The organism is Aeromonas intestinalis, from assembly GCF_054052485.1.
On sequence record NZ_JBSTYK010000002.1, the window covers coordinates 1 to 57,671 of the forward strand.

At 60.2% G+C, this 57,671-nt stretch carries 40 protein-coding genes and 3 tRNA genes (1 of these 43 running past the window's edge); 32 read left to right on the forward strand and 11 right to left on the reverse strand.

The features are described 5' to 3' along the window. From ACW5W7_RS02395 to ACW5W7_RS02435, 9 genes are all read right to left on the reverse strand, one after another. Nucleotides 1-396 (reverse strand): MFS transporter (locus ACW5W7_RS02395; RefSeq protein WP_456500643.1); only part of this gene is annotated, 396 nt, incomplete at its 3' end. A gap of 157 nt (nt 397-553) precedes the next feature. Continuing rightward, on the reverse strand, nt 554-2,221 hold the full coding sequence (locus ACW5W7_RS02400; protein ID WP_456500644.1) for a hypothetical protein: 1,668 nt from the start codon (nt 2,219-2,221) through the stop codon (nt 554-556). A 96-nt stretch (nt 2,222-2,317) separates the two neighbouring features. After that, nucleotides 2,318-3,583: a hypothetical protein gene (locus ACW5W7_RS02405; protein WP_456500869.1), complete on the reverse strand. Its 1,266-nt coding sequence runs from the start codon at nt 3,581-3,583 to the stop codon at nt 2,318-2,320. 122 nt (nt 3,584-3,705) lie between these two features. Then, on the reverse strand, nt 3,706-4,263 hold the full coding sequence (locus ACW5W7_RS02410; RefSeq protein ID WP_456500645.1) for a hypothetical protein: 558 nt from the start codon (nt 4,261-4,263) through the stop codon (nt 3,706-3,708). A 202-nt stretch (nt 4,264-4,465) separates the two neighbouring features. Then, nucleotides 4,466-5,890, reverse strand: coding sequence for an FAD-dependent oxidoreductase (locus ACW5W7_RS02415; RefSeq protein WP_456500646.1), 1,425 nt, complete (start codon nt 5,888-5,890; stop codon nt 4,466-4,468). A gap of 62 nt (nt 5,891-5,952) precedes the next feature. Then, a complete protein-coding gene (locus tag ACW5W7_RS02420) occupies nt 5,953-6,789 on the reverse strand; it encodes an FTR1 family iron permease (RefSeq protein WP_456500647.1) in 837 nt (278 codons plus the stop codon). Further along, complete coding sequence (locus ACW5W7_RS02425; protein ID WP_456500648.1) at nt 6,789-9,797, reverse strand: YncE family protein; 3,009 nt, start codon at nt 9,795-9,797, stop codon at nt 6,789-6,791. The genes ACW5W7_RS02420 and ACW5W7_RS02425 overlap by 1 nt, the downstream gene beginning before the upstream one ends. 3 nt (nt 9,798-9,800) lie before the next feature. Then, complete coding sequence (locus ACW5W7_RS02430; protein WP_349921876.1) at nt 9,801-10,250, reverse strand: hypothetical protein; 450 nt, start codon at nt 10,248-10,250, stop codon at nt 9,801-9,803. Between the two features lie 116 nt (nt 10,251-10,366). Continuing rightward, on the reverse strand, nt 10,367-10,852 hold the full coding sequence (locus tag ACW5W7_RS02435; protein WP_349921877.1) for a YqhA family protein: 486 nt from the start codon (nt 10,850-10,852) through the stop codon (nt 10,367-10,369). Nucleotides 10,853-11,786: 934 nt separating this feature from the next. On the opposite strand from ACW5W7_RS02435, the gene ACW5W7_RS02440 reads away from it, so the two are divergent. Beyond that, a complete protein-coding gene (locus ACW5W7_RS02440; protein ID WP_456500649.1) occupies nt 11,787-13,718 on the forward strand; it encodes a methyl-accepting chemotaxis protein in 1,932 nt (643 codons plus the stop codon). 97 nt (nt 13,719-13,815) lie between these two features. On the opposite strand, the gene ACW5W7_RS02445 is transcribed toward ACW5W7_RS02440, so the two are convergent. Together ACW5W7_RS02445 and ACW5W7_RS02450 are read right to left on the reverse strand one after the other, a co-directional pair. Beyond that, nucleotides 13,816-13,891 (reverse strand) — tRNA-Asn (locus tag ACW5W7_RS02445). Between the two features lie 2 nt (nt 13,892-13,893). Further along, nucleotides 13,894-13,969, reverse strand: a tRNA-Asn gene (locus ACW5W7_RS02450). Nucleotides 13,970-14,483: 514 nt separating this feature from the next. Between ACW5W7_RS02450 and dauA the strand changes: the two genes are divergently transcribed. The 31 genes from dauA to hybA all read left to right on the forward strand — a co-directional run. Beyond that, nucleotides 14,484-16,220: a C4-dicarboxylic acid transporter DauA gene (dauA, locus tag ACW5W7_RS02455; protein ID WP_456500650.1), complete on the forward strand. Its 1,737-nt coding sequence runs from the start codon at nt 14,484-14,486 to the stop codon at nt 16,218-16,220. Between the two features lie 182 nt (nt 16,221-16,402). Further along, a tRNA-Ser gene (locus tag ACW5W7_RS02460) sits at nt 16,403-16,490 on the forward strand. Nucleotides 16,491-17,317: 827 nt separating this feature from the next. Then, a complete protein-coding gene (gene hcp1, locus ACW5W7_RS02465) occupies nt 17,318-17,836 on the forward strand; it encodes a type VI secretion system effector Hcp1 (RefSeq protein WP_349921309.1) in 519 nt (172 codons plus the stop codon). Between the two features lie 285 nt (nt 17,837-18,121). Next, nucleotides 18,122-20,167: a type VI secretion system tip protein TssI/VgrG gene (gene tssI / locus ACW5W7_RS02470; protein ID WP_456500651.1), complete on the forward strand. Its 2,046-nt coding sequence runs from the start codon at nt 18,122-18,124 to the stop codon at nt 20,165-20,167. Next, nucleotides 20,157-20,888 carry a DUF4123 domain-containing protein gene (locus ACW5W7_RS02475; protein WP_456500652.1) on the forward strand — a complete coding sequence of 244 codons (732 nt, stop codon included), beginning with the start codon at nt 20,157-20,159 and terminating at the stop codon, nt 20,886-20,888. Before tssI (ACW5W7_RS02470) ends, ACW5W7_RS02475 begins: the two co-directional genes overlap by 11 nt. Further along, entirely contained in the window at nt 20,885-25,744 is a 4,860-nt protein-coding gene (locus ACW5W7_RS02480) for an RHS repeat-associated core domain-containing protein (protein WP_456500653.1), read from the forward strand. Before ACW5W7_RS02475 ends, ACW5W7_RS02480 begins: the two co-directional genes overlap by 4 nt. Nucleotide 25,745: 1 nt before the next feature. Beyond that, nucleotides 25,746-25,964 (forward strand): hypothetical protein, encoded by a 219-nt coding sequence (locus ACW5W7_RS02485; protein WP_100861745.1) that lies wholly within the window; start codon nt 25,746-25,748, stop codon nt 25,962-25,964. A gap of 236 nt (nt 25,965-26,200) precedes the next feature. Then, complete coding sequence (locus ACW5W7_RS02490) at nt 26,201-26,575, forward strand: hypothetical protein (protein ID WP_456500654.1); 375 nt, start codon at nt 26,201-26,203, stop codon at nt 26,573-26,575. A gap of 524 nt (nt 26,576-27,099) precedes the next feature. Then, nucleotides 27,100-28,485, forward strand: coding sequence for a tetratricopeptide repeat protein (locus ACW5W7_RS02495; protein WP_456500655.1), 1,386 nt, complete (start codon nt 27,100-27,102; stop codon nt 28,483-28,485). A gap of 651 nt (nt 28,486-29,136) precedes the next feature. After that, nucleotides 29,137-29,640, forward strand: a complete 504-nt coding sequence (gene tssB / locus ACW5W7_RS02500; RefSeq protein WP_349921890.1) for a type VI secretion system contractile sheath small subunit — start codon at nt 29,137-29,139, stop codon at nt 29,638-29,640. A 36-nt stretch (nt 29,641-29,676) separates the two neighbouring features. Then, on the forward strand, nt 29,677-31,155 hold the full coding sequence (tssC, locus tag ACW5W7_RS02505) for a type VI secretion system contractile sheath large subunit (RefSeq protein WP_349921892.1): 1,479 nt from the start codon (nt 29,677-29,679) through the stop codon (nt 31,153-31,155). A 6-nt stretch (nt 31,156-31,161) separates the two neighbouring features. Beyond that, entirely contained in the window at nt 31,162-31,593 is a 432-nt protein-coding gene (gene tssE, locus ACW5W7_RS02510; RefSeq protein ID WP_349921893.1) for a type VI secretion system baseplate subunit TssE, read from the forward strand. Nucleotides 31,594-31,596: 3 nt separating this feature from the next. After that, nucleotides 31,597-33,363: a type VI secretion system baseplate subunit TssF gene (gene tssF / locus ACW5W7_RS02515; protein ID WP_456500656.1), complete on the forward strand. Its 1,767-nt coding sequence runs from the start codon at nt 31,597-31,599 to the stop codon at nt 33,361-33,363. Then, nucleotides 33,327-34,325, forward strand: a complete 999-nt coding sequence (tssG, locus tag ACW5W7_RS02520; RefSeq protein WP_349921895.1) for a type VI secretion system baseplate subunit TssG — start codon at nt 33,327-33,329, stop codon at nt 34,323-34,325. Before tssF ends, tssG begins: the two co-directional genes overlap by 37 nt. A gap of 26 nt (nt 34,326-34,351) precedes the next feature. After that, entirely contained in the window at nt 34,352-35,590 is a 1,239-nt protein-coding gene (gene tagH / locus ACW5W7_RS02525) for a type VI secretion system-associated FHA domain protein TagH (protein WP_456500657.1), read from the forward strand. Next, nucleotides 35,587-36,102, forward strand: coding sequence for a type VI secretion system lipoprotein TssJ (gene tssJ, locus ACW5W7_RS02530; RefSeq protein WP_456500658.1), 516 nt, complete (start codon nt 35,587-35,589; stop codon nt 36,100-36,102). The genes tagH and tssJ overlap by 4 nt, the downstream gene beginning before the upstream one ends. 2 nt (nt 36,103-36,104) lie before the next feature. Then, complete coding sequence (gene tssK / locus ACW5W7_RS02535) at nt 36,105-37,439, forward strand: type VI secretion system baseplate subunit TssK (RefSeq protein WP_349921898.1); 1,335 nt, start codon at nt 36,105-36,107, stop codon at nt 37,437-37,439. 21 nt (nt 37,440-37,460) lie between these two features. After that, nucleotides 37,461-38,240 carry a type IVB secretion system protein IcmH/DotU gene (icmH, locus tag ACW5W7_RS02540; protein WP_349921899.1) on the forward strand — a complete coding sequence of 260 codons (780 nt, stop codon included), beginning with the start codon at nt 37,461-37,463 and terminating at the stop codon, nt 38,238-38,240. A gap of 20 nt (nt 38,241-38,260) precedes the next feature. Next, entirely contained in the window at nt 38,261-40,903 is a 2,643-nt protein-coding gene (gene tssH / locus ACW5W7_RS02545) for a type VI secretion system ATPase TssH (protein ID WP_456500659.1), read from the forward strand. A 2-nt stretch (nt 40,904-40,905) separates the two neighbouring features. Beyond that, nucleotides 40,906-42,444 (forward strand): sigma 54-interacting transcriptional regulator, encoded by a 1,539-nt coding sequence (locus ACW5W7_RS02550; RefSeq protein WP_434668421.1) that lies wholly within the window; start codon nt 40,906-40,908, stop codon nt 42,442-42,444. Then, nucleotides 42,444-43,046: a type VI secretion system-associated protein VasI gene (gene vasI / locus ACW5W7_RS02555; protein ID WP_456500660.1), complete on the forward strand. Its 603-nt coding sequence runs from the start codon at nt 42,444-42,446 to the stop codon at nt 43,044-43,046. Before ACW5W7_RS02550 ends, vasI begins: the two co-directional genes overlap by 1 nt. An 8-nt stretch (nt 43,047-43,054) precedes the next feature. Next, a complete protein-coding gene (tssA, locus tag ACW5W7_RS02560; RefSeq protein ID WP_456500661.1) occupies nt 43,055-44,467 on the forward strand; it encodes a type VI secretion system protein TssA in 1,413 nt (470 codons plus the stop codon). Between the two features lie 50 nt (nt 44,468-44,517). Then, nucleotides 44,518-48,009, forward strand: coding sequence for a type VI secretion system membrane subunit TssM (gene tssM, locus ACW5W7_RS02565; RefSeq protein ID WP_349921903.1), 3,492 nt, complete (start codon nt 44,518-44,520; stop codon nt 48,007-48,009). Between the two features lie 39 nt (nt 48,010-48,048). Then, nucleotides 48,049-49,479 carry a VasL domain-containing protein gene (locus tag ACW5W7_RS02570; RefSeq protein ID WP_456500662.1) on the forward strand — a complete coding sequence of 477 codons (1,431 nt, stop codon included), beginning with the start codon at nt 48,049-48,051 and terminating at the stop codon, nt 49,477-49,479. Between the two features lie 276 nt (nt 49,480-49,755). Further along, nucleotides 49,756-50,043, forward strand: coding sequence for a type VI secretion system PAAR protein (locus ACW5W7_RS02575; protein ID WP_349921905.1), 288 nt, complete (start codon nt 49,756-49,758; stop codon nt 50,041-50,043). Nucleotides 50,044-50,053: 10 nt separating this feature from the next. Continuing rightward, nucleotides 50,054-52,114 (forward strand): type VI secretion system tip protein TssI/VgrG, encoded by a 2,061-nt coding sequence (tssI, locus tag ACW5W7_RS02580; protein WP_456500663.1) that lies wholly within the window; start codon nt 50,054-50,056, stop codon nt 52,112-52,114. Between the two features lie 9 nt (nt 52,115-52,123). Further along, entirely contained in the window at nt 52,124-54,613 is a 2,490-nt protein-coding gene (locus tag ACW5W7_RS02585) for an N-acetylmuramidase domain-containing protein (RefSeq protein WP_456500664.1), read from the forward strand. Continuing rightward, nucleotides 54,603-55,052: a hypothetical protein gene (locus ACW5W7_RS02590; protein ID WP_456500665.1), complete on the forward strand. Its 450-nt coding sequence runs from the start codon at nt 54,603-54,605 to the stop codon at nt 55,050-55,052. The genes ACW5W7_RS02585 and ACW5W7_RS02590 overlap by 11 nt, the downstream gene beginning before the upstream one ends. A 79-nt stretch (nt 55,053-55,131) precedes the next feature. Beyond that, complete coding sequence (locus ACW5W7_RS02595; protein WP_456500666.1) at nt 55,132-55,896, forward strand: hypothetical protein; 765 nt, start codon at nt 55,132-55,134, stop codon at nt 55,894-55,896. A gap of 640 nt (nt 55,897-56,536) precedes the next feature. Then, nucleotides 56,537-57,670, forward strand: coding sequence for a hydrogenase 2 small subunit (gene hybO / locus ACW5W7_RS02600; RefSeq protein WP_456500667.1), 1,134 nt, complete (start codon nt 56,537-56,539; stop codon nt 57,668-57,670). Next, nucleotides 57,667-57,671: the beginning of a hydrogenase 2 operon protein HybA gene (hybA, locus tag ACW5W7_RS02605; RefSeq protein WP_456500668.1), read on the forward strand. The gene runs 1,024 nt beyond the window's last position; only the first 5 of its 1,029 coding nucleotides appear in the window; it begins with the start codon at nt 57,667-57,669; the stop codon falls past the right edge of the window. The genes hybO and hybA overlap by 4 nt, the downstream gene beginning before the upstream one ends.

The following is a 57,671-nucleotide window of genomic DNA, read 5'->3' on the forward strand; positions in this document are numbered from 1 at the left end:
CTTTTTTTTAACAACCCCGCCCCCCGCCGGGCCACGCCCCCCGGGGGGGCGGGGGCCCCCGGCGCCGGCCTGCAGCATGCGCCAGGCCAGCAGCTCCGGCAGGGAGTCCGCCATGGCGCAGCCCACGGAGGCGATGGCAAACATGGAGAGTCCCGCCAGGATCACCGGCTTGCGGCCGAAGCTGTCGGCGAGCGGTCCGTAAAACAGCTGGCCGATGGCAAAGCCGCCAAGGAAGGCACTGATGGTGAGCTGGGCCCCGTCGATGGTGCTGGCCAAGTCCCGGGCGATGCTCGGGATGGCGGGCAGATACATGTCGACCGCGAGCGGCGTGAGACCCGCCAGGGCGCCGAGCAGGATGAAGAGGAAACGGGGTGAAAGGGTCGAGGCTTGAGGCATAGGCTATCCGTGTCGTGGGGAAGGCGGCAAAGGGCAGTGTTGAGTCTATCAGCTTTGGCACCTCGGAACAGACTTAACCTGCGCTGGGGCGGGGCCGTTTGGCTGTTGAATCAGGGCGCCATGACGGCGCCATGACGGCGCCCTGTGGGGAGCCCTGCTAGCCCAGGCCCTGAGGGATTGCCGCCTGGGGCTGACGGCGGGCGGCGCGGGTGGCGAGCACAAGCCAGACAAGCAGTCCCCCCAGGGCGAGGCCGTTGCCGATACGCTCCGGCCAGCGGGCCTCAAGGGTCAGGCTGAGTTGATGGCGGCCCGCCGGCACCCACACCTGCAACAATCCCTGGTGATTGGCGCTGACCGTGAGGGCCAGGGCGTCGTCCAGTCTGGCCTGCCAGCCGGGGTAGTCGTATTGGTGCAGCACCAGCCTAGTGGGGGCGCTGGCGCTCACCGCCAGCACGATCCTGCGGGGTTGCCAGGTCAGTACCTCCCAGCTGGCCCCCGCTTGATCCGTGCTGATCGGGGGCAGGAACTCCTCCTTCCAGGCGAGCAGGCTGGGGGCGAACAGGCCTCCTGGCACCTGCCTGGGTCTGTACTCCCGGGCGCTGCGCTTGCTGTCGAATTCGGCGCCGATGGCGAAGCGATCCGGTGCCTGGGTGAGGGGGGCGTGGCGCACATAAAGGAAGGCGCTGATGAGGGTCAGCAGCAGCAGGCCCCACCATAGCCCTTGCCAATGACGCTGGGCCGGGGTGCCGAGGGCCACCACGGCCACCGTCGCCAGGGTGAGGATGAGGTTCAGCCGCCAGGGAAACTGTACCCGCTGCAAGGGGGGCAACAGCTGCCAGAGGGGTTGACTTGGGGGCAGCATCATCAGGAAGGCGGCCACGCCGATGGCGCCCCAGCAGAGCAGCTCGGGGTGATAGGGCTCGCGGGTGGCGGCCCAGGCCAGCAGCAGCAGGGCCATGGTCAGCACGCTCTGCCAGGCGAGGTGGCCGCGAAAGCGCCAGTCATCCAGCCCCGTGGGCAGGCGATCCAAAAAGTTGCGCCGAAAGTCGAACATGCCGCCACGCATCAGCTCCATGGAGATGGCCCCCTGATCCAGCAGGGCGGGCAGCAGCAGGGCGCCCGCCATGGTGAGCCCGAGCAGGATGGCGCCCAGAGTGAGCCCGCAGGGGACGAGGGAGTGGCCCCGCCAGGAGTGCCAGAGGGCGCGCAGGCTAATGAGCCCCAGCATCAACAGCAGGCTGGGCAGGTGGGAATAGGCCAGCAGCGCCAGGGCCAGCGTCAGCAGGGGCAAACCACCGCGCAGGCGCCGGGTGGCGAGATCCTGCCCAAGCAAGATGAGCGGGGCCCAGACGAAGGCCCAGAATTCGGCCAGCGCGAAGCGGGCGTAGAGATCCATGGCCAGGTGATAGGGCAGGGCCAGGTAGAGCAGGCTGACCGCGAGCGCCCGGCCGGGGGCGGTGAAGCTGCGCAGCCAGAGATAGGCAAAGACGCCGGAGAGCAGCAATGCCACGCTGGCGCTGGCGAGCAGGGGGTAGACCGCCTGATGGGGCAGGGCGGCGGGGCCGGCAAAGAGGGCGCTGACGTAATAGGGGAGCGGCGGGTAGAAGAAGAAGGTGGGGCTGCCGAAGCCGCCGTTCATGGCCATCAGCCAGCGGGGATAGAGCTCCCCCTGCCAGAGCTGCTTGGCAAAGTAGTGGCCGGAGAGCAGGTGGTGGAAGAGATCGTGCCCCTGGGTCCCCCCCTGTTGCCAGAGTGGCAGCAGCAAGAGTGCACAGGCAACCAGCAACACCGGCAGGGCGAGCGCCCACTCCCTTGTTCCCTTCATCGTCAACCACTCCCTTGGCGAATGCGCAGTGAGTTTAGTCGAGTCGAGTGAGGGAGCCTATAGGGTCTACCATCCCCATATGGTGGGAGGGGCTATTCACGGCTTGCGTGGTATGGCGAGCCAGAGGCCGGGTTCGGCGCCAAAGCGGGGGGCAAACCAGCTCGCTTCAAAGGGGTAGGGCAGGGCATCGGCGGCCAGAGGGCGGCGACTCAGGCGACAGGCGCCCAGGTGCTGGGCAAGACGGGCATCCCCGCTGTACCAGCCATCGGTGACGGGCAGCGGAGTGGTCTCGCGCAGCAGGCGCACGCCCCACTGGGTCACCAGGGCCGGGCAGTGCTGCTCGGCGACCAGTGTCGCCCGCGCCATCGCGGGCAGACGAGGCGGCGTCAGGGTGGCGATAAACAGCACGAGGGCCCCCAGCATGGCGGTATTCACGACACGTTTCGCCGCAGGCAGCCAGCCTGAGAGCAGGATCAGCCCGAGGTAGGTGAGAGGGGCCAGATGGCGGGGGTTGTCCGGATTCTGGCCGAGCAGGGTCCAGAGCAGAAGGGCCAGCCAGCCGAGGAACCAGCTTCTGTCGAGCCGTGTTGGCCAGGTCTTGGACCAGAGCGGCCAGATCAGCAGCCCCATCAAGAACGGCCAGAGCGGGCTGAGCTGGTTGTTCAGGGTTTGGCCCCAGCTCAGCAGCCTGGAACCGTGGGCGGCCGCCGTGTTGCCCCAGAGGGTGAAGTGACCGTCGGTAAAGCGCCGCCCCTCGGCAAAATAGGCCCAGCCATCCGCCTGCCAGACGAACAGCAGGCAGGCGAGCCCCACCAGGGCGATGGGCGCGAGGAAGGCTGGCCGCTGCCCCCTGTGTTGCCATCCCAGCCAGAGTGGCAGCAGGGCCAGCACCAAATAAGACGGGCGAAGGGCCAGCAAGAGCCCCACCAATAGACCTGCCAGGGCCAGCTTGCGGTATTGCAGTGCCAGCAGGGCTGCGAGCCAGGCGGCCAGCGCCGGTCCGTCGGAGAGGCCGGAGAGTGCCAGGGTCGGGGTGAGCGGCAGTGCCATGACGCCGAGCCAGAGTGGCGCCAGCAAGGCGGGACGCTGCCAGAGTCGCGCCGCCAGCCAGGCCGACAATGGGGGAATGAGGGCGCTGCCGAGCAGACTGGCCCAGTGCACCGCGCTGGCGGGATCGTCGGCCAGCAGGTTGATCAGCCTGGCCAGCCAGATAAAGGCGGGGTAGCCGGGAAAATGGGGGGAGAACTCCAGCACGCTGAAACGCGCCACCCCGTGGGCGAAGTTCAGGGCATCGTCGGAATCGAGCGCCACCGGGAAGGCAAACAGCCAGCCCATCCAGACCCCTTGCAGCAGGAGCAGCAGCCAGATGGAGGCCGAGTGCGGGGGCTCCCAAGGTCGGGGCGTCTTCCTCATCTCCAACCCTTCTCCCGCCGGGGGAGAAGGGGGCAAATCGGCATCCTTGCTCACTTATCGACGGACGGCGATCAGAGGGGAGCCAGCACGGTCATCAGCGCCTGCTCGGCGGCCTTGAAGGCCTCGGGATCGGCTGTCTTGGCGCCCACCCCGAACACCCCGGGGTTGCCGATGGCCTCCAGCACCTTGGCCAGCGCCCCATCGGCGGCCTTGCGGTCCGTTTCACTCAAGGCCGGGAGGATCAAGTCCAGGAAGCGCTTGCTCTTGACCACCAGCACCTTGGCAGTCTGGTAGTCGCCCAGGTTCTGGCCGGCGCCCTCGAGACGGCGTTCAATCTCGGCCTTGTAGGCGCGGTTGAGCAGGGTCTGGGTGGCCGCCACGTCCTTGGCCTTGATGGCCTCGGCGAGCGGTGCCTGCAGCACCACCTTGTGATGCTGCTCGAGGTAGCCGAGCTCCTCGCTGAGGCCGGCCAGCACGGCGCTGGCATCCTGGCCTTCGCTCGCGGCAGTCAGCAACTGTTCGCGGGCGTCGATCAGAGGCTCCTTGCCCGCCGCCGCATAGGAGTAGGCCTGAGCCTGACCCATGGTGGTCAGCAACAAAAGGGCGACAAGTGTGCTGCGAAAGATCATCCAGTTCTCCTTTATCGAGCGTTGTGTCAGGCCACGCTCCGGGTTTCGATCACGGTGTTTTCGTTGCGGTGGTTGAAGGTGACAAGGCGTCTGTTCGCTTCATCTTCCGCCATGTCAGGCCACGCTCTGGGTCTCGATCACGGTATTTTCGTTGCGGTGGTTGAAGGTGACAAGGCGTCTGTCCTCTTCATTTGCCGCCATGTCAGGCCACGCTCTGGGTCTCGATCACGGTATTTTCGTTGCGATGATTGAAGATGGCGTGCCGTCTGTCCACCCCGTCGATCACCATGTCCGCGGCCATCAACCCCATCTCCATGGCGGTGTCGGTGAAGATGTAGCGGAAGGTCCCCTGGCGGCCGCTCATGATGAGGTTGCCAATCGGCATGAGCTGCTGGATGGCGGCATCCCGCCGCTCCTGATAACCGAGATCCATCAGGGGGTAGGCATATTCGCTGCGGGCCTCAAAGGTCTCATCCCCGAGCCTGGCGGTATCGACGCCGAGGCTCGCCAGATCCTGGCTGACCCGCTCGCGCAGGGTGGCAAGGGGGGCCTGCCAGGTGGCATCCCCCGGATTGCAGGGCACCTCCAGCATGACCGAGGTCTTGCCCGCAGGAGCCATGAAGGGGCTGCGCCGACGCGGCTCCTGCAAGCGGGTGGCGAGGATGTGCGGATCCGAGAGGTATTGCCAGGTGTTGTCTGACAGGTTCTCTTGGTTGAGCGGCATGTTGATAAAGCGCAGGGCGCGGTAGTGCAGGGAGCAGGGCAGGCCGAGGTGCGCACAGGTGAGCGGCAGGGGCAGGGTAGAGATCACCTGCTCAAAGTGCTCCTCATGCTCGCTGCCATCCTGTTGCCAGTGCACCCGCTGGATGCGGCCATCAGCCTCGGCGAGGCGGGTGATGGTGGCCCCCGTCCTGAGCTCGACCCCTTCTGCTATCAGCCGCTCACCCAGGGTGGTGAAGATCTGGCCGAAGCCGTATTTGGGGTAGCGGTACTTGCGGGCATAGGTGCGCACCGAGAGGTTGCCCTTGCGCCTTGGCAGCAGGCGGCGGGCCACGTCTTTCAAATCGATGAGACTGATGCGCTGGCCGGCCCAGTCGGCGGAGAGCCTGTCCGGGTTGATACCCCACAGCTTGGCCGTGTAGCCCTCGAAGAACTGGCGATAGAGGGTGCGGCCGAAATGGCTCTGGATCCACTCGGCAAAGCTCGCCTTGGCAAAATCGGCGGGCTTCCTGGCGAAGGGGAGCAGCAGCAGATCCTTCACCGCCCCCGCCATCAGGGAGAGGGGCGCGGTCTTGAGCAGGTTCGGCAGGTTGAGGGGGTAGTCGTAGGTGCGACCGCCGAAGCGGATGACGCTCTTGCGCTCCGCGTGCAGCAAATCGTCCCCCATCAGCTCGTCGATGAAGGCGAGCAGTTCGGGGTTCTTGGTGATGAAGCGGTGGCCGCCGTAGTCGAAGCGGTAGTCTCCATCCCGGCCCGCGAAGCGTTGGGTGGCGCACATGCCCCCGACCACGACCTCCTGTTCGAACAGGGTGACCGCAAAGCCCGCACTGCGCAGGCGCCAGGCGGCCATCAGACCGGCAGGCCCCGCGCCCAGCACGGCAATCTTCTTACTGCTGTTATCGCCCATCAATCTCTATCCACGGCTCAAGGAGAAAAGGGGGCCCGCAGGCCCCGTGACTGAAAAAGGAATTACCCCTGTTTGATCTGGCTCGGTTTGGGTTGGTAGTTGCGATACCAGATGGTCACGAAGACCGCCAGATAGGCCAGCCAGGTCGCCAGTTGCAGGCCGGCCGGGGAGGCATTGTAGCCGAACAGGGCCCGCAGGAAGGTGCCGAACACGCCCCTGTCGTCGAGAATGTGACTGATGTTGAACACGGGCGTGGTCCAGAGGGTGATGACCCCCGCCGCCTGCAACATGTTGATGGCAGAGGAGAGCAGACCGGCGGCGATGATGATGATGAGCAGGCCGGTCCAGCGGAAGAAGGGGGCCAGGGCCACCTTGCGGGTGGAGCGCAGCAGCCCCCACACCAGCACCATGGAGAGGGCCAGCCCGGCCAGAGCACCGACGAGCCCCTCATGCAGGCTCACCCCTTGCCCCGAGTAGAGCAGGGCCGAGAAGAAGAGCACGGTCTCGAAGCCTTCACGCATCACCGCCAGAAAGGCGAGCAGCACCAGACCAAACAGGTTGCCGCCGTCGATGGCCGCATCGATGCGCGCCGTCATGGCCCCCACGTGGGACTTGCCCTGCTTTTGCATCCAGACCGCCATGTAGGTGAGCACCAGGGTGGCGAAGATAAGGATCCCCGCCATCAATAGATGGTTGTAGCGCTCGCTCTCGAACTGGCTGACCACCACCTGGAACAGGAAGGCCACCCCCAAGGAGGCAATGAGGCCCAATACGACACCCAGATAGATGAGTTTGTTGTAACGGCTCGCCCCCAGCTTGGCGAGGTAGGAGAGGCAGATGCCGACCAGCAGGAAGGCTTCCAGCCCCTCACGCAGGGTAATGAGGAAACTTGCGAACATCAGGGATGTGGCTCCAGGTTGAGGGCATGTAGGGTGGTTCGGGCCTGCGACGACGGGGCTGCCGATGGCAGATCCCGCAGTTGCAGGTGGTTGAGGGTCACGATGGGGGGCTCTGGCAGATCCGGTTCGCCTTTGCGCACTATGTCGTTGACCCATTTGGGATAAGTTCTGAAATTGAGTTTGATGTCGGCGCTAAAGGGCCCCTTGGCATCCGCCGGCAGCGGCCAGGTTTCGTCACGCCAGCCATCGGCCGGAATGCGGGTGTCTTCCAGGAGCTTGGCGTAGCGCCAGAACTTGAGACCCACCGGCTTGCCTTGCGCATCGCCGAACACCTTCCTGAACAGCCGCGCATCTTCAGGGACGGCGCCATTGACCGGCTGGCCGCTTTGCAGCACCACCTGGCCACTGGCATCGGTGAGGGTCAGTTCCAGCCAGAGCTCGCGGAAATCGGCGACGCCGGTGGGCAGGGCGTGACCGGCGCCGGTGTTGGCGACCCGTACCACCAGCGTCGGTTGTCCATGCTGCGCGTCGATACGGGCGGAGAGGGTTGCGCTGGATTTGAGCAGCGCCAGGCTCTCCTGTTCGAGTTCTGAATTGCGCAGTCCCACCAGCTGGTGCTGGGCACCGGTGAAATTGTGGCGATAGAGGCGTGCCTTCAGGGGGCCGTTTTCGGTGGAGCGACCCGCCACGGGGGCGCCGTCATTGCCGGGCTCCGGATTCATGTGGCAGTCGATGCAGGTGCGCCGCGTCGCCGGATCTGCTGATGTGGCAAAGCTCGAATTCTGCCACTCATCCCAGGTGTTGACGATGTTGGCGCCCGTGCCCGGGGCGAATTCGTTGTGACAGGACTTGCACAGGGCCGCGTCCTGGTAGAAATCCTTCTGATAGGAGGCCTTGTGCATGGCCGGGCGGGCGTTGATCTGGCGCTCAGCCAGCCAGTGGCGCGCGCTGCCGCCGGGGGCATCCTCGAACACATAGCTCTCGCGATCTTTCAAGTTCACGGTGAAGGCGCTGTTGCCGCCGGCGTCCTCCAGCCGGGTGATGCGATGGCAGAGCAGGCAGCCGGTGCCCTCTTCCACCACCGGTTCCCCCGCCTGGTGGGCCTTGATGAGGGACGCGCCCCCTCGCTCCAGCATGTGGGAGCCCTTGGGCAGATCGGTCTGACCGGTCAGCACCTGCTGGGGCATGTGACAGCCCTGACACCACTGGCCGAAGGCTTCCCCCTCGGTCTCGCGGGCAAGTGCCTGCACCGCCTTGTAGTAGGGGTGAGAGTTGCCCATCAGCCGATGGTTGCTGTCGCTCCAGTCCGCAAACGCCTGTTGATGGCAGTTCTGGCAGGAGGCGGAGTTGAGCCACTCCTTCGGATGGGTGACGGGGGCCTTGGCCGGATCCGTGCGCGGCGCGTCGAGACGCAGCCAGTTGGCGAGATAGGGCAGGTTGCCATCGGCGGTCACGAAGGCGTGCAAATCCTCCATCATGGCCTTGACCTCGGGCTGGGGCCTGGCGGGGTCTACCGGTTCGGCGCCGTCGCGGCCATCATGGCCCATGCCGCCCTGGGTCTGCTGGATCATGCGCAGGTACTCGCCGACAAAATCCCCCGCCACCATGTTGGCGAGGTTGGCGTGACCGTTGATGGCATTGTCCCGGCTCTTCTGGCGGTGAGCCTGCATCAGGAACTTGTTGGTGAAGTTGAACCCGTCCAGGTGGCAGGAGTTGCAGCTCATCCAGTTGTCCCCCGCCATGGGGAAGCGGCCGTTGGCACTGCTGCTGCCGAGCGTGTTGCCAAGATTGAACAGCCGCTCGCCGCGAATGAGGGGGGCAGGGCGGGGGTCGGACGCCACCAGTTTGGCGAAATGGGGACTGTCTACCGTCACCCGGGCGAAGGGGCCACTGCCGCCAGCCGAGAGGCGGGTCAGATCCTGGCCCATGGCGTTGTGCACCAGGATGTGATCGCCGTCGATGAGCAGATCCTGAGGGTTCTGACCCGGCAGGTGGCGCAGCAGCTGGGTCGCCTTGGCGCCCCCCTGGAATTTTTTCCGTCTGTGGCGGTTGCTGTTCTGCTTGCCGCTGCGAGAGAGATCGAACACCAACAGATCTTCCGAGCCCGCCAGGGTCAGGTAGACCCGCTTGCCGTCGGCGGCGAAGCGGGCGGCGAAGGGGTTTGAGACAATCTGGCTGCGGTTGCCGACGTTGGGCAGGTTGATCTGCAGGAACAGCTGCTTGCGCTCATCCACTCGCTCGGTTTCGCTGCCGAGATCGACGATGGAGACCGCCGGGAAAACGGTGCTCTGGAACTGGAAGGGGTGGTCGAAGCTCCACAGCACATGGGGCAACCAGGCCTCGCTGCCATCGGGAGAGAGGCTGATGCCATCGAGCAGACGCGGCAGCCCCTGGGAGTCGCTTGGCGTGGCGCTGTGGGTCTCGGCCAGGGTGATGAGCCTGGGTTTTTCAATGGCCGCTGCCGTGGGCGCCTTGCCCAGTTTTTTCAGGTCATAGATGGCGAGCTGGCCCGTCATGGCGTGGGTCAGCAGCAGGCGGTCGTCATCGGTGAGCGCCAGCCCGCGCGGGGTCTCGGCGGTCGGGAGATCCAGCTGCAGATCGCCATCCTCGTCATAGGCCTGCAGGCGCGCCGACTCGAACAGGGTGATCCAGAACCAGCGCCGCTTGGGATCGAAGATGACGCCGTAGGGTCTGTGGCCTGTGGGGATGATCTTCCTGAGGTCGAGATCCTCATCCAGCAGCAGCAGGCGATCACCGTTGTAGTCGGTGACCAGCAGGGTGCCGTCATCGGCGCGTGCCAGCTGGCGCAGGTCGCCGCCAAGGCGAGCCTCCTTGATCCGCTTGCCGCTGTCTCGCTCGATCAGGGTCACGGAGCCGCCGCTCTGGTTGGCGCTCAACAAGCGTGGTGCCTTGCCCTCGTCATAGGCCTGCAGGGATGAGCCCATCTGCTGGGCCTGCGCCAGCAGGGAGGTGACGATGAGCAGGCAGGGGAGAAGCCACTTCATCATGGCTCAGGGACGCCACTTGAGCAGGGTCCAGCGCCAGGCGTGGCGCAAGACCAGGGGAGTGAGTGCCAGGGCGCTGAGCCAGTGGGCCCAGCTCGCCAGGTTGCCGAGACTGTCCCCCGGTGTGCCGTGCAATACCAGCACCAGACCGCTGCCGAGGCAGACCAGCAGCAGGGCTTCGATGATCTGGCCCGTGGTGCGCAAAAACGGCTTGCGACTGTGGCGCAGCAGACGGCGATGAGAGAGCCAGAAAGCGCCAAACAGCAGGGGGAAGAGGGAGAGGGAGAGCATGACATGGAGGAACAGGTTCCAGCGCGCCAGAGACCAGACGGGGGTCAGGGGCTCCCACAGCAGCAGACCGGAGAAAAACATCAGGTAGAGGCTGCCTTCGGCGGCCTGATGGTGATAGGCCAGCCATCGCCAGAAGTGTCGTGGTGAGAGAGAAAGGCTTGTCATACAGGCTCCAGCACCCGGGCATTCAACCCGGGTGAGCAAGTCTACCTTGGGGTAACCGTAATGAAAAGAGTTATCAATTTCGCTCTTGATGAATAAACCCTGAATGAAAAGGGTGGCTATTTATGATCCGCCAGCCGCTCGGTGACCGCATAGATGAGGGCCGCGGCGGAGAAGGCGAGGAAGACGATGACCGACCATTTCATCTCCACTTCGTTGCCGACCCCGTCTTCCAGGAAGGCCTTGAGCACCTCTATGCCCGCGATGGTCACCAGGGAGTTGATGACGATGAGCTTCAGGGAGGCAAAGTTTATCTTGCTGAGCCAGTTGTCGCCGAGGGCCTCGCGCTGCTCCTGGGTCTGGATGAACTGCACGAAGCCGCAGACCGCCACCAGGATCAGCATCTGCGCCACCAGCACGAAGTCCACCAGGGTCAGCACACCGGTGATGAGGTCCATATAGGGGATCTCGATGATGTCGCGGCACAGCACATAGAGCTGCATGGCGAACTTCACCATCAGCAGGGCAACGCAGACCAGAATGGCCACGTAAAAGGGAAACATCATCAGCCGGCTGCCGTTGAGCATGAAGTTGAAGCGGCGCATGCAGACTCCTTAACGAATTGAAATTGCGCTGATTATGGCGTGTATCGGCGGGCTTGGGCAGTCACCATGACAAAATGGCTGGCAGGGCTGGGCGCCGACGCATCACCCGGTCGTGCATCCTCGGGTGGCGTCCTCTATATCAATTGTCCACCAGAGGCCTTTTGGTTCACCAGTCATCGGGAGACGGTGTCAGCAGACAGCCAGCGAGCAGGTGCGACATGCCAGGTGAAGGCAAGTGAACGAGTTTGTGCAAGGGGGCGGAGAAGATCCCACCATGCGGAATGATCAGATGCTGGTGTCCAGACCCTGCATGGAATGATGTATCACCAACCCCACCATTAACGGTTGTTTATATTGATTATCTTTAATTTGTCGGTTGTATATATCGTCAATTGCCCGATAAATCTCCCTTTTAAAGGGCTCATTAGCCGAGGTCGCGGCCATGCTCCGATGACTCGAGGCACGTTGAGCATCCTAGTGGTGCCGATGTCGGCAGACCCTGCACTACGCTGGCGGGAACAGTATCAGGGGAGGCGTGCACAAGCGGGTCATCTCAGGCGGGCTTGCCAGTCAACGGTGACGAGCCTCGGACGATTGTCTCTCCCGCATGTCTCTTCGCATCTCTCTCGACACAGCCGCTCAAGACGGCTTCTTCACTGTTTCATCCACAGCCCACCTGGTGGAAGACTCAAATGCGGTCTGAATATTCCATCATTTATGCATTTCTTATGTTCTATTGAAAGCGCCATAAACCCTGTTAAACACAAGGTTACAGGCGAGTTTCAAATGAAAAGCAAATTGCATAATTAGTGAATGACATGTTGTGTTCGGAAAACAATCAGCTAGGATGTGACGGCTTGAGGATAGGAACATCACTGGCTGATTGATACCAGCCAGCACACAACCCTGCGCAGTTGTTCAAAAAGAGAGAAGCATGATGCTGAAAACCTTGCGTGGTCGAATCACCCTGACCATTGCCAGCCTGTTGTTGCCCATTCTGATCGGTAGCGTGTTGCTGCTGGCCTGGAGCGATCAGAAGCAATTGCACCAGGTGGCGAATAGCGATGCGAACAATGCCGTCACCGGGTTGCTCGATCAGATGAGTCTGCTTGATGGCCAGATCAGTCAGCGGGTGGACGCCTCCATGCGACTGCTCAAAGAGCGCAGTACCGCACTCGGTCAGGCAAGCCAGGGGGCCATGGTGACGGTCAAAGATCGCCAAGTTCCCCAGTTGCTGCTTGGCCAACGACCACAAGCCAACGAGAGTGAGTTGGTTGATGGCGTCAGCGCGTTGATGGGGGGGACTGCCACCCTGTTCAGCCGCAGCGGCGACGACTTTATCCGGGTGAGCACCACGGTCAAAAAAGAGGGGGTTCGTGCGACGGGATCGCCACTGGATCCCAATGGCCGCGCCATTGCCGCCATCAAACAGAACCTGCCGTTTTATGGTCAGGTGGATATTCTTGGCAACCCCTACCTCACCGGTTATGAGCCGCTTCACGATGCCGGTGGCCAAACCATCGGGATCTGGTACGTCGGCTATCTGGTTGACTTGACTCCGTTGGCCCATGCCGCCAGCCGCATCAAGTTGGCCGACACCGGGTTTGTCGCCGTGCTCGACGATAAGGGCAGGCTTCGCTTTGCCTCGCAAGGGCGTTCACCCGACGACATCAGCGCCTTGATCCAGACGCGTGACACCACGTGGGAGTGGACCGAGCAGCCGTTCAACCAGTGGGGCTTTCGGGTGATTGCCGGCTACCCGCGTGCGGAAATCGATGCGGTGGCTCATGAGCGGGCCATCACCATCATCGGTGGCGGCATTGCCCTTGCTGTCATCGTCCTGATCGTACTGCTCAGCTTGTTGCAACGCCTGGTGCTCAACCCGCTCGGCGGGGAGCCGGCCGATGCCGTCAAATTGGCCCGCGCCATTGCCGACGGCGATCTGGGTCTTCAGCTTGGCAAGCAGGCACCGACCGACAGTGTGCTGGGCGCCATGCAGCGGATGCAAGGTGTGCTGCGTCAATTGGTCGAGGATGTGCAGCAAGAGGCCAGCGAAGTGTCTGCCTGCGCCGAGCGCTTTAACATCACCTCGCGCCAGATTGCCAGCGGCTCCGAGCGCCAGACCCATGCTACCCATACCATGGCGGCGGCGCTTGAGCAGATGGCGGCCAGTATTGGCCAGATTGCCGAGCACGCCAAAGAGGCACAATCAACCACCGATCACTGCGCTCACGAGTCTCGCGAAGGCAACCGGATCATTGCCGAGATGGCCGAGCGGATCAGCCGGGTCGCCAGCGAAGTGGCGCAAAGTGCCAATATGATTGAGACCCTGTCCAGCCAAAGCGAAAACATTGTCAACGTGGTAGCGGTCATCGATGAAGTGGCCAAGCAGACCAATCTGCTGGCACTCAATGCGGCCATCGAAGCCGCTCGCGCCGGTGAACAGGGGCGCGGATTTGCCGTGGTGGCCGATGAGGTGCGCACGCTGGCGATGCGTACCGGCGAGTCCACCAAGGAGATAGCCCGCACCCTCGGCGCCGTGCGCGACAGCGCGGGTGCGACAGTGCTAAGGGTGGAGCAGGCCCAAAGTGAGGCGCAAGGCAGTACCGAACTGGCCCGCTATGCCAGCGAGGCGATGCAGCGTATTGCCAGCACCACCAGCGAAGTGGAGCGTGTGACTGAGTTCATCACCCGTGCACTGGACGAGCAGAGTCTGGCCAGTAACGAAATTGCGGCCAGTGTCGATGAAGTTTCCCGCATGATTGTTCAAAACGAAGCCGCCTCGCACGACGCCGCGGAGGAGGCGGAGCAGATGCACAAAGTCGTCGTCAATCTCAATGCGACAGTGCGTCGATTCCGCCTGTAGGGCTGTCCAACATCAGGGCAGGATCGTCTGGCTGCGTCAGCCCGCCATGAAGACGCAGCTACGAAAAAACCCAGCCAAAAGGCTGGGCTTTAGAAGATGGCTCCCTCGACAGGACTTGAACCTGTGACATACGGATTAACAGTCCGCCGTTCTACCGACTGAACTACGAGGGAATTGGCTCCTCCTACTGGACTTGAACCAGTGACATACGGATTAACAGTCCGCCGTTCTACCGACTGAACTAAGGAGGAATTGCCTGTCTCGTCGAGACGGTGCGGATATTAATGGCCTCTCGGCCGGGTGTCAACCCGTAACCCCGGGCAAGAAAGGGGTTTTCGGCCTGTTTGTCCAAAACTTGGTCGCCATGGACTATTTTCAGCACAATCAGCAGCTTGGAAGGGAGAGGGGCATCTTGCCTGCCATCGGGTTCCGACCTGCGGGCGATCCGGTGCAAGGGGTGGGCGATCTCATCAAAGCTGGAGATGAGGTCGTTGCCGCAGGGTAAGGACGATGGCCGGTCGGCGATCGGTTCTTTTCATGATCTCTTGGCGCAATAGGCGATAAAGATCGGCGATTTGATGCTTATCCACGGCAATAATGCGGGCTAATGGCCATTTCTTGATCCTGCCCATCGAAATATGGCGCCGTCTCGGGTATGGTTGCCCTCGATACCATCGCCGCGTCGACAGCTCTGCCGGCCCTTGATGATGATCGGGTGCCGGGTCACGCCGGCCTTTGTCTCCTCCTTCTGGTATTACTCAATACATGCACAATCAAGCTTCCTTACAAGGCGTGAAGCTGGCTATCGCATTGCGCCAATCCTGTATCGACGAACCCTATAGCGCCGCCCGTTTCGGCCGCGACCTCATCGCCGGCATCACGGTGGGCATCATCGCCATTCCGCTCGCCATGGCGCTGGCCATCGCCAGCGGCGTGCCGCCCCAGCATGGCCTCTATACCGCCATCATCGCCGGTATCGTCATCGCGGTGACCGGGGGATCGCGCTTCTCCATCTCGGGGCCGACCGCGGCCTTCGTGGTGATCCTCTACCCGGTGGCCCAGCAGTTTGGGGTAGGGGGCCTGCTGATGGCGACCCTGCTCTCCGGTTTCTTCCTGGTCGCCATGGGGATGGCCAGACTCGGCCGCCTCATCGAGTACATTCCTCCTTCAGTGACGCTGGGCTTTACCGGCGGGATCGCCATCGTCATCGCCACCTTGCAGATCAAGGACTTCTTCGGTCTGCACGTTGCCGAGATGCCGGAGACCTATATCGGCAAGGTCGAGGCCCTGGCTCAGGCCCTGCCAAGCTGGCAGTGGGGGGATACCCTGGTGGGGGTGGCGACCCTGGCAGTACTGCTGCTCTGGCCCCGGTTGCGACTGCCGGTACCGGGCCATCTGCCCGCCGTGCTGGTGGGGGTGGGGCTTGGCTTTGGCCTGCACACCATGGGTATCGAGGTGGCGACCATCGGCAGCAAGTTCAGCTATACCCTGGCCGATGGCACCCAGGGGATGGGGATCCCCCCCATAGCGCCAACCCTGATGATGCCCTGGTCATTGCCAGGACCGGACGGTGCCCCGGTGGTCTGGGATCTGGCGGCCATCGAGCGCTTGCTGCCCGCCGCCTTCTCCATGGCCATGCTGGGCGCCATCGAAACCCTGCTCTGCGCCGTGGTGCTGGATGGCATGACGGGGCGCAAGCACAGCTCCAACGGTGAACTGGTGGGGCAGGGGCTTGGCAACATCCTGGCCCCCTTCTTCGGCGGGATCACGGCGACGGCGGCGATTGCCCGCTCCGCCGCCAACGTGCGGGCCGGTGCCACCTCGCCCATCTCCGGCATCATCCATGCGCTGGTGGTGCTGGCCGCCATTTTGGTACTGGCCCCCTGGCTCTCCTGGCTGCCGCTGTCCGCCATGGCGGCCCTGCTGCTGCTGGTGGCCTGGAACATGAGCGAAGCCCACAAGGTGGTGGATCTCATCCGCCGCGCCCCGCGCTCCGACGTGCTGGTGCTGCTGGTCTGTCTGTCGCTCACCGTCATCTTCGACATGGTCATCGCCATCACCTTCGGGGTGATCCTGGCGTCCCTGCTATTTATGCGCGAAATCGCCAAGATGACCCGGCTGCACAACCTGGCCGAGCACAAGCGCTACGCCGGCGAGGTACAGAGCGGAACCCTGGTCTACAAGATCAACGGCCCCCTGTTCTTCGCGGCGGCGGAGCGGGTCTTCGGCGAACTGCTGGCCCAGGTGAAGGATCACAGGACGCTGGTGCTGCAGATGGAGGCGGTCTCCATCCTGGATGCGGGTGGCTTGTCCGCCTTCCAGCAATTTGCCAAGCGGATGGCCAAGGCCGGAGTACGGGTGCGGGTGGCGGAATTGCAGTTCCAGCCTCTCAAGACTCTGGCACGAGCCAAGGTGCGCCCCATCCCGGGGGAGCTGGAGTTTTACGGTTCGCTGGAAGACGCTCTCAGAGGGGAACCCTTGCACGAAGTGGCTGAAAATTGAGTGAAAGGGATAGGAAACGGCATCTTTTTGGTCACTTGGCTCGGTAATTGAGCAGTTGACTGCAAAAGGTGAAAAATAGCATTGACCGCTCCCGACCTATCCCTTACATTACGCCCCGTTCCAGCGCAACAGCGCAGCGAACGACGTGGTGATTGAACACGTTAAACAGCGGTCGAAAATTTGGTGAGGTGTCCGAGTGGCTGAAGGAGCACGCCTGGAAAGTGTGTATACGGCAACGTATCGAGGGTTCGAATCCCTCCCTCACCGCCAAATAAAGCAAAAGGGCCTGTCGCAAGACAGGCCCTTTTGCTTATCCGACGACGAAGGATTTGGAGCCTGGCTCGACAGGCAATCCAGTCATTCCGGGCTGCCCAAGGCGCGAGCCCCTGGGAGAGAGCCTATCCTTCCCACCTTCAAGGTTGAAAAGCCGCCCTCAGGGGCGGCTTTTTGCTATCCGAACGTTATCTGTGCTGATGTTGAAGGGGGGCAAGCCTCCTTGCGTTGAGCCACTCCGCTTATCGGGATGAGCGGCCACAGGGCGCCAGAATGTGTGAGTCCGGCGGAACTCTCATCTCTTATTGCCTGATGCGGCAGTAAAATTGCCTGTCTGAAGCCCTCCGGTCAGTGCGCAAGGGGAGCACCAACTCCTACCGCCATCCATTCCCAACATTGCAAAGCCTACCCCCGGGCTGACTCTCTGTTCTCTGACCCCTTTTCTGATTGCCGTTCTTCCCCGATACGGGGCTTATGGGGTAATGGGTTCTTGGGACGGGGCTAGAACCTATGAGATGGGACATTCTGCTACATGTCACCGAAGTGGGGGCTATGAGCATCGACAGGGCATCCCAAACACTCCGGATTTGGTGTTATCAACTGGCTGGCGCAATTCATTGCTCTTTTTTTGGATGAATAGGCTGCCTATGCAATATTTTGTAGTTGTTTTGGTTTTTGGGGCAATGTGTTGCGATATTTACTGCGGTGGATAACGGCGGGGTTTTGGCAAGTCATTGTTTTTAATTGGTAAAATTGTTTGGCATGGACGCTGCTAACGGTTTCGGTTGAGTGTCATTACCGTTTAACCAATCAGGAGCAATTCCATGCCAACTCCATGTTATATCAGCATTGAAGGTAAAACCCAGGGCAACATCACCGCCGGTGCCTTCACCTCCGACTCCGTCGGCAACATCTTCGTACAAGGCCACGAAGACGAGATGCTGGTGCAAGAGTTCCAGCACATCGTCACCGTGCCGACCGATCCGCAATCCGGCCAGCCGGCTGGTCAGCGCGTCCACAAGCCGTTCAAGTTCACCGTGGCCCTGAACAAGGCTGTGCCGCTGATGTACAACTCCCTGGCCTCCGGCGAGATGCTGCCGAAAGTGACCCTGAAGTGGTACCGCACCTCCGTCGAGGGCAAGCAGGAGCACTTCTTCAGCACCGTGCTGACCGATGCCACCATCGTCGACATCGACTGCCAGATGCCCCACTGCCAGGATCCGGCGAAGGCTGACTTCACCCAGCTGATCCAGGTTTCCCTGGCCTATCGAAAGATTGACTGGGAGCACACCGTTGCCGGCACCTCCGGTGCGGACGACTGGCGCGCGCCGATCGAGGCGTGATGCCTGCAAGGAGCACCCCATGGGTGCTCCTTGTTTTGTGTGCCGCAGAGCCTGATGAAGCTCAAAACCCCGCTTGCTTAACTCCTCATCCCCTGACCCATGCCATGGCTTTCTTCTGCCCGTTTGCCGCGTGAGCGGGCACAACAAAGAACATGACGACGGATCTGCACGCACGCCTTGGGGGCGTGCGGTAGCCATGGCGGCGAAAAAGTGGCGGCCATGGCGGATCTCTCTCCCACCTTGAGGCAGCCGGCAGCGATGCGGGCCGACAGCAGAGGCGCACCGATGGCAGACAGCACAGGATTACAATTTACCGTCAAGGTGGGGGCGCTGCCCGAGAGCACCTTCGTGGTGGCCGAGTTTGCGCTGGAGGAGGCGCTGAACGGCCCCTTCCAGTTGAGGCTCGATTTGGCGAGCCCCCAGCCTGACGTCGATTTTGGCGCCGTGCTGGACCAGCCCTGCGAGCTGCTCATCTGGTACAACGGCGAGCTGCAGCGGCGGGTCTGCGGGGTGGTGAGTGACGTGGCCCAAGGGGACAGCGGCTTTCGCCGCACCCGCTATCAGCTCTTGGTGCAGCCCGTCCTGTGGCGACTGGGACTTCGCCAGAATTCGCGCATCTTCCAGGCCCAGAAGCCGGATGAAATCCTCTCCATCCTCTTGCAAGAGCACGGCATCACCGACTACGCCTTTGCGCTGAAAAATGAACACGCGAAGCGTGAATACTGCGTCCAGTACCGGGAAACGGACCTCGATTTCGTGAATCGCCTCGCCGCCGAAGAGGGACTCTTCTACTTCCACGAGTTTGAAGCTGGCAAGCATCGCATCGTCTTTGCCGACGATGCCGCCGCATTGACCCAAGGCCCCGAGCTCTTCTTCAACCTCGGCAACCGCTCGCTGGAGCAGGGCCCCTATGTGCGTCAATTCCACTACCGGGAGGCGGTGCGAACGTCGGATGTGGAGCTCAAGGACTACAGCTTCAAGACCCCGGCCTATGGGCTTTCCCACAAGCAGCGCGGTGCCGAACTCGAGCACCAGCGCGATACCTATCAGCATTTCGACTCCCCGGGTCGCTACAAGCTGGACCCGAGCGGCAAGGCGTTTGCCCAGCACCGGCTCGATGCCCTGCGCAATGACGCCGTCACCGGCCAAGGCAAATCCAATTGCGCGGCCCTGTTGCCGGGGCAGTATTTCTCTCTGACCGAACACCCGAACGGCGTGCTCAATGCCGACTGGCAAGTCGTGCGTATCAGCCACGTGGGCCAGCAGCCCCAGGCGCTGGAGGAGGAGGGGGGCAGCGGCCCCACCGTCTATCACAACGAATTCGGGGTGGTGAAGGCCAGCACCACCTGGCGCGCGCGCATCGGCAGCCCACAGGCGCCCTTTAAGCCCATGGTGGACGGCCCGCAGATCGCCACCGTGGTGGGGCCACAAGGGGAGGAAATTTACTGCGACGAGCACGGCCGGGTGAAGCTGCAATTCCCCTGGGACCGCTACGGTTCGAGTAACGATCAGAGCTCCTGCTGGGTGCGGGTGAGCCAGGGCTGGGCGGGCGGCCAGTACGGCATGATGACCATCCCGCGTATCGGCCACGAGGTGATAGTGAGCTTCCTGGAAGGAGATCCGGACCAGCCGATTATCACGGGCCGCACCTATCACGCCACCAACCGACCGCCCTATGAGTTGCCTGCCAACAAGACCCGCACAGTGCTGCGCACCGAGACCCATCAGGGAGAGGGCTTCAACGAGCTGCGCCTCGAGGACCAGGCGGGCAAGGAAGAGATCTACATCCACGGTCAGAAAGACCTGAATCTGCTGATTGAAAACGATGCGGCCTGGCACATCAAACACGACGAGCACAGGGACATCGACAATGAGCGCATTACTCGCATCAAGGCCAACGACCATCTCACCGTGAATGGTGAGAAGCGGGATCACGTCAAGGCTGATTATTCGCTCACCGTGGATGCCTCCCTGCATCAAAAACTCGGTCAAAGCTGGCTCACCCAGGCGGGGCAAGAGGTGCACGTCAAGGCCGGTGCCAAGGTGGTGCTGGAGGCGGGGTCCGAAATCACCGTCAAGGTCGGCGGCTGCTTTATCAAGGTCGATGGCGGCGGCGTCACCCTGGTGGGCCCCACCATCAAGATGAATTCAGGCGGCAGCCCCGGCTCCGGCTCCGGCTGGGGCGGTAAACCGCCGAGCAATCCTCTGGGGGTCTCAGTTCCCCCGACTCCCAAGGTGCCGCTGAGCCCGGCTCAGCTCGCCACCATGAAGAGCGCGGCGCCGTTCTGCGAAGAGTGCGAGAAGTGCAAGGAGGGTGCTTGTGAGATCTGAGTCCATCCCCTTGGGCGAGTGGATCGCCACGGAGGATCCGTGCCCTCTCTATGCCGTACTGGCGGGAGCGAGCGATGCTGCCCCCTTGCAGCACTACTATCGGTTGGATGGCCGCCATACTCCTCGCGGGCTCTATCTTGGTACCCCTTATGAAGATTGGCACCCCGTCATGCCCTATCTGGTCGAGCTGGATCGAGGTAGCTCCTTTATCGAATGGGCGGCAACGACGGACTCCCGTGACTGGGGGTTCATTTTGTCGACGGCACAGCCCATGGCAACTCTCTATGCCCATCTGCAGGGGCTGACCCAGGTATGGCATCAGGGGGAGGCGGTGTTCTTTCGTTACTGGGATGGCGCCTATCTGGTGCCCATCGCAGAGCTGCTGGGGGATAGTTTCACTACCCTGCTGCCGGAACTGAGCGGACTCTGGGTCGCTGGACATGGCTTTCATTGGACCGCGTCCGAGGCCAAGGCATCACAACCCTTCCCTTGGTGGAGCCTGCCTGAGGCGCTGACGAGCGCGTTGGCAAAACGGGATCCCACCCCTCTCATCAATAACCTGATGCAACAACTTGCGGATCAGAATGGTCAGCTCTACTGGTCCTTCCCCGAGGCCAATCTACGGCTCAAGGTCGCCCGCTTCGTCGCGCGCAATGCCTTGAGTGACTCCGAATTATTCCCGGCGCTGGAAGCTGCGCTGCTGCAAGAGGTCCAAGCATGAGCAACGCCGGTCAGGCCGTCTTCAACCAGGTGATCGCCGATTATCGCAACGCCCTGAAAGAGTACCGCAAGGATGCCGAGAGTTTCTTTCTGGGGGATCTGCTCAGCATGGACATGGAGCAGACCATCAAGGTGGGTGACAAGAAAGTCACGGCTTCATCAAACAGCAAAAAGGCACAGTCTGTCGTCACCCAGTGCCCACTGAGCGGCACCCTGCGGCTGGTGCATCTGTTCGAATCGGTGCGTTTCATCCCCATCGGCAATACCCCCTACAAGGTGGAAGCGGGCAAGATGGTGCGAGGGCGTTTCGTCAGCGAGTCCGTGGTCAAGGAAGGAACCCTGGATGCCAAGGGCATCGCCGAGGTGGGCAAACTGGTCCCCGGCAAATCCTATCGCGTCACCTTCTATCCCAATGTGAAGAAGGCCGACTTGGATGGGCTCTTTGCCTCCTATGCCCCCGTGCAACAGGATCTCATCGCCTGGCTCACCAAGGAGTGGGGAAGCGAACACAAGGCCGCCTGGGCTAAATACACCATGAACGGGGGCGGTTTTGGGGCGCATTCCCTCGCCGCAGCCAGCGGTATCGGCAAGGCCCTGGTCGGGGTCTGGGACGATCTCAAGACCATTTACGATCTGTTGGCCGATCCGGTGGGCAATGCCAAGAAACTGGCGGAGTTCGGGGTTGATGCGGCCGCCATGGCCAGGGCGGGGGCCACCGAGATGGAGGCCGCCATGCTGGTGTTGCAAGACGAGGCCTTGCTCTATCTCTACGCTTACGCCCTGGTGAGCTGGGTCAAGTTGCTGCCGCCGGACGAGCAGACCGAATTTGGTGCCCAGGTGATCGCCTCAGTGCTTATCGACGTCATCATTGGGGTAGTTCTGACCGGTGGTGCCGGGCTGGCGGTGCGCTATGGCGCCAAGGCCGCCACCGTCGCCAGAAAGAGCGATCGGGTGACCAGGCTGGTCAGTGCACTGGTCAGTCTCTCCAAGAAACACAATCTGGCTCAGCATGCCCAGAGTGCCAAGAAAGTGCTGGTAGCCGGCGCTGCCCGGCTCAATCCAGCCAAGAAGGCGGATCTCAAGCTGGTGGATGGCGGCGCCACGACCGAAGTGGTGCAGGGGACCGCAGCGAAGCGCAGGTTCGAGGCTCATACCGAGATCAAGCAGGTCAACAACACCCCGGATGCCTCCAAGCAAGGCAGGACACCATCGGATCAGCCTCATCAGCCCGAAGCCCAGACCTGTACCAATGGCTGCCCCGTTTCCATGGTGACGGGGGAAGAGTTGCTGGCACTGGAGGACGCCCAACTGCCGGGCATGCTGCCCTTCACCTTTGGCCGTCTCTACCGTACCTCGGCGGTAGCGCTGGACTGCGGCATGGGGGCTGGCTGGAGTCACTCCCTGGCCCATCGGCTCGAGCGCCACGGCGAGACCCTGACCTGGTGGGATGATGAGTCCCTTGCCATCGAGCTACCACTGCCGTCCGGCAGCATGCCCATGGTGACCAACCGCTTGTCGGCGGCGGCCGTCTATCTCGGCGATAGCGATGACGAGGTGATCCTGGCCAAGGCGGGGTCGCCCTTCCTGCATTTTCGCTGGCAGGGGAACGAAGGGCGCCTGACCGCACTCTCCGATGCTCACGGCAATCGGCTGACGGTGCGCACCGATGAGCAGGGGCGCCCCAGCTGGTTGGAGAACGAGGGGGGCCTGGCCCTGCGCCTCGTCTATCAGGGGGATCGCCTCTGCGCCCTCGAGTTGCAGCAGTTCGATGGCCTGCACTGGCAGCCACAATCGATCCTGCAACGCTATCACTACGACGAGTCGGGCCGGCTTGCCGCCGCCGAGAACGGGGTGGGTGAGCTGGAGCGTTACCGCTACCGGCCCGACGGAGTGATCCTCGAGCGTACTCTCGCCGGTGGCGCCAGCTTCTTCTGGGAGTGGGAAGGGGAGGGACATCAGGCCCGCGCCACTCGCCACTGGAGCGACGTCGCCCGCTTCGATGTCAGCTACGGCTGGGATGACGACAAGGGAGAGGTGACGGTTGCCAATGCCGATGGCAGCCTCGAAGTCTATCGCCATGACAGCAATGCCCGCCTGGTGCGCCAGCAGGATCCGGACGGTGCAATCACCGAATTTGACTACAACAATCAGGGTCAGAAGGTACTGTCCCGCGATGCTTTGGGAGGGGAAACCCGTTATCAATACGACGATGAGGGGTTGTTGTCACTGGAAATAGCACCGGATGGCAGTGAAACCGCCTACAGCTACTGGGATGGTCGGGTTCGCAAGGTGGTGCAAGGAGAGCGGGAGTGGCGCTTCGAGCGCAACGAACAGGGGGATGTCACCGCCAGAGTGGACCCTCTCGGCCGCCAGACCCGTTACGGCTACACGGCGCAAGGCAAGCTCAGCTGGGTGGCGCAGCCCGATGGCAGCCGCATCGAACTGGGTTGGAACCGCCTCGGCCAGCTTATCGAGGAGAAGGGTGCCGATGGCGGCCTCACCCGCTGGCGCTATGACGAGCGGGGCCGCCAGATCCTGCGCCGGGATCCCCGTGGTGCCATCACCCGTTACGAGTGGGATGGGGCCGATCGCCTGCAGGCGGTGCACCTGCCCGGCGGCGGCACCCGCCGGTTTGAATACAACCCCTATGGCAAGGTGACGGCCGAGTGGGATGAACTGGGCCGCGAGACCCGCTATGAGTACCACGATCGCCTTCATCTGCTCAGCCGACGCATCAATCCCGATGGCAGCGCGCTCAAGTACCGCTACGACAACGCCAAGATGTTCCTGAGCGAGATTGAGAACGAGCACGGCGAGCAGCACCGCATCCAGTATTACCCCAACGGACTGGTGGCCCAGGAAACGGGCTTTGACGGGCGCACCATCGCCTATCGCTACGATCTGAACGGTCATCTTTGCAAGAAGGTGGAGTACGGCAAGGAAGAGACCGAACTGGTCACCCGCTATGAGCGCGATGCCATGGGGCGGCTGCTCAGCAAACAGCTGCCTGATGGCCGCGAGATCCAGTTTGCCTATGATGCCTATGGCCAGCTTATCCGGGTTGACGACGGCGCCTGGCCACTGGCTTTTGAATATGACAAGGGCGGCAACCTCACTGCCGAGCATCAGGGATGGGCATCCAGCTACTTCCAGCACGATGCCATGGGGCAGCTTGCGCACTGGCGGTTGCCGGATGGCAATCGCCTCGACTACCAGTATCAGGATGGCGACCTCTGTGGCGTGGATCTCAACGGCACTGAGCTGACGCGCCACCAGGTCGCCGCGGGTCTCGAGATGCGCCGCCGCCAGGGGGCGCTGACCCAGCAGTATGAATACGACGAGCAGGGTCGCCTGAGTGCATTGCGCCTGCAGCGCGGTCAGCAGGTCGCCCGCGAGCGACGCTACGGGTACGACCGTTCTGGCAATTTGCTGAAGGTGGACGACAGTGCCCTGGTGACAGCCGGCAATCCACGAGGGGAGCAACACTATCGCTATGATCCGCTGGATAGGTTGCTGGAGGTGCGCGGTGAGCTGACCGAGCGTTTCATGCACGACCCGGCTGGCAACCTGCTGAGCCAGACCCAGGGCACCTCCTTCGAGGCGGCGCGCACTCAGGGCAACCGGCTGCTGTTTAGCGGTGATCGTCACTTCGACTATGACGAATTCGGCCGGCTGGCCGCCGAGCGCCGTGGCAAGGGGCAACGCCTGCTCACCCGCTATGAATATGACTGCCAGCATCAGTTGATCGGTGCCGAGCTGCCGGATGGTCGCCGGGTGCGTTACGACTACGATGTCTTTGGCCGCCGCATTCGCAAGACAGTGAGCGACGGTGCCGACGAGCAGGTGACCGAGTTCCTGTGGCAGGCCAACAACCTCATCGCCGAGAGCCGCAGCGACGGCGCTTATCGCAGCTTCATCTACGAGCCGGGCAGCTTCAAACCCCTGGTACAGCTGGAAGGAGAGGGGGCGCAGGCCGAGGTTTATCACTATCAGCTGGACCATCTGGGCACGCCTTTGGCCCTGACCCATCACGACGGTCATACCGCCTGGCAGGTACGCTATCGTGCCTATGGGAACGTCTGGAAACAGGAGCTGACAGAGGTCGAGACGTCTCTGCGTTTCCAGGGGCAATATTACGATGCCGAGACCGGGCTGCACTATAACCGTCACCGTTATTACCAACCGGACACGGGTAGATTTATCACCCCCGACCCGATAGGCTTGGCCGGTGGACTCAACAACTACCAGTATGCCCCCAACCCCACCGGCTGGGTGGATCCGCTGGGGTTAAGCAATGTGCCGGGGCAGTGCCCGGATAATAGTGATGTTGTTCAACAAAAGCATCAGGAGGGGATGGAAGCGCCGCCGAGCGTTGGTGCGAGTAAACCTGACTTTTATGTTGGCCCAAGTGGCCCTGCATCGACATTGCCAAGCACCGGATATCGATATATGAGATATCTTAATGATGATGGTTCTGTAAATAGATTTGCTCAAAAAGCAATGGATACTGGTGAAGTACGGCTTTCATATTTCGGTTTTGATAAGTTTGATACTGGTGAACAGGTCACTGAGGCCTTCCAAATAAAGGCGCCGAAGCATGTTACGTCTAGTGATACTACAGGGTCATGGAGTGATGGGCGACTTAGGATAAAGTTTGATACGTTACAATTGTTTGATGAATCCGGTAAACTTAAAGTCAAGGTCCCTAATAGCCATGGCGGTGAAGGTCCTGATTTAGAACCGTTCACTGAAGCATATCCACAATATGGTAAGGGGGGGGCTAGACAGTTGGTGCCAAACGATGGTGAAGACATATTTATAAAAGTAGATGAAATAGATATACTGCCGGGGGAATAAAATGGATATTTTGACGTTGAGAGCAGAAACAAAAAAAATGATAGAAAATCATTTGCTAGGCATTGACCCTGAGGCAATAAAGTTGATCCAGATGGTTTTAGATACTAAACGAGCCATACCTATAAAAGCAATTCTTGTACACATGGATGAGTTTAATTTAAAGCAATTTACAAACTTAGAGAAAGAACTCATAGACGAACTTATGTACAGATATGGATAAAGTAATGGCTAATTGTAGTGCAATCTAGTAATGGGACTTTCGGCAGACTCTGGATGTGTTACAGTATATAAAATGACACATCCATATCAATTTTTATAAAATACCTCTGAATGGTAATTAAGAACTATACAATAATGTCTTTAATATTTTCTAGTGCTCTAGTTAGTTGGGTTTTATATTGCCTAGGGAGTTAACCTGAAAATTAACTCTTTACAGGTTTTAGTAGTAAAATATTTATGGTTGAAGTTATTAACGATAGGGACTTTAAATATACTAAGTGGAATATCGATGACTCGTTGGTCAGGATAGATTATCCCACTACAGGATATGGTGTGTATTCAAATAAGTATGAGTTAATAGTTGTAATGGAGTATGGAAGGGGTAATAGCCTCAATGCTACAGCCTACAATAGGTATGGGTTTGAACTAGGTAAGATAACCCCTTTTGCTGAAGATATAATATATGAATATATATCCATACATCCTAGCTCTGCAAGTGGAGTCGCAATCGTAGGTACTTATAGTAACTTGGTTGATAATTTCCAAGATTGGTTTTTTGAAGTTGACTTAGAAAATTTCATTATTGGAAAGCGACTTTCTCCAGCTTACTGAATACCGTTGTAACAACGGTTTGAGAGCGGCGTTTAACATTGCTGTTACGTATGAAGTACTTTTTTATATTTTTATGTGGCTTTTGAATTGGTTTATATGTTCACGCATGAATGATGAGGTGTATTTGTTTTTTGGTTGCTACCTAACATAATTTATAGCCAGCAATGGATATGTTGTGATTATAATTTAGTTTTTTCTACGATACGGACAAAATCCCTACTGAAATAATTTTTTGATGAAGAAATATTTCGTGTTAGTAACTGCATGGATATATCTCCTGCATACTTATGATGGGGTTCGCGTGGTTTATTATAAGACATGTTCGACTATAATAAAAGATGGGTGGGTAGACGGTAGTAGAATTATAATATCGCCATAAATTATTCTCTTTATACTCCACGCGTGGCGTTCTTGTATATTTTTTAGTTTCGCAAGGCACATAATTTTTAAGGGGGGTTAAATATAGCTACACTTAGTTTTATACCCAATCACTGTTCTATTTTTTAAAACTTTGGGAATTATTGATGGTATACCGTGCTTTATTATCGATACTAATATCGAATGTGTTGATTGCCTGCACAACAACGGTCCCACTGACCGAATCCGAACTCTCTCAAGCCGCCCAGCAGGGTCAGGGCAAGGCGCAGTATGAGCTGGCCAACCGCCTGGCGGCCAAGCCGGATTATCCCGAGGCGATGCGCTGGATGAAACAGGCTGCGGTTCAATCAGGACCACTGGCGGCGGATGCGGATGTACGAGGCAAGGCCGCGCTGCAGGTGGGGAGCTGGTATCAATCTGGCCTCGGTGAACCCAAGAATCCAAAGCTGGCTCAGGAGTGGTGGCAGCGCTCGGCCAAGCTGGGCAATGCGGATGCCAGTTATCAGCTGGGGCTGGCGTGCCAGCAGCAACATCAGGGCAAGCAGGCCGATGAGTGTCTCGACTGGTTCGAGCAGGCGGCCAAACGGGATCATGCGGATGCTCAGCTGGTGCTGGGTGAGTGGTATGCCAAGCAGCCCGGTGCCGACGCCGATGCCATCGAGTGGCTGGAGAAGGCGGCCGAGCAGGGTAACCGTGAGGCGCAATATCGGCTCGGCCTGCGCTATGAGCAAGGGAAAGGTGTCGCCAAGCGACCCGATCTCGCCCAGCGCTGGTATGACAAAGCCGCCGCCCAGCATCAACCGGATGCCTTGCTGATCCTGGCCAGACGGGCGAGTGGTGCCGAGGCTCTGCCCCTGTATCAACGCGCCGCCGATGCCGGTGCTCCCGAGGCTCAGCTGTGGTTGGGACAAGCCTATCTGGCGGGGGAGGTGGTGGCTCAGGATCTCGCCCTCGGCCGTTACTGGCTGGAACTGGCGGCGAGCCATGGTTCCCACGAGGCGGAATATCAGCTGAGTCTGAGACAGAGCGATCCGGCGGCGCGAGAGCACTGGTTGACCCTGGCCGCCAAAGGCGGGGTGAGCCAGGCACAACTCGAGTTGGCACAGTTGCAGCAGGGGCGGGGTGAGTTGGTAGCAGCACGCCAGAGCCTCGCCTCGGCGGCCTCGCAGGGCAACGTCGATGCCCACTATGCCTATGGCGAAATGCTGCGGTTGGGGCTGGGCGGGGAGGCGGATTACGCTCAGGCGCTCAAGCAGTATCGGCTGGCGGCCAATGCGAATCACCGGCAGGCGCAATACCGCATGGGCACCATGCGTGAGCGCGGCTGGGGGGCGCCACGAAACCGCTTGCATGCTTATGCATGGTATCTGCTCGCCGCGACTGATGGGAACAAGGATGCGACGGATGCGGGCAATGAATTGGAAAAAGGGATGACAAAACAGGAGAAGGCCGCTGGTCAAAAATTGGCCCAACACTGGTTTGTCAAACTCGAAGAAAGTACGCCTCTTGCCGATATAAAGGATAAAACCTAGAACTAAATCAGACGGTGGATATAGAGAATATTCATACTCAATGACACCATATGTACAATATTCTCAACGCGTAACAGCGTGGGCAATCACGCTTCACCTTATAAGACATCTCACATGACAATTATCGACAGACTAGTCAATGTCATGGTTCGCGCACGATGAGCTTACATCAGAGACCGACATTTTTTATGTCATTGTTGATAAATGGCTTATCTTAATCGTCGCTTCAAACGTGAATATTATACCGCTGCATTCAACTTGAGATATTTACTACGCAGCGCTGTATTTCATATAAGCTGTTGATTTTAGTGGTTTTTATCTGTTTTCTTGAATTTTGCTGTCTATCTTTTGGATATTTTTTGTTGACTGAAAAAGAGTCATAAATATACCATCTGTCACAAATGGCTCTTAAGCCAACAAGACCTCTAACAAAGAGTAGAGGCGAATCGGGTTGTATTAAGTAACAAGATGCATATTGCGTTTTTGATTATTTCGCCTTGGCGGGATTCATATCGAAAATGCCTCGTCGGCTGACGTTTTTCTACCGAGTTCACCCTTGAACTCGTCAACTGTCATTTTTTACAGTTGTCTGTAGAAGCGTTGGCTATAAGCTTTAGGGTCTTCATGGATCCTTAACTTGGTATTTAGAGCATGGGAAAAGGAATTGATGGCGCCACCGTTGCGCCTAAAGAGCGTATTAATATCAAATATGTGCCAGCAACCGGTGGTCAACAGGCGGAAATAGAACTTCCCCTGACCATGATGGTTATCGGCAACATGAAAGGACGTACGGAAGAGACCCCCATCGAGGAGCGCCAGACCGTCTCCATCGACAAGAATAATTTTTCCTCTGTCATGAAAGAATCTGCACTGGAACTGAAGTTCTCCGTTCCCAACCGCCTGGAAGAGAACAGCCAGGACGAGTTGCCGGTGTCGATCAAGATCCAGTCCCTGGAAGACTTCACCCCCGACAGCGTTGCCCAGCAGGTTCCCGAGCTGCGCAAGCTGCTGGAACTGCGTGAAGCCCTGGTTGCCCTGAAAGGACCGCTCGGAAATATCCCGTCCTTCCGCAATCGTTTGCAGGATCTGCTGTCCAGTGACGAGGCTCGCGAGCAGCTGCTCAAGGAGCTGGATCTGATCAAGCCTGCCGAGTGATCTGCAGATTAATTGACTGATTGATAAGGAAAAAACATGTCTCAGGTCGAAGAACAGGTTCAAGCGGGGGCGAGTGCTGCCTCCTCGTCCTTGCTGGACGAAATCATGGCGCAGGCACGCATTACCCCGGTGGACGAGGGTTACAGCGTCGCCAAGCAGGGGGTTGCTGCTCTCATCGCAAATATTCTGGACAGTGGTACCACCACTGACCCGGTCAACAAGGCCCTGGTGGACAGCATGATTGTCGAGCTCGACAAGAAGCTGAGCAAGCAGATGGATGTCATCTTGCACGCCAAGGAAGTGCAGGAGCTGGAGTCCTCCTGGCGTTCCCTCAAGCTCCTGGTGGATCGCACCGATTTTCGCGAGAACATCAAGATCCAGGTGCTGCATGCGACCAAGGAGGAACTGCTGGAAGATTTCGAGTTCTCACCCGAGATCACCCAGTCAGGCCTCTACAAGCACGTTTATTCCACTGGTTATGGTCAATTCGGTGGTCAACCCATCGGTGCCGTGATCGGTGATTACGCCTTCACCCAAAGCTCTCCCGACATCAAGCTGATGCAGTATGTCAGCGCGGTGGGCGCCATGGCCCATGCCCCCTTCATCTCCTCCGTCGCACCGACGTTCTTCGGTGTGGACAGCTTCACCGATCTGCCGTCCATCAAGGATCTCAAGTCGGTATTCGAAGGCCCGGCCTACACCAAGTGGCGCTCTCTGCGCGAGTCGGAAGATGCCCGCTACCTGGGGCTGACGGCACCGCGCTTCCTGGCGCGCCTGCCCTACGATCCAACCGAAAACCCCATCAAGGGCTTCAACTACCAGGAAGACATCAGTTCGGATCACGACCACTACCTGTGGGGCAACACCGCCTATCTGATGGGGACTTCCCTGACCGACAGCTTCGCCAAGTATCGCTGGTGCCCGAACATCATTGGCCCGCAGAGCGGCGGCGCCATCCACGACCTGCCGGTACATGTGTACGAGGCCATGGGTCAGCTGCAAGCCAAGATCCCGACCGAAGTGTTGATCACCGATCGCCGCGAGTATGAGCTGTCCGAAGAGGGCTTCATCACCCTGACCATGCGCAAAGACAGCGACAATGCCGCCTTCTTCTCCGCCAACTCGGTGCAAAAGCCCAAGGTGTTCCCGAACACCAAGGAAGGCAAGGAAGCGGAGACCAACTACAAGCTGGGCACCCAGCTGCCCTACATGTTCATCATCAATCGCCTGGCACACTACATCAAGGTGCTGCAGCGCGAGCAGATCGGCTCCTGGAAGGAGCGTCAGGATCTGGAGCGTGAACTGAACGGCTGGATCAAGCAGTTCGTGGCCGATCAGGAGAACCCGCCGGCAGACGTGCGTAGCCGCCGCCCGCTGCGTGCCGCCCAGATCAAGGTGCTGGATGTGGAAGGGGAGCCGGGCTGGTATCAGGTCGCCATGGCCGTCCGTCCGCACTTCAAGTACATGGGGGCCAGCTTCGAGCTGTCTCTGGTAGGTCGTCTGGACAAGGAATAATGGCCGATGCCGTCTCTCTCTTCCTGGGATAGAGGAAATGCGGCCAGCCTGTTTGACCGGATCCGGGGGGAGGGGGTTCACCCTTCCCCCCGTTCGGAAGTGGATGATCTGGTGGATTCTGTCAAACGGCAGCTTGACCAGATCCTCAACACTCGCCCCGGCAATTGTCGCAGTGCTCCCGAGCTTGGCGTCGTCGATCTCAATGACGCCACCCAGGGCAGTGCCGATATCAAGGGGCGGATCCGTGAGGCGATCCGGCAATGCATCCGTCGGTATGAACCGCGGATAGTTCATGTGGAAGTCCGTTCACCCGATGCTCAGGCGAGCCCGCTCGAGATGTCGTTTCAGGTGACGGCCCATGTGAGGCTGGAGCACATCGAACAGGTTACCTCGTTCAACGTCCACCTGGACAGTCACCGTCACTACCGCATGGTCTGATCAATGTCGCTGGAACATTACTTCAGGGATGAACTGGCATTTTTGCGCCTGCAAGGGCGCGAATTTGCAGACGCCTATCCCGAACTCACCCGTTTCTTGTCCGAGCAAAACACGGATCCGGATGTAGAACGCCTGCTGGAAGGCTTCGCGTTTCTCACCGGCAACCTGCGCGCCAAGATAGAGGACGAGTTCCCCGAGCTGACCCACGGTCTGCTCAATATGCTCTGGCCCAACTATCTGCGCCCCGTCCCCAGCATGACCATCATGCAGTTTTCGGTCATCCCCGGGGCCATCACCCAGCCGGCGCTGGTCAAGCAGGGGTGTCAGCTCGACAGCCTGCCCATCGACGAAGTGACCTGTCACTTCCAGACCAGCCACGACGCCTGGATCTACCCGGCCGATATCCGCCACATCGCGGCCCAGAGCGGCAACGATCTCTCCACCATCTCCCTGGATATCGCCCTGCATGCCCCCTTGCCCCTCGATGAATTGCAGCTCGACAAGCTGCGTTTCTTCCTCGGCGGGGACAACTATACCGCCTATGAGCTCTACTTCTGGCTCTCCAACCAGCTCTCCCACATCGAGCTGGAGATAGACGGCAAGCGCTTTCGTCAGGAAGCCAACGCCCTCAAGCCCATCGGCTTCGAGCGCGATGACGCGCTCCTGCCCTACCCGAACAACGTCTATTCCGGCTATCGCATCCTGCAGGAGTATTTCTGCTTCCCCGAGAGTTTCCTCTTCTTCGAGCTCTCCCGGGGGGAGTGGCCCAGGCAGCCGCTGCCGGTGAGCGAATTCAAGATCCATTTCTGTTTCGACAAGCCGCTGCCCGCCGAGCTCAAGATCCGGCCGGACTCCTTCATGCTCAACTGCGTGCCGGCCATCAATCTGTTCCAGCACGACAGCGAACCGGTCAACCTCAACGGACGCCAGGCGGAATATCCCCTCAAGGCGAGCTACCGCCACGCGGACAGTTTCGAGATCTTCTCGGTGGACGAGGTGGAAGGCTGGGTGGAGGGCAACCTCGGTCGCTCCCGCGGCACGCCGCGCATCTATCAGCCATTCGAGAGTTTCCAGCACCAGATAGAGCGGGCCAAACAGCGGCTGGCACTCTACTACCGGGTGCGGGTGCGCGAATCGGTGAGCGGGGACGGGTTTGAACACAGCCTCTCCTTCGTGCGCGGGGACGAGACCACCACGGTGGAACTGGATGAATCCATCTCCGTCACCCTGACCTGCACCAACCGCTCCCGGGCCGCCACCCTCAAGGTGGGCAACATCTGCGTGCCGACCGGCAGCTCGCCCTCATTCGCCACCTTCCGCAACTTGATCCGGCCGACCCGGCCCCTGCGCCCGGCCCTGGATGGCAGTCTGCACTGGACGCTCATCTCCAACCTGTCGCTCAACTATGTCTCCCTGCTGCGCCGGGATGCCCTGGTGCAGGTGCTGCGCACCTATGACTTTCCGGCCCTGCACGACAAACAGGCGGAGCAGGCCTCGCGCAAGCGGCTGGGGGGGATCGAGCAGATCGAGACCACCCCGGTGGACAGGTTGGTGCGTGGCATGCCGGTGCGGGGGCTCAAATCCGTGCTGCATGTCCGCCAGTCCGCCTTTGGCAGCGAGGGGGAGCTCTATCTGTTCAGCACAGTGCTGGCCCACTTCTTCTCGCTATACGCCAGCGTCAATGCCTTCCACCTGCTTGAGGTGGTCAATCTCGACAACAAGGAGCGTTACCAGTGGCCAGTCCAGATCGGTCAACACTCCCTGATGTGAGCGCCGCCAAGGAGGCGCCCCGTTTCAACTTCTTCCAGCTGGTTGAGCTGCTCAACCGGCTGGATGGTGCGGATCAGGAGCGAGGACTCGACTACCTGCCAGAGGATGAGGGGATCCGCTTCAAGGCGACCGCCTCCTTAGGGTTTCCCACCAGCGACGTGCTGCAGATCGGCCGTGATGACAAGGGGCGCCACCAACTGGAGGTGGCCTTCCTCGGCCTGCACGGCAGCCAGTCCCCCATGCCGGGTTACTACCTCGACTCCCTGGCCTGGGAGTACGCGCAAGGGGAGCAGAAGCTCGGCCTGTTTCTGGATTTCTTCCATCACCGACTGCTGACCCTGCTGCACCGGATCTGGCGCAAATACCGCTATCACGTGCGCTTTCAGGATAACGGCGAGGATGGTTTCTCCCGCCTGATGTTTGCCCTGGTGGGGCTCGGCAACGAGGCGGTCTGCCGCAGTTTGCCGGTGAACCGGGCCAAGATGCTCTCCTATGCGGGCCTGCTGGCGAGCCCCAGTCGCTCCCCCGAGGTGGTGGCGGGGCTGGTGGCCCACTGTTTCGATCTGGCGGACGTGGAGGTGAGCGCCTGGCAGTGGCGCCGGGTGCCCATCCACCAGGATCAGCAAAACCGGCTGGGCCGTGCCTGCGCCACCCTGGGAGGGGATTTCGTCATCGGCGACAAGGTCAACGACTGCGCCGGCAAGTTTCTATTGAAGATCAACAACCTGAGTTTTGGGCAGTTTCTCGGGTTTCTCCCGAACGGGGAGCATTTCCACGCCCTGGTGACCTTTGTCTCTTTCATTCTGCGCGACCAGCTGGCCTGGGATCTGCGCCTTGGTTTCGGCCAGGAGCAGGCAAGGGGGCTGAGGCTCGGGGAGGAGCAGAGTGCGCGCCTGGGGTGGAGTACCTTCCTCGGCGCACCGCCGAGTGACCCGTTTGTCACCATTTGTGTTCAGGAATAAGTGCAGGAATGAGAGCAGGAGTGAATGTGAACGACCTAAACCAGCAACTTTCCCTGGTGGTGCTCAACAGCGAACAGCTCGACGGCAACCAGCAGGTGCAATACGGCTTCGGCGAGATGGGGGGGACCCTGGGCGCCTCCGAGCAGGATGACTGGCAACTGCGGGATCGGCTGGGGGCCGTCATGCCGGCACACGCCAGGATTGAGCTGCAGGACGGCCGTTTCTGCCTGTGCGATCTGAGCGGCCAGACCTACATCAATGGCGCTACCTCCCCCATAGGAAGGGCGCGCAAGGTGCATCTGGAGCAGGGGGACGAACTCGTCGTCGGCCCGTTCCGGCTGCGGGCCTATCTCGGCGCCATCACCCCGGAGCAGAGTCTGCAGCAGGTGCTGGGCAACCGCCCAACCGAACAGCTGGACGAGTGGTTGGCGAGCGACGAGCCCCACATCGGGCAGGAAGATCCTCACTCCCTGGCTCTCGATCCCTTGTTGGCGTTGCAGCACGAGCGTTCAGCCCTGACCCCCCTGGTGGCCCCGGGTCGCCAGCGCGAATTTCCTTCACAACCGGATATGGAACATCCGTCCCTGTCCCCCTTTTCTGCCATCGAGAACACCATGAGCCAAGAATTTCTGGATATGCCCGGCATCGAGAATCACCCGGATTATCGCCCCTCCCTTGACGGGGTGGATCACGTCGCCCTGACCCCCTTGATGCGTGGCCTCGGCCAACCGCTGCAACTGCAGGACACCCAGCAGGCCCATGACATGCTCGAAGAGATGGGCAAGACGGTACGTGCCATGGTGGAAGGCTTGTTGCAGTTGCAAAGCGATCAGGCGGCGCTGGCGGACAAACACCTGCGCCCCATCGAGGACAACCCCCTGCGTCTGGGGCTCGACTACGACGAGACCCTGGCGGTGCTGTTCGCCGAGCAGAAGAGCCCGGTACACCTGACGGCTCCGGCGGCGGTGGCCGAGAGTCTGCGCAACGTGCGCATTCACCACGTGGCAAACCAGCAGGCCATCGGCGCCGCCCTGGACAGCATCCTGCAAGCCTTCTCGCCGGATGCCCTGGTCGGGCGCTTCGAACATTACCGCCGCACCGGCACCCCGGGCGCCGCGGACGAAGGCTGGGCCTGGAACATGTACCAGCACTATTACCGCGAGCTGACCTCTGCGCGCCAGCAGGGGTTCGACAAGCTGTTCCATCAGGTCTATGCCCAGGCCTATGACCAGGCCGTGCGTCAGCAACAGGGGCTGATTGGATGAGACGTGCGCTGATGCTGGGTACCGCGCTGCTGGTCCTGGCAGGTTGTACCACCATGGGCAAGATGGCCGACGTGGCCATGAACCCGGACATCCAGGTGGGCAGCAACGATGATCAGCCCTCCACCCTGGGCCTGAGCCTGGTGGCGGAGCCGGACGTCAATCCCAACGAGAGCGGGGAGGCGGCGCCCATCGAGTTCCAGGTGCTGCTGCTGGCGGAGGATTCCAAGCTGCTCGCCACCGATTACGACCAGGTGACCGAGGATGTGGAGAAGGCGCTTGGCAAGAACTATCTGGACCATCAGGACTACACCCTGCTGCCGGGGCAGTTCAAGTATCTGCCCCCCGTCAAGCTCGACGAGAAGACCCGCTACATCGGCGTGATCGCCCGCTACGCCGATCCGGACAGCGCCGAGTGGCGCAAGGTCATCAAGGTCAAGAGCACGGGCCGCGCCTATCAAATCCTGGTTCATCTGCGTCTGGATGAAGTGGAACTACAACAAGAAGAAGAGTGACCATGTCGAGTCGAAATCGGGTTATCTGGCGAGAGGGGCTCTTCATCAAGCCCCAGCACTTCCAACAACAACAGCGGCATTCGGACTACGCGCTGCACGCCCGGCTGAGCGCGCTGTCGGACTATTTCTACGGGCTCCAGTCGCTGGCCATCAACGAGGATTACCTCGGCTTTGGCCGCATCGCCCTGGTGGGGGCCACCGGCATTTTGCCGGACGGCACCGTGTTCAACATCCCGAACGACGATGTGCTGCCGACCCCGCTGGAGGTCACCGACGCCTCGGTGGCCAACCAGAAGGTCTATCTGGCGCTGCCGCTGTCGGTGAGCGGCGTCAACGAGGTCAATCAGGGGGGCCAGGTGGCCACCCGGCTGCAGGCCCATCGCCACGATGTACGCGACCTGCACAGCGAAGGGGGAGACGTGGTCTCCCTCGAGGTGGGTCGGGTCAGCCTGCGGCTGATGCTGGAGCGTGACGATCGCAGCGCCTATGCCTCCTTGGCCATCGCCCGCATCCTGGACAAGCGTCCGGACGGCGGCCTGGTGCTGGATCCCAACTTCATGCCCTGCAGCATCAGCGTCTCCGCCATTCCGGCCCTGAAACGCTTCCTCGGCGAGTCCGCCGGCCTCGTGGCCGAGCGGGCCCGCAGTCTTTCCCAGCGTATCGCGGCGCCGGGTCAGCAAGGGGTGGCGGATGTGGCGGAGTTCATGATGCTGCAACTGCTCAACCGGGCTCAGCCCCAGCTGGCGCACCTGGCGCGCCTCGGTACCTTGCACCCGGAGCGGCTGCACGAGGCCCTGGTGCAGATCTGCGGCGAGTTGATGACCTTCACCGACGAGTCCCGCCTGCCGCCGGAGTTTGCCGCCTATCGCCACGACGATCAGCAGCAGAGCTTCGAACCCGTGATGCTGGCCCTGCGCCAGGCCCTCAGCACAGTGCTGTCGCCGCGGGCCGTCTCCATCCAGCTGCGCAAGCACCAGTACGGCGTCATGGTAGCCGTGGTGGGGGAGAGCGAGCTGATGCAAAGCGCCGACTTCGTGCTGGCGGTGCGTGCCCGCATGCCCCAGGAGCAACTGCGCAAGCAACTGCTGCAACAGACCAAGGTGGCCTCGAGCGACAAGATCCGCGAACTCATCAGCCTGCAACTGCCCGGCATCCCGTTGCTGCCGCTGCCGGTGGCCCCGCGCCAGCTGCCCTATCACGCCGGTTACAGCTACTTCCAGCTCGATCGGCAGAGTCCGGCCTGGCAGATGCTGGCGGTGGGCAACACCCTCGCTTTCCACATCGCCGGCGACTTCCCGGAGCTGGACATGCAGCTCTGGGCCATTCGCAGCCAGTGATCTCACAAGGAATAAGCACAGATGACCACGGACATTATCAAGAACGAGCAACTCAGCGACCTGTTGTTCGATCATGCCGAGCAGCTGGACATGGACTCGGACTACTGGTTCCGCCTGCGGGGCCAGAGCATCAATCCCATGATCGACGCCGTGACCCCCTTGCTCGGCCTGGTGCAGCGGGTGCGCCTGCTGTCGCGCTACGACCGGGTACCCGAGCTCTACCAGCGGGTGGTGACCGAGATCCAGGCCATCGAGCAGGAGCTGATGGCCCAGGGCTACGAGAACGGCGTGGTGCTCTCGTTTCGCTACATCCTCTGCACCTTCATCGACGAGGCCGTGATGGGCCGCGACTGGGGTAGCCAGAGCGAATGGTCTGAGCACTCCTTGCTGACTCGTTTTCACAACGAGACCTGGGGCGGGGAGAAGGTGTTCGTGCTGCTCGCCCGCCTGCAGGAGGACCCGGTGCGCTATCGGGACATCCTGGAGTTCATCTATCTGTGTCTGTGTCTCGGTTTCGAGGGGCGTTACAAGGTGATGAGCAAGGGGCAGGGGGAGTTCGAACGCATCGTCAGACAGTTGCACAAACAGTTGTCCCCCGAGGCGAGCGGCGAGGCACCCAGTGTGTTTCACCTGGACCTCGGTCAGCAGGCCTCCCGCTATCGGCTGCGCAAACAGGTTTCCCTGCGCAGTCTCTACCTGGGGGGCGCCGTGGTGCTGGCCATCATCTTTGGCCTCTATCACCACCAACTCAATAACCAGACTCAGGACGTTCTGCGTCAACTGGGCGAATTATTAAAATAATATTCTGAGGAGAGCACGCCTTGATTCGTATAGAGCTACCGGTACTGGTGGAAAGACTCAATCCCATCTGTCGTCACATGCTGGAGGAGGCTGCGGCCCTCTGCGTCAACCATCAGGGGGCCGAGATCCGCATCGAACACCTGCTGCTGAAGATGCTGGATACCCCCTTGTCCGATGTACGCCAGATCCTCAAACGGGCCGAGGTGGAGGTGGAAGAGCTGCACACCCTGCTGCAGCCTTCGTCCGCCGACAGCGGCTATGGACAGGGTTACCCCTCCTTCTCGCCACTCCTGGTGGAGTGGCTGCAAGACAGCTGGCTGCTGGCCTCCGCCGAGCTGCAACACGGCCAGTTGCGCAGCGGCGTCATGCTGCTGGTGCTCTTGATGACCCCCCAGCGCTACCTGCCGGGTTCGGTGACGCGTTTGCTTGCCAACGTCAATCGGGAGCTGCTGCGCCAGCAGTTCGATGAGTGGGTGAAGGAATCGGCCGAGACGCAGGTGACCGCCTCCAGCAACGGCAACGCCGCCCAGGCTGCCTTGCCCGCCGATGCCAGCCTGTTGGCCCGCTTCACCGTCAACGTGACCGAGCAGGCCCGTCAGGGCAGCCTGGATCCCGTCTTGTGCCGGGATCACGAAATTGATCTGATGATCGACATCCTCTCCCGTCGCCGCAAGAACAACCCCATCGTCGTGGGGGAGGCCGGGGTGGGCAAGAGCGCCCTCATCGAGGGGCTGGCCTTGCGCATGGTGGCAGGTCAGGTGCCCGAAAAGCTGCGCGAAGTGGAGCTGATGACCCTGGATCTCGGTGCCATGCAGGCCGGGGCCTCGGTCAAGGGGGAGTTCGAGAAGCGTTTCAAAGGGGTGATGCAGGAGGTCAAGGAGGCGGTGCGCCCCGTCATCCTCTTCATCGACGAGGCCCACACCCTGATCGGGGCGGGCAACCAGGCCGGTGGCCTGGACGTCTCCAACCTGATCAAACCCGCCCTGGCCCGCGGTGAGCTGCGTACCATCGCCGCCACCACCTGGGGCGAGTACAAGAAATACGTGGAAAAAGATGCGGCCCTGTCGCGCCGCTTCCAGCTGGTGAAGGTGGGCGAGCCCAACGCCGAGGAGGCCACCGTGATCCTGCGGGGCCTGCGCAGCATCTACGAGCAGTCCCACGGGGTGCTCATCGACGAGGAGGCGCTGCAGGCCGCCGCCCAGCTCTCCGCCCGTTACCTCTCCGGTCGCCAGTTGCCGGACAAGGCCATCGACGTGCTCGACACCGCCTGTGCCCGGGTCGCCATCAACCTCACCACGCCGCCGCGCGCCGTCAGCCACCTGCAAAACGAGCTGCGCCAGCGGGAGCTGGAGATCCGCCAGCTGGAGCGTCAGCGTCTCATCGGTCTGGGTGACAACGAAGAGCGCCTCGCCGAGTTGCAGGCCGCCCAGTCTGCCTGTCGTGATGCCCTGGTGGAACAAGAGGCCCAATGGCAGCAACAACAGGGGCTGGTGCAGCAGATCGTGACCCTGCGCGCCGCGCTGTTGGCTGACGAGCAGGATGAGTTGTTAAAGACAGAGGCGCTGGATCTGGCGGATGCCCCGCTGGACCTCCACGCTGCGGCCCAGCAGCTGGCGGCGCTCGAGGACGAGCTTGCCGCCCTGCAGCAGGAGTCCGTACTGGTCTCCGCCCACGTGGACAAGACCCAGGTCGCAGCGGTGATCGCCGAGTGGACCGGGGTGCCGCTCAATCGCATCTCCCAGGGGGAGCTCGACGTGGTGACCCGGCTGCCGGAGTACCTCGGGGATCTCATCAAGGGGCAGGATGTGGCGGTGGCCCATCTGCACAAGCACCTGCTGACCGCCCGCGCCGACCTGCGCCGCCCGGGCCGTCCTCTCGGCGCCTTCCTGCTGGTGGGCCCGAGCGGGGTCGGCAAGACAGAAACCGTGCTGCAAATCGCCGAGCTGATGTTCGGTGGTCGCCAGTATCTGACCACCATCAACATGTCCGAGTATCAGGAGAAACACACCGTCTCGCGCCTCATCGGCTCCCCCCCCGGTTACGTGGGTTTTGGCGAGGGGGGCGTGCTGACCGAGGCCATCCGCCAGAAGCCCTATTCCGTGGTGCTGCTGGACGAGGTGGAGAAGGCGCACCCGGATGTGCTGAACCTCTTCTATCAGGCGTTCGACAAGGGCGAGCTGGCAGACGGGGAGGGGCGCATCATCGACTGCAAGAACGTGGTCTTCTTCCTCACCTCCAATCTGGGTTTCCAGACAATCGTCGACAACGCCGAGCAGCCGGACGTGCTGCTGGATGCGCTCTACCCCGAGCTCGCCGCCTTCTTCAAGCCGGCGCTGCTGGCGCGCATGGAGGTGATCCCCTATCTGCCGCTCGGTCACGAGACCCTGGTGCAGATCGTGGGGGGCAAGCTCAACCGTCTGGTCAAGCTGCTCAAGGAGCGCTTCGGCGCCGAGGTGGAGCTGGATGCGGAGGTGGCCGAAGAGATACTGCGCCGTGCCAATCGCAGCGAGAACGGGGCCCGCATGCTCGAATCCGTCATCGACGGTGCCCTGCTGCCGCCGGTTTCCCTGCAACTGCTGCAGCGTCTGGCCGCCGGTGAACCCATCAACCGGGTGCGCTTCTCTGTGGCGGATCAGCAGTTCCTGGCCGAGGTGGGGGCTTGAGTATGGAACAAGCCCTCGCCTTTGCCCTCGAGCTGACCGAGCAGCGCGATGAGGCGCACCTGTGCCAATGGTGGTCACAGGTGCTGCACGCCAGCTTCCAGCCCAAGGGCATGCTGCTCGCCATGCTGGACGTGAGCGGGCGCCAGATGCAGTGCAGTGGCTGGGTCAAGGGGCAGGCGGTGAGCCTCTCCCTGGCGGTGGATGATTTCTCCCACCCCCTTGCCTATGTGCTGCACAAGGCCCAGTCCCGCACCTGGGACTCCCTGCACGGGGGCGCGCGCATCGAGCACAAGGAGTTTCGCGCCCTGCTCTCCAACCTCGGCCAGCAGTGCGGCCTGCACGCCTTCCCCTTGCTGGATGGCAACGGCAAGCCGTTCGCCGTGCTGGCCATGATGGACAGCGCCGAGCAGTTGCAGGAGTGGACCGACGGCCCCGAGCTGGCCCAGCTCTCCCAGGTGTTTTGCAACCAGCTTACCCTCATCCGGGATCTGGGTCGCAGCCGCCGGGATCAGAGTGTGCTGAGAGACTCTCTTCGCCAGATAAAAGGGGAGGATCAGGTCAAGAAGCAGCACGAGAAGCTGCTGGCTGACCAGTTGGTGGGTCAATCCGCGGTGATCTGCGGGTTGCGCGAGCAGGTCCATCAGGCGGCGCAGCACAAGCTGACCGTGCTCATTCAGGGGGAGACCGGCAGCGGCAAGGAGGTGGTCGCCCGCCTGGTGCACCAATGCTCGGATCGCGCCGGCAAGCCGTTCGTGGCCATCAACTGCGCCGCCATCCCGGAAAACCTCATCGAGAGCGAGCTGTTTGGCTACCAGAAGGGGGCCTTCTCCGGGGCGCTTAGCAACAAGGCCGGGCTGGTGGCCCAGGCCAATGGCGGCACCCTGTTCCTGGACGAGGTGGGGGACATGCCTGCCGCCATGCAGGCCAAGCTGCTGCGGGTGCTGGAAACGCGCAGCTACCGGCCCCTCGGGGCCGAGCAGGAGCTCCACTCCGATTTTCGCCTCATCGCCGCCACCCATCAGCCCCTCACCCGTCAGGTGGAGGATGGCCAGTTCCGGGCCGATCTCTATCACCGCCTCTGCCAGTGCCTGTTGCTCATCGCCCCGCTGCGCGAGCACATGGACGATGTGCCCATGCTGTGCCAGCACTTCATGGCCCAGTTTGCCGAGCAGGATGGCAAGGCCCTCGGCGGCTTGCACCGTCAGTTCCAGAAGCAGCTACAGAGCTACGACTTCCCCGGCAACGTGCGAGAATTGCGCAACCTGCTGGAGGTGGCCTGCGCCCATACCCGCCACGGGGAAGAGGTGGTGCTGGAGGCGCTGCCGCCCGAGCTGCGGGAGCGGGTCTGCGTGGAGCTGCCCGGCTCGATGGACAACTACAACCACATTCGCGACCTGCGCCGGGCCATGCAGCTGTATGAGGCCTCCGTCATCGAGGCGCGGCTGCGCTACTTCCAGGGCAATCGCATGCTGGTGGCCGAGAGCCTGAACATTCCCAAGCGCACCCTGGATCACAAGTGCCAGAAGCTGGAGGTGAACTGATGAGCCTGCTCACCCTGTTGCCCCTCTTGCTGGCAAGCGCCGCCGAGCCCCAGTTCGATCTGGCGGGTTGGCAACAGTGCCGGCGTGAAGCCTCCCCCCTGGTGCGCCTCGCCTGCTATGACGCCCTCGGTCGTGGGAGTGAACCTGCCGCCACGAGCGGGGCGGCCAAGTCTCCCGCCTGGCAGGCCATCTGGGATCAGGAGCTGGGCCGCACCCCGGACAGCCCTCCCTTCCTGCTGCAAAGCGACGAAGGACGCGGCAATGAGACGCTGACCCGCCCGGCCCTGAGGGGAGCGACGCTCTCCATCGGTTGTGTCGACAGCATCACCCACATCCGGCTGCGGTTGGATAGCCCCTGGGCCGGTGAAAACGTGCAGGTCACGCTGGATGGTCAGCCAAGCAGCAGTGCTCAGAGCTGGTTTATCCGGGATCAGGGGCTCTTGCTGGAATATGGCCGCGGCCTGCCCGCCATCGAGGAGCTCAAGCGCTGGCTGGGCCATCGCGAGTTGCAGGTGCGGGCCGACAACGGTGCCTTGCTGAGGGTCGACTTGAGCGGTCTGAAAACCGCCCTGGTGCCCCTGCGCCAGCAGTGTCGCTGGTAGGAGGGGAGATGAGCTATCAACACCCCTGGTGTGGCCGCCTGCTCGCCAGCCTGCCGGATGAACAGACCAAGAGTGCCGTCCTCGCAGACGAGCCGCGCTGGGACTATGTGGAGACCGAGCTGGTCAAGCTCGGATCTCTGGCCCACGCCCAGGTGGATCTCAATGCGGTAGCTGAGGCCTGCCTTGGCCTCCTGGAGACGCGCACCAAGGATATGCGGGTACTGGCCCAGTTGCTGCGCTGCCTGCAACACCCCGCCAAGGCGACGCCCATGGGGGCGGCGCTGAGCCTGCTGGAGTCCTGGATCCGCGCCTACTGGCTGCTGGCCTGGCCCGGCAATGCCAGCCAGAAACAGCGGCTGATGGTGCAGATCGTCAAGCGCTTCGAGGGGGCCCTGCCGCGGGTCTGCGAGAGCGCTTCGGCGGCCGAGCTGGCTCAGCTGTTGGTGCAGGCCGAGCAGCTCGGCGCCTGTTGGCTGGTGCAGTGCCCGGATAAGGGAGAGTTGCTCGACCCGCTGCTGATGGAGCTGAGACGAGCCCAGCGCCAGCAGGCCGCCCAGGCCGAGGCGGATGGTGTCAGCTCCCCGGCCGCAGGCGTCGTGGGCACGACGGCCCATGCCAGCCAGAGCGCCACCATGGTACTGAGCGGGGCCAGCCAGGCCCCCGGGCTCGAGATAGACAGCTCCAATGACCGGGCCTGGCGTCAGACCCAGCTCAAGGTGGCGGATTTGCTCATCGAGCGCCAACCGGAGGCGGCCATGGGCTATCGCCTGCGCCGTCACGCCATCTGGGCGGGGATCACCACGCCGCCCATGGCATCCAGTGGCAACAAAACCCCGCTGGCCCCCATGTCGGTGGACATGGTGGACGAGTATCGCGCCGCACTCGCCAGCGCGGATCTGGCGCTCTGGCAGCGCATCGAGCAGAGCCTGACCCTGGCCCCTTACTGGTTCGGGGGCCATCGCCTCTCGGCCCTGGTAGCGGACAAGCTGGGTTTTGGCGCCGTCGCCCAGGCCATCAAGGAGGAGCTCGCGGCTTTCTTGCAGCGCCTGCCGGCTCTGCGGGAACTGGGTTTTAGCGATGGCACTCCCTTCTTGCCCTCCGAATGCGAGCGCTGGCTGCAACCGGTGAACCGCGGGGTGGGAGAGGCGGGCGGGAGCCTGGGGGAAGAGGTCGCCCAGCGGCATGGGGAGCAGGGCATGGCCGCGGCCCTGACCCTGCTCGATGAGCGCATGCAGCAACTGCAGGAGCCTCGCGCCCGCTTCCACGCCCAACTGGTGCAGGCGGAGCTGCTGGCGCAAGAGGGCATGGCGGCGCTGGCGCGCCAGCACTATCAGCATCTTTGGCAAGAGGCGAGTCGCCTGGGATTGGCGCAATGGGAACCCGGATTGGTCAGTCGCCTGGAACAGCAGGCGGCTGGGTAAATGACATGCATGGCGAAATGAGTCGCTGAGTCGGAGTTGGATCACATTTTATGTTCAAGACCATTTTTACCTTTCTGCGGCAACAGCTGCCGAAATTGAAACCCTCCTGGCCCCTGCTCGGTGCCGTGCTCTGGGTTGTCGCCTTGATCCTGGTGTGGTGGCTCGGCCCCCGCCTCGAGATCCGCGATGCCAAGCCCTTCGAGCCCCTGTGGGGACGGGTGGTGTTCACCCTGCTCTGGCTCTGGCTGCTGCTGGGGGTGCTCTCCTGGCGGATGTGGCGCAAGATGCAGCAACTCAAGGCCGAGCGCCAGCAGGAGAGCGTGCTGGAACAAGATCCGGTGCAGGGACTGCTGGATCGCCAGGGATTGTTCCTCGGGCGCTGGTTGCAAGCCCTCGATGAGCATCTTGGCAAGGGGGCTCGCTATGCCATGCCCTGGTACCTGGTGCTGGGACTGCCCGGTAGCGGCAAGAGCAGCCTCATTCACCGGGCCAACCCGGCCAACAAGTTGAACCCGAGACTCGATACCGAGCTTAGGGATGTCGCCCAGGATCAGCTCATTGACTGCTGGCTTGGCGAGAAGGCGGTGATGCTGGATCCCGCCGGCGAGCTCTTGTCCCAATCCGAACCTGAGCTCGATCCCCTTGCCCGCAAGCACGAGCGGCTCTGGCTGCATCTGCTGAACTGGCTGTGCGAGCATCGTCGTCGCCAGCCCCTCAACGGTCTGGTGCTGACGGTGGACCTGGCCTGGCTCTCCCACGCCAGCGTGGCCGAGCGCAAGGCCTATGCCCAGCTGATGCGCTCGCGCCTGCAAGAGGTCTCGGCCACCATGAACACCCGGCTGCCCCTCTACGTCACTTTCACCAAGCTCGATCTGCTGCGCGGGTTTGATGTGGTGTACGAGCAACTCGACAAGGAGGCCCGCGAGGCCGTGCTGGGGGTGACCTTCAACCCGAGCGGCCATGATGGCTGGCAACAGGAGCTGATCCAGTTCTGGGATCAGTGGGTGGAGAACCTCAACCAGAATCTGCCCGAGCTGATGCTGACCAGGCTGGATGCCGGTCAGCGCAGCGCGTTGTTCTCTTTCGTGCGTCAGCTGGCGGGACTCAAGGATTATGTGGCCAGCCTGCTGGATGAAACCCTGGCCATAGAGGAGAGCAAACCGCTGCTGGTGCGTGGGGTCTATATCAGCTCCGTCTACCAGCAAGGGGTGCCGTTCGATGCGTTCGCCCAGGCGGCCTCCCGTCGCTACAACCTGCCGGAGCCCATCCACTCGGCCCTGCGCGGGGAGTCGAACACCTATTTCGTGCGCCAGCTGTTCTCCGGCATCATCTTCCCCGAGGCCCATCTGGCCGGGGAGAACCGGCTGCACACCCTCTATCGCCGTCGTCGCATGGCCATCGGTCTCGGCTGCCTCTCCCTCTTCTCGGCGGCCCTCATCGGCGGTTGGCACTACTTCTATCGGGTCAACGAAGAGGCGGGGCGCAACGTGCTGACCAAGGCCCAGGCCTTCACCAGCACCCGCGAGCTGACCGATGATCACGCCTTCGGGGTGAGCCAGCTGCCGCGCCTGAACCTCATTCGCGAGGCGACCCTCTCCTTTGGCAACTATCGGGAACGTACCCCGCTGGTGGCGGATCTCGGCCTCTATCAAGGGGACGAGATCGGCCCCTATGTGGAAGGCTCCTACCTGCAACTGCTGAGCCTGCGCTTCCTGCCTGCCCAGATGCAGGGGCTGCTGGACGATCTTCAGCGGGCACCGGCGGGCAGCGAGGAGAAACTCTCCATCCTGCGGGTGATGCGGATGCTGGACGACGCCTCCGGCCGCAACAAGGAGCTGGTGGAGCAGTACATGGCGAGCCGCTGGCAGCGGGCCTTCCCGGGCCAGGGGCCGGTACAGGAGCAGCTGATGGGGCATCTGGACTATGCCCTGGATCACACCGACTGGTATGGGGCCAGGGCTGCGCGGGATCAGGCCGCCATCACCGCCTTCGTCCCCTTCAAGGAACCGGTGTACGGCGCCCAGCGCGAACTCGGCAAGCTGCCGCTCTATCAGCGGGTTTATCAGAACCTGGTGGTGAAGGCCGGGGACGAGCTGGCGCCGGATCTCAACGTGCGCGACGAGGTGGGGCCGACCTTCGACACCGTCTTTGCCCTGCGCAGTGAACCGGCGGGGCAGGTGCCACGGCTGTTGACCTGGCCGGGTTTCAACAACTTCTTCATCAAGCAGGACAAGGCGCTGATCGATCTCACCGCCATGGACGCCTGGGTGCTGGGCCAGCGCAAGCTGAGTCGCTTGAGTGAGGCGGATCGCAAGGAGATCACCCGTCAGGTCAATGAACGTTACGTCACCGACTACGTCAACCAGTGGCAGAATCTGCTGACCAACCTGGACGTGCAGACGCTGGAGAGCCCGGAGCAGGCGCTGGACGTGCTGACCGCCATCACCGGCAACGATCAGCCGTTCCAGCGCGTCTTGGCGGCGCTGGATGACAACACCCGTATCCGCAAGATCTCGGATGTGGAAGGGGATCCGGCCCAGGCCATCACGGCCCGTATCGGTCGCCCCTTCCTGGCCACCAATGCCGCCCTGGCGGGACGGGGTGAGCAGGGGCCCCTCATCCAGGAGGTGAACCAGAAGCTGATGGAGCTGCAGCACTACCTGGAGCTTATCGTCAATGCCACCGAGCCGGGTCAGTCCGCCTTGAAGGCGGTGCAGCTTCGCCTGACCAACAAGTACGCCGATCCCGTGTTTGCGCTGCAGCAGTATGCCCGTGGCCTGCCGGCGCCGCTGGATCGCTGGGTGGGTCAGCTCTCCGAGCAGAGTTCACGGCTGGTGGTGGATCTCGCCATGTCCTCTCTCAATCAGGAGTGGCAGGACAAGGTGCTGGCCCCCTTCAACAGCCAGCTGGCGGGGCGCTACCCGTTCGAACCGGGTTCTGCCAAGGATGTGCCCCTGTCCGAGATGGAGCGCTTCTTCGCACCCAACGGGACCCTGGACAGCTTCTATCAGGTCAACCTCAAGCCCATGGTGGAGAGCGGTCTGATGGAAGGAGAGCTCGGCTCGCCGGTGCAGGCCGAGCTGGTAAAACAGCTCGACCGTGCCGCCCGCATCCGCCAGATCTTCTTCAGCCAGCAGGGCAACCTGGAGGTGCAGTTTGCCCTCGAGCCCATCGAGCTCACCGCCAACAAGCGGCGCAGCGTGCTGAATCTGGACGGCCAGTTGCTGGAATACGCCCACGGCCGGCGCACCAAGATCCCCTTGGTGTGGCCCAACACCATGCGTGACGGGGCCGAGAGCAAGATAACCCTGGTGCCGGCCGCCCGCGAGCGTTCCCCGCGCAGCGAAGGCTTCGTCGGCCCCTGGGCCATGTTCCGCCTGATGGACAAGGGGGAACTGACCCAGGTGAACGAGGCGACCTTCGACGTACGCTTCCCGGTGGATCAGGGCTCCATGACTTATCGCGTCTACACCGACAGCGCACAAAACCCCTTCACCGGCGGCCTGTTCAGCCAGTTCAAGTTGCCCGAATCCCTCTATTGATGGGATGGGGGCCTTGGCCCCCATCCAGTTGGAACACTTATGACATATAACCAGCAAGGTCAGCAGGCGCTGAACGTGGGGCGCGACCCCAGGATGCTGCCGGAATACGAGGCGCTGCGCGCCGAGATCAACAAGCTCAGCCATGCATCGCGCCCCGAGGTGGATTGGCACAGGATCCATCAGCTTTCGAGCCAGATCTTCGAGAAACACGGGGTGGATCTGCAGACCGCCATCTACTTCACCCTGGCGCGCTCACGCCTGCAGGGTCTGAGCGGTTTCACCGAGGGCTGCGAGTTTCTGGCCAACCTCATCGTGACCCAGTGGGAGAGCTTCTGGCCGCCGGTGCAGCAGGAGCGGGCCCGCATCGAGATGCTGGACTGGTTCATCGCCCGCATCAGCGACGTCATTCGCCAGTACCAGATAAGCCACGAGGACAAGCGGCTGATCTACCGCTGCGAGCGGGCGTTGCAGCTCATCAGCGAGAAGCTCCACAACGCGGGGCTGAGCCGCATTCCCCGGGTCGAGAACCTGGTGCACTTCATCGAGGGTTACACCCACCTGTTTGATGAGGCGGAGATCGTCATCGTCTCCGACGATCCTGGGCTCAAGGATGAGCTGCAGATCCCCCCCATGGTCTATTTCAAGGGGGACATGGAGCAGAGTGTGGCCTCACCCTCTGCCCAGGCGAGCCCCCCTCTGCCCCAGGGCAGCATCCTGGTGGGACGGGAGAAGGGTCAGGTCAAGCCGACCGTGCTCAAGATAGAGCAGCATCGCAAGCAGCGCTCTGCCTGGTTCTGGTTTGGCTGCGGCCTGCTCAGTTGCGCCCTGCCGGTGATGGCCTGGTTCGGCTGGCAACATCAGCAGGAGGCGAAGCTGCTGGCGGCCCAACGCCTGCTGCAACCGGCATCCGAGCTGCCAAAAGTGCTCAGCTATGACGACATCCGCCAGGCGCGCATCGTGCTGGGTGAGCAAGCCCTGCAGGGGATGGAGAGCGATCTGGTGGCGCGCTACCAGTCCCAGCTGACCCGTCTCGAACAGGCGTCACCTCTGGATGGCTATCGCCATGGGGAAGGGCTGCGCAACTCGCTCTTGATGCTCTATCCCGACTCCCTGGCGGTGAAGGCATTGGACAAGCAGTGGCAGACGGCGCTGGCCGGCCAGCAGGGGGACGCCGGCAGCGTGCCGACCTACCTGGATGCTCGCGCCGGGGTGGATGCCCTGCTGGATCAACTGCTGGATCTGGAACGTCAACGCAAGACGGTGACCATCTCCTATCTCAAGTCCCAGCTCTATGAGGTGCAGAAGAACCTGATGCAGAACATCCCGTTCAGCCTGCGCCTCAATGAACTGGAGGCACGCAAGGTGGCCCAGGAGCCCATCACGGCGGCGGATCTCAAGGGGCTGGAAAATGACCTCAAGGCGCTCAATGTCCGCCTCTATCAGCTGCAGCAGGGGGCTGAAGGTGGCTGATCCTGCTGATGGGAGCAAGTTATTGCTCGCATTGCGGAGTATTTGACTGCCTTTGTCATGTTTCTCGGTGCATTGATGTTGCCGGCGGCAAGTTGTTGCAGTGCCTTGTGCTGCATTCTGCGCACTAGAGTCCAACATCATGATTTAAAAGACATTAATAAAACAGTGTCATTGGCATGGAGGCTGCTGGGCCAGCCTCCCGACTGTTATGACTGTCCGCAAGCGCCGGACCATGGCGGGGGCGTGCCGCCCCCCTTGCCCACAGGGAGAATTCAGATGTGCCCCACGATTGCATTGCTCGGTGACATCGGCACCGACCACGACGGTTTCCACCCATCCCCGGTGATCGCTGCCAGCCCCAATGTCTTCCTCGACGGCAAGCCGGTGGCCCGTCAGGGAGATCCCCTCGCTCCCCACGTCAAACCCAGCAGTGCTCCCCATCCGCGCAGCATCTCGGGGGGCGTCGGCTCCGTGCTGGTGAATGGCAAGCCCATCGCCGTGACCGGTACCGCCATCGGCTGTGGCGGCGTGGTGATTGGCTCTGGCAGTGGCCAGGCAGGATAAGGAGGCGACCATGGCAGACAGCACAGGATTACAATTTACCGTCAAGGTGGGGGCCCTGCCCGAGAGCACCTTCGTGGTGGCGGAGTTTGCACTGGAAGAGGCGCTGAGCGGCCCCTTCCAGCTGAGACTGGACTTGGCCAGCCCCCAGCCTGATGTCGATTTCGGCGCCGTGCTGGACCAGCCCTGCGAGCTGCTCATCTGGTACAACGGCGAGCTGCAGCGGCGGGTCTGCGGGGTGGTGAGCGACGTGGCCCAGGGGGACAGCGGCTTTCGCCGCACCCGCTATCAGCTCTTGGTGCAGCCCGCCCTGTGGCGGCTTTCCCTTCGTCAGAATTCCCGCATCTTCCAGGCCCAGAAGCCGGACGAAATCCTCTCCATTCTCCTGCAAGAGCACGGCATCACCGACTATGCCTTTGCGCTGAAAAACGAACACGCGAAGCGCGAATACTGCGTCCAGTACCGTGAAACGGACTTGGATTTCGTGAATCGCCTCGCTGCCGAAGAGGGGCTCTTCTACTTCCACGAGTTTGAGCAAGGCAAGCATCGCATCGTCTTTGCCGATGATGCGGCTGCATTGACCCCAGGCCCCGAGCTCTTCTTCAACCTCGGCAACCGCTCGCTGGAGCAGGGCCCTTATGTACGTCAGTTCCACTATCGGGAGGCGGTGCGCCCAAGCGATGTGGAGCTCAAGGACTACAGCTTCAAGACCCCGGCCTATGGGCTTTCCCACAAGCTGCGCGGTGCCGAGCTCGAGCATCAGCGCGATACCTATCAGCATTTCGACTCCCCGGGTCGCTACAAGCTGGACCCGAGCGGCAAGGCATTTGCCCAGCACCGGCTCGATGCCCTGCGCAATGACGCCGTCACCGGCCAGGGTAAATCCAACTGTGCGGCCCTGTTGCCGGGGCAGTATTTCTCCCTGACCGAACACCCGAACGGCAGCTTGAATGCCGACTGGCAAGTCGTGCGCATCAGCCACACAGGCTTGCAGCCCCAGGCGCTGGAGGAGGAGGGGGGCAGCGGCCCCACCGTCTATCACAACGAATTCGGGGTGGTGAAGGCCAGCACCACCTGGCGCGCGCGCATCGGCAGCCCACAGGCGCCCTTTAAGCCCATGGTGGACGGCCCGCAAATTGCGACTGTGGTGGGGCCACAAGGGGAAGAGATTTACTGCGACGAGCACGGCCGGGTGAAGCTGCAATTCCCTTGGGACCGCTACGGTTCGAGTAACGATCAGAGTTCCTGCTGGGTGCGGGTCTCTCAGGGTTGGGCGGGCGGTCAATACGGCATGATGACCATCCCGCGCATCGGCCACGAGGTCATCGTGAGTTTCCTGGAAGGGGACCCGGACCAACCCATCATCACCGGCCGCACCTATCACGCCACCAACCGCCCTCCCTACGAGTTGCCAGCCAACAAGACCCGCACCGTGCTGCGCACCGAGACCTATCAAGGGGAGGGCTTCAACGAGCTGCGCTTCGAAGACCAAGCGGGCAAGGAAGAGATCTACATCCACGGTCAGAAAGACCTGAATCTGCTGATTGAAAACGATGCGGCCTGGCACATCAAGCACGATGAGCATCGGGACATCGACAACGAGCGGGTGACCCGCATCAAGGTAAATGACCACCTCACGGTGAATGGCGAGAAGCGGGATCACGTCAAGGCTGATTATTCGCTCACCGTGGATGCCTCCCTGCACCAGAAACTCGGGCAGTCCCTGCTGGTACAGGCCGGGCAAGAGGTGCACATCAAGGTGGGGGACAAGCTGGTGCTGGAGGCGGGGGCGGAGATCACCCTCAAGGGAGGCGGCAGCTTTGTGAAGGTGGACCCGAGTGGCATCAAGCTGGTGGGTCCCGCCATCAAACTCAACGCCGGCGGCAGTGCGGGTTCAGGCGCCGGCTGGGCGGGCAAGGCTCCCGTAGTGCCCAAGGCCGTGGAAGTGGTCAAGGCTCCCGAGGCGGTGGAGTTGACCAAGGCCGTTCCCACCGAGAAGGCAATGGAGGCGCTGCTCAAGGAGCAGGCGCCTGTAGAGAAGAAGCCCAAGGCCTTCTACCTCTTTTCTGAATAAGGACGCAGCATGAAGTTTGCATTTCCCATCCTCACCGCGGCAGGGGAAGAGTTCAAAGACGTCAAGGCATTGACTGCATTGATCAACGGTGAGAAGTCAGGTCACTATCTGCTCGGCAATCACAACAAGTGGCACGGCGGTATTCATATCAGCGATCAGAGTGCCCCCTGGTGCAAGGATAAATATCCCGTCCGGGCCATCGCCGATGGCAAGGTGGTGGCATTTCGGATGATGGAGGATTACCTGACCTCCGAATTTCAGGGGGAATCCCTGCGTTATTCCAACTGCTTCTGCCTGGTGCAGCACGAATATTGTGAAATCAACGCAGAGACCAAGGCGAAAAATGAATTCACCTTCTATTCGCTCTATATGCATCTGCTGCCCTGGAATCAGTATCAGACTGCCGAGACGCTGGTATTGAAGAAAGGTTGGAATGCACGCAACTCCGTTCCTCATGCCAATCCCGATGCCGAGCAGCAACGGGCCGATGCGGATTTGCCCCGCTTCGCTTTGCCCAAGGATACCGAACTGGAGATGGACAACAGTACGCCATCCCAGAAGGGAAATGTGGGGGGCAAGGAATATGACTTCATCAAGGTAACTATCAAGAGCAAGCTTGCCAGCTCTCAGGTGAAAGAGGCGGAGAAGGCGGGCGTCTTGGTCGGTGAGGGGAGCTCGGTCTGGATCGCCAATAGCCCGGATGCGGTCGGTGTTATCAAGCCCAATTTGCCGAGCTGGCTATTCGATCAGATAGAGGCGGAACTGCTGACCAATATGGTTGGCCGGTCGGATCCCGGCGTTGATGGACCAACAGGTCGTCCGGTGGCGGGAAAGCACAGTGTTTCTCTGCCTGCCGGTACCAAGTTGCAGTATGATGCGCACCAATTGGAATTCCATTGGATGGGTGACAAGGCGCACAAGATGGCCAGATGCAAATATGTGACGCCGAGTGTGGACGCAATGCCAGGCAGTTGTGGTGTCGCCTGGGTGTGCGTCGAAGACAAATATATCAAGGCAAATACGCTTCCTCCTACCCATCTCGGTGAACTCTATGTGTTGCCATCCCCAGTCGTCATCGCCGCGGGCGAGACAATAGGGTACCTCGGCCTGGTGGAAACGCCAGGCTCCCTCATGGGCGGGAAAGAGAGCAAGCATCAGGTCCATCTCGAAGTTTTCACCCAGGACCCTCGTCTTGATGACGTGCTGGCCAACAAGGCGGGCACCAAGGGGGGAACCGTCTATGCCAAAGTGCCGGCAGAACTCCTCTTGTATGAGAAGAAAAAGCAGGACGGTAAAGAGCAATGGCTGGCAACCGGTGGCAAGAGTCTGGAGGAATTGGTTGAATCCCCCAAGATAGAGAAAGATGCGACTAAGCAGGAGTGGGTTGGGATATCATCAGGAAAATATGTCAAAAAAGAGCAGGTTGAACTGCTGAGTCAGCATGACTGGCTGAAGATCGGTTTTAAAAAGGTCGATGGTTCAGGCTCAGATGGCTATCTGGACCCCGAGGCGCCACCGGCCTTCTTCACCGATCTGGTCAACAGCTTCGATACCGACAAGAGCGGTGAGCTTGACAGTAAAGAGATCCAGGCCGCCTTGCAAAATAGCGGCAATAGAGATCAACTTAACAAACTTATCGTCAAGCACCCCAGCGAGTGGTATGAGAAATCTTCCGCCAGCAGTTATTTATGGCTGGACAAGTTGATGTCTAAAATTGGACTGCCCGATTTTGACAAGTTGGTGGATCACGAAAAGCAACGCATCGATAAGTTGGAGTGGATGCAGAGTGCCGCCAAGTTAAGACTTGAAAAAGAGATCTGGCACCTTTCGCTTGTCGGAATTATGGCGTTAGCTACAGCGGCCCCAAATGGGCATCCAAAGACATATATATATGACACTTTAAGTGAAGTCGAATTTTTGTCTTTCTATAATGGTGAGGTAGTTGAAGAGTCGGATTATATCAATGCTGCTTCTGAGCTTGGGTGTGAGGTGAAGGCTATAAAAGCAGTTGCATTAACGGAAACTGGTAGCACTGGCAGTTATTATAAATTCTCAGATCAGGATGATGCAGTACTTTCTATTTTGTTTGAAAGGCATAAGTTTAGTAATATGACGAGTGGGAAATATGATGAGTCTCACCCTGAGATATCTAACCCTGTGGGAGGGGGATATGGAGCATATAAAGTTCAATATAGGAAACTTATGCTAGCCTACTCATTGGATAAGAATGCTGCATTAAAGGCAGCATCTTGGGGGAAGTTTCAAATATTAGGTTCCAATCACTTGAGTGCTGGATATAAAGATGTAAGGGAATTCGTTGGCTCACTCAGTGTTTCAGAAAAAAATCATCTTAAAGCTTTTGTTAATTTTATAAAGGCAGATAATAGATTGCTTAAGGCTATTCGAGCCAAGGATTGGTTGGCATTTGCACTGGTATACAATGGCCCTAGGCAGAAAGGGTATGATAAACGAATGAAGGATAATTATAATGCGCTCTAATATTTATATTTTTATATTGTTTTTTTTCATTTCAGCTTCCTCATATAGCAGAGAAAACGTGTATTTCTCTTGTGAGACTGATAAAGGAGATGTTAAGTTATTCATTGATGGGGATAGATTGAGTTATGAATTCTCGAAAGGTGATAAAATTGAGTTTTCTTATCACTCATTGGGGGATGGGTTTAATGGGTTTAGTCATAATTATTACTATAGATACCAGACTGAATATGGAAAGGTTTCTTTCAGTAAAGGGAAATACAAGTATTCGATTTTTAGTAACTACGAAGGAGATGAAGAAATGTCAGGTATAATAGTAAATATATCTGAAAAGGAATATAATATCCCCTGCAGAAAAATAATTGCAAACAAACTTGTAGACCTGATCCCCTTGCTACAATGTGATAAAGAAGATGCATTGGGATGTTATCCTGAAAAATAATATATTTAATATTTTTTGGTGTAGATTAATGAATCCTTTCTTAAGAAGGTTGCACATCGTTTTTTATAGTGTCATTCCTATGTACACATATGCCTATAGTAACTGCGATGATGATGTATCATATTATATTACCACTAAGACTACAGATAATGAACCAAGTAGCACCTTATCGGTAATACATAGCGGGGAAGGGAAGACGTTTACAGTTCCATTTATTGCGACAAATAGCTCATGCAAAAAAATAGATAATAGTGGGATCATTAAGATAACTGTATCTGCCGATAGGCCAAGACTGAGTGCTGTATATTATTTTGATGTTTCTGGGGATTTTAATTATATAGGTAGTGCATCTATCTCAACAAGCTCAGGCGAGGAGCGAGTAAGTGGTATTGGTGAAATAAATAAAGGCAATGAAATTTCTGCCGTTGATTTGGATGGAGTAGCAGGTGAGGACGCGGCCATCATAAGTAAAATCATCAGCACTTCTTATCGTCTCGTGAGTGATGATAAAATGTTAGATTTATATCATGACATGAGATACATTGAGATAAATGCATTGTCAGAACATACCGGAAACAAAATTTGTGGCAGTGATGAGAGAGTTTTCTATTACTGTAAGACAAAATCGGGGAAAAATCTTAACTTATGCTACTCTCCTTTCTCAGGAGATATAACATATAATTATGGCAAGCTAGGAAAGGAACTATCCCTTAATGATTTTTCATTGATGGGTGAAACATTTAGCTTTAAGAATAAAAACACGATGTACAATGTATCACCTGCTAAGGGCGAGATATCAGTAATTCAGAATGGCAAACAGTTATCTGTTATTTCATGTACATGAATAATTCCTTGTCTATAGATATTATCTTCCGACACCGGCTTAAGGCCGGTGTTTTTATATCCGGGATCACGTAGTTACGGCTCCCAGGTTCCTTCTCTTGGATCTGAGAATCGAGCTCGGTTGTTTTAGCAGCAAGGAATTCTGAAAAAATGAGTTTTGTTTGAGGCTCATTTAAGGCATAACATCACCAAACAGGGTGTAGGCTGCAGTGGCAGGTCCTGATGATAGGAAATGCTGATTTGATTAATTAATTGGCCTTGTACGGTTTTTTATAGGCTTCCTTTGCGTGCTCCATTTAGCAAAATCTCGACCCCAGTCTCTATAACGTCCAATATCAGCAGTAGGGTAATGATTCTGTGACAGCGCTTTTGTTTTGATAAATATGCCCAGGAGATGAGCCGAAATTTAAATGTTTTTAATTCAAGCTGAACAGATAATAACCCATAATGGGTATTCTTTAGTTGAGAATGATTTTCGATAAGCTATTGCTGTATATGGTTTTTTTATTTTTCATGATGAGTTTTATCGGCGGCTAATGTCCCGCGACTTGATTGAGATCAACATCGGGGCGGGGGAGGAGGCATAGCATTTCCGCAATTAAGCATTTGTCAAATAATGCACACTGACGGGAATAAGACGAATGGTCGCGGATAATTTTTTATCGGCTCATGGAATTAATCGCCGTGATTTTATGAAGTTGTGTGCCGGGATGGCCGCAACCCTGGGGTTAAGCCAGAATGCAGTGGCCAAGATGGCCACTGCGCTCACCAGCCCAGAGCGGCCTCCGGTGATCTGGATAGGGGCGCAGGAGTGTACCGGTTGTACCGAGTCACTGCTGCGTGCCACGCACCCCACCATCGAGAACCTCATCCTCAATACCATATCGCTGGAGTACCACGAAGTGCTCTCGGCGGCCTTTGGTCATCAGGCGGAAGAGAACAAGCACAACGCCATCGAACGCTATAAAGGCAAGTATGTGCTGGTGGTGGATGGCTCCATCCCGCTCAAGGATGGGGGCGTCTACTGCATGGTGGCCGGCGAGCCCATCGTCGATCATATTCGCCGCGCGGCGGCGGACGCCGCCGCCGTCATCGCCATCGGCTCCTGCTCCGCCTGGGGCGGGGTGCCTGCCAGCGGTGGCAACCCCACCGGTGCCGTCAGCCTGGAAGAGGCCCTCGGCAATATCGGTACGCCCATCATCAATATTCCGGGCTGCCCACCCAATCCCCATAACTTCCTGACCACGGTCGCCTACTACATCACCTACGGCAAGTTGCCGGCACTCGATGCCAAGAAGCGGCCGCTGTTCGCCTATGAGCGGCTCATTCACGAAAATTGCGAGCGTCGCCCGCACTTCGATGCCGGGCGTTTTGCCAAGGAGTTTGGCGACGAAGGCCACCGCCAGGGCTGGTGCCTCTATCACCTCGGCTGCAAGGGTCCCGAGACCTATGGCAACTGCTCCACCCTGGAGTTCTGCGATGTGGGTGGCGGTATCTGGCCGGTGGGCATCGGCCACCCCTGCTATGGCTGCAATGAGCAGGGGGTGGGGTTCAGCAAGGGGATCTTCCAGCTCGCCAAGGTGGAGAATCCCACCCCGCGGGTGGAGAAACCCGATGTGGCCATTCAGGAAGGGGGCTATATGTCACCGACGGCCACCGGCCTGATTGGCGGCGCCCTCGGGGTGCTGGTCGGGGTGAGCCTGATGACGGTGCGTGAACTCGGTCGCCAGCAGAAACGCCACGAAGCCGGACAGCAAGCGCCACGGGGGGAATGAC

Excerpts from the sequence above, each read along its gene's own strand:
- ACW5W7_RS02490 (WP_456500654.1), top strand. The coding sequence starts at position 26,201 with ATGGTTGAAGTTATTAACGATAGGGACTTTAAATATACTAAGTGGAAT.
- tssC (WP_349921892.1), top strand. The coding sequence starts at position 29,677 with ATGTCTCAGGTCGAAGAACAGGTTCAAGCGGGGGCGAGTGCTGCCTCC.
- ACW5W7_RS02425 (WP_456500648.1), bottom strand. The coding sequence starts at position 9,797 with ATGATGAAGTGGCTTCTCCCCTGCCTGCTCATCGTCACCTCCCTGCTG.
- tssF (WP_456500656.1), top strand. The coding sequence starts at position 31,597 with ATGTCGCTGGAACATTACTTCAGGGATGAACTGGCATTTTTGCGCCTG.
- tssA (WP_456500661.1), top strand. The coding sequence starts at position 43,055 with ATGAGCTATCAACACCCCTGGTGTGGCCGCCTGCTCGCCAGCCTGCCG.
- tssM (WP_349921903.1), top strand. The coding sequence starts at position 44,518 with ATGTTCAAGACCATTTTTACCTTTCTGCGGCAACAGCTGCCGAAATTG.
- dauA (WP_456500650.1), top strand. The coding sequence starts at position 14,484 with ATGCACAATCAAGCTTCCTTACAAGGCGTGAAGCTGGCTATCGCATTG.
- ACW5W7_RS02590 (WP_456500665.1), top strand. The coding sequence starts at position 54,603 with ATGCGCTCTAATATTTATATTTTTATATTGTTTTTTTTCATTTCAGCT.
- tssJ (WP_456500658.1), top strand. The coding sequence starts at position 35,587 with ATGAGACGTGCGCTGATGCTGGGTACCGCGCTGCTGGTCCTGGCAGGT.
- vasI (WP_456500660.1), top strand. The coding sequence starts at position 42,444 with ATGAGCCTGCTCACCCTGTTGCCCCTCTTGCTGGCAAGCGCCGCCGAG.
- tssB (WP_349921890.1), top strand. The coding sequence starts at position 29,137 with ATGGGAAAAGGAATTGATGGCGCCACCGTTGCGCCTAAAGAGCGTATT.
- ACW5W7_RS02440 (WP_456500649.1), top strand. The coding sequence starts at position 11,787 with ATGATGCTGAAAACCTTGCGTGGTCGAATCACCCTGACCATTGCCAGC.
- tssK (WP_349921898.1), top strand. The coding sequence starts at position 36,105 with ATGTCGAGTCGAAATCGGGTTATCTGGCGAGAGGGGCTCTTCATCAAG.
- tssE (WP_349921893.1), top strand. The coding sequence starts at position 31,162 with ATGCCGTCTCTCTCTTCCTGGGATAGAGGAAATGCGGCCAGCCTGTTT.
- tssI (WP_456500651.1), top strand. The coding sequence starts at position 18,122 with ATGGCAGACAGCACAGGATTACAATTTACCGTCAAGGTGGGGGCGCTG.
- ACW5W7_RS02595 (WP_456500666.1), top strand. The coding sequence starts at position 55,132 with ATGTACACATATGCCTATAGTAACTGCGATGATGATGTATCATATTAT.
- icmH (WP_349921899.1), top strand. The coding sequence starts at position 37,461 with ATGACCACGGACATTATCAAGAACGAGCAACTCAGCGACCTGTTGTTC.
- tssI (WP_456500663.1), top strand. The coding sequence starts at position 50,054 with ATGGCAGACAGCACAGGATTACAATTTACCGTCAAGGTGGGGGCCCTG.
- ACW5W7_RS02570 (WP_456500662.1), top strand. The coding sequence starts at position 48,049 with ATGACATATAACCAGCAAGGTCAGCAGGCGCTGAACGTGGGGCGCGAC.
- ACW5W7_RS02485 (WP_100861745.1), top strand. The coding sequence starts at position 25,746 with ATGGATATTTTGACGTTGAGAGCAGAAACAAAAAAAATGATAGAAAAT.
- hybO (WP_456500667.1), top strand. The coding sequence starts at position 56,537 with ATGGTCGCGGATAATTTTTTATCGGCTCATGGAATTAATCGCCGTGAT.
- hcp1 (WP_349921309.1), top strand. The coding sequence starts at position 17,318 with ATGCCAACTCCATGTTATATCAGCATTGAAGGTAAAACCCAGGGCAAC.
- ACW5W7_RS02550 (WP_434668421.1), top strand. The coding sequence starts at position 40,906 with ATGGAACAAGCCCTCGCCTTTGCCCTCGAGCTGACCGAGCAGCGCGAT.
- ACW5W7_RS02400 (WP_456500644.1), bottom strand. The coding sequence starts at position 2,221 with ATGAAGGGAACAAGGGAGTGGGCGCTCGCCCTGCCGGTGTTGCTGGTT.
- ACW5W7_RS02435 (WP_349921877.1), bottom strand. The coding sequence starts at position 10,852 with ATGCGCCGCTTCAACTTCATGCTCAACGGCAGCCGGCTGATGATGTTT.
- ACW5W7_RS02430 (WP_349921876.1), bottom strand. The coding sequence starts at position 10,250 with ATGACAAGCCTTTCTCTCTCACCACGACACTTCTGGCGATGGCTGGCC.
- ACW5W7_RS02415 (WP_456500646.1), bottom strand. The coding sequence starts at position 5,890 with ATGGGCGATAACAGCAGTAAGAAGATTGCCGTGCTGGGCGCGGGGCCT.
- ACW5W7_RS02420 (WP_456500647.1), bottom strand. The coding sequence starts at position 6,789 with ATGTTCGCAAGTTTCCTCATTACCCTGCGTGAGGGGCTGGAAGCCTTC.
- ACW5W7_RS02480 (WP_456500653.1), top strand. The coding sequence starts at position 20,885 with ATGAGCAACGCCGGTCAGGCCGTCTTCAACCAGGTGATCGCCGATTAT.
- ACW5W7_RS02410 (WP_456500645.1), bottom strand. The coding sequence starts at position 4,263 with ATGATCTTTCGCAGCACACTTGTCGCCCTTTTGTTGCTGACCACCATG.
- ACW5W7_RS02575 (WP_349921905.1), top strand. The coding sequence starts at position 49,756 with ATGTGCCCCACGATTGCATTGCTCGGTGACATCGGCACCGACCACGAC.
- ACW5W7_RS02495 (WP_456500655.1), top strand. The coding sequence starts at position 27,100 with ATGGTATACCGTGCTTTATTATCGATACTAATATCGAATGTGTTGATT.
- ACW5W7_RS02585 (WP_456500664.1), top strand. The coding sequence starts at position 52,124 with ATGAAGTTTGCATTTCCCATCCTCACCGCGGCAGGGGAAGAGTTCAAA.